53 protein-coding genes and 1 tRNA gene (2 of these 54 running past the window's edge) are annotated in these 57,327 nt (G+C 65.9%); 24 read left to right on the forward strand and 30 right to left on the reverse strand.

Annotation, left to right across the window (positions count from 1 at the left end; translation table 11 throughout):
• Positions 1–470, reverse strand: the 5' portion of a protein-coding gene (locus AC1DSD_RS12270) for a LysR family transcriptional regulator (RefSeq protein ID WP_478030366.1). It extends 418 nt beyond the left edge of the window; only the first 470 of its 888 coding nucleotides appear in the window; the start codon lies at positions 468–470; its stop codon lies off the left edge, out of view.
• Positions 471–598: 128 nt separating this feature from the next.
• Between AC1DSD_RS12270 and AC1DSD_RS12275 the strand changes: the two genes are divergently transcribed.
• From AC1DSD_RS12275 to AC1DSD_RS12300, 6 genes are all read left to right on the forward strand, one after another.
• Positions 599–1,984, forward strand: a complete 1,386-nt coding sequence (locus AC1DSD_RS12275; RefSeq protein WP_478030368.1) for an RNB domain-containing ribonuclease — start codon at positions 599–601, stop codon at positions 1,982–1,984.
• Positions 1,985–2,305: 321 nt separating this feature from the next.
• Entirely contained in the window at positions 2,306–3,235 is a 930-nt protein-coding gene (gene cysD / locus AC1DSD_RS12280) for a sulfate adenylyltransferase subunit CysD (RefSeq protein ID WP_478030370.1), read from the forward strand.
• Between the two features lie 115 nt (positions 3,236–3,350).
• Positions 3,351–5,270 carry a sulfate adenylyltransferase subunit CysN gene (cysN, locus tag AC1DSD_RS12285; RefSeq protein WP_478030371.1) on the forward strand — a complete coding sequence of 640 codons (1,920 nt, stop codon included), beginning with the start codon at positions 3,351–3,353 and terminating at the stop codon, positions 5,268–5,270.
• A complete protein-coding gene (locus tag AC1DSD_RS12290) occupies positions 5,267–6,019 on the forward strand; it encodes a 3'(2'),5'-bisphosphate nucleotidase CysQ (protein WP_478030372.1) in 753 nt (250 codons plus the stop codon). Before cysN ends, AC1DSD_RS12290 begins: the two co-directional genes overlap by 4 nt.
• Before the next feature lie 79 nt (positions 6,020–6,098).
• Entirely contained in the window at positions 6,099–7,301 is a 1,203-nt protein-coding gene (locus AC1DSD_RS12295; protein WP_478030374.1) for a TetR/AcrR family transcriptional regulator, read from the forward strand.
• A 27-nt stretch (positions 7,302–7,328) separates the two neighbouring features.
• The gene (locus AC1DSD_RS12300; protein ID WP_478030376.1) at positions 7,329–7,853 is read left to right on the forward strand and encodes a gamma carbonic anhydrase family protein; all 525 of its coding nucleotides are present in this window, start codon (positions 7,329–7,331) and stop codon (positions 7,851–7,853) included.
• Between the two features lie 200 nt (positions 7,854–8,053).
• Here AC1DSD_RS12300 and AC1DSD_RS12305 read toward each other — a convergent pair whose 3' ends face one another.
• Entirely contained in the window at positions 8,054–10,642 is a 2,589-nt protein-coding gene (locus tag AC1DSD_RS12305; protein ID WP_478030378.1) for a M1 family metallopeptidase, read from the reverse strand.
• A gap of 162 nt (positions 10,643–10,804) precedes the next feature.
• Between AC1DSD_RS12305 and AC1DSD_RS12310 the strand changes: the two genes are divergently transcribed.
• A complete protein-coding gene (locus AC1DSD_RS12310) occupies positions 10,805–11,758 on the forward strand; it encodes an NAD(P)H-dependent flavin oxidoreductase (protein ID WP_478030380.1) in 954 nt (317 codons plus the stop codon).
• A gap of 33 nt (positions 11,759–11,791) precedes the next feature.
• Here AC1DSD_RS12310 and AC1DSD_RS12315 read toward each other — a convergent pair whose 3' ends face one another.
• Positions 11,792–12,253 (reverse strand): DUF1465 family protein, encoded by a 462-nt coding sequence (locus AC1DSD_RS12315; protein WP_478030381.1) that lies wholly within the window; start codon positions 12,251–12,253, stop codon positions 11,792–11,794.
• An 84-nt stretch (positions 12,254–12,337) separates the two neighbouring features.
• A complete protein-coding gene (locus tag AC1DSD_RS12320; protein ID WP_066811480.1) occupies positions 12,338–12,535 on the reverse strand; it encodes a YdcH family protein in 198 nt (65 codons plus the stop codon).
• 144 nt (positions 12,536–12,679) lie between these two features.
• Here AC1DSD_RS12320 and AC1DSD_RS12325 point away from each other — a divergent pair, with 144 nt between their 5' ends.
• On the forward strand, positions 12,680–12,835 hold the full coding sequence (locus AC1DSD_RS12325; RefSeq protein WP_478030382.1) for a YdcH family protein: 156 nt from the start codon (positions 12,680–12,682) through the stop codon (positions 12,833–12,835).
• Between the two features lie 46 nt (positions 12,836–12,881).
• On the opposite strand, the gene AC1DSD_RS12330 is transcribed toward AC1DSD_RS12325, so the two are convergent.
• The 5 genes from AC1DSD_RS12330 to AC1DSD_RS12350 form a co-directional block, all read right to left on the reverse strand.
• Positions 12,882–13,256: a PilZ domain-containing protein gene (locus AC1DSD_RS12330; protein WP_478030384.1), complete on the reverse strand. Its 375-nt coding sequence runs from the start codon at positions 13,254–13,256 to the stop codon at positions 12,882–12,884.
• A 108-nt stretch (positions 13,257–13,364) separates the two neighbouring features.
• Complete coding sequence (dksA, locus tag AC1DSD_RS12335; protein WP_478030385.1) at positions 13,365–13,823, reverse strand: RNA polymerase-binding protein DksA; 459 nt, start codon at positions 13,821–13,823, stop codon at positions 13,365–13,367.
• Positions 13,824–14,354: 531 nt separating this feature from the next.
• On the reverse strand, positions 14,355–14,897 hold the full coding sequence (locus AC1DSD_RS12340; protein ID WP_478030386.1) for a hypothetical protein: 543 nt from the start codon (positions 14,895–14,897) through the stop codon (positions 14,355–14,357).
• 30 nt (positions 14,898–14,927) lie between these two features.
• Positions 14,928–15,107: a hypothetical protein gene (locus tag AC1DSD_RS12345; protein ID WP_478030387.1), complete on the reverse strand. Its 180-nt coding sequence runs from the start codon at positions 15,105–15,107 to the stop codon at positions 14,928–14,930.
• A gap of 36 nt (positions 15,108–15,143) precedes the next feature.
• Positions 15,144–15,584: a host attachment family protein gene (locus AC1DSD_RS12350; protein ID WP_478030388.1), complete on the reverse strand. Its 441-nt coding sequence runs from the start codon at positions 15,582–15,584 to the stop codon at positions 15,144–15,146.
• Between the two features lie 86 nt (positions 15,585–15,670).
• On the opposite strand from AC1DSD_RS12350, the gene serS reads away from it, so the two are divergent.
• The 5 genes from serS to AC1DSD_RS12375 all read left to right on the forward strand — a co-directional run bounded on the left by serS (position 15,671) and on the right by AC1DSD_RS12375 (position 20,438).
• The gene (gene serS / locus AC1DSD_RS12355; protein WP_478030389.1) at positions 15,671–16,948 is read left to right on the forward strand and encodes a serine--tRNA ligase; all 1,278 of its coding nucleotides are present in this window, start codon (positions 15,671–15,673) and stop codon (positions 16,946–16,948) included.
• Positions 16,945–17,709, forward strand: a complete 765-nt coding sequence (gene surE, locus AC1DSD_RS12360) for a 5'/3'-nucleotidase SurE (protein WP_478030390.1) — start codon at positions 16,945–16,947, stop codon at positions 17,707–17,709. Before serS ends, surE begins: the two co-directional genes overlap by 4 nt.
• Positions 17,706–18,782 (forward strand): peptidoglycan DD-metalloendopeptidase family protein, encoded by a 1,077-nt coding sequence (locus AC1DSD_RS12365; RefSeq protein WP_478030391.1) that lies wholly within the window; start codon positions 17,706–17,708, stop codon positions 18,780–18,782. Before surE ends, AC1DSD_RS12365 begins: the two co-directional genes overlap by 4 nt.
• Positions 18,783–18,807: 25 nt before the next feature.
• Positions 18,808–20,034 (forward strand): tyrosine--tRNA ligase, encoded by a 1,227-nt coding sequence (gene tyrS, locus AC1DSD_RS12370; RefSeq protein ID WP_478030392.1) that lies wholly within the window; start codon positions 18,808–18,810, stop codon positions 20,032–20,034.
• An 86-nt stretch (positions 20,035–20,120) separates the two neighbouring features.
• Positions 20,121–20,438, forward strand: coding sequence for a PilZ domain-containing protein (locus AC1DSD_RS12375; RefSeq protein ID WP_478030393.1), 318 nt, complete (start codon positions 20,121–20,123; stop codon positions 20,436–20,438).
• A 26-nt stretch (positions 20,439–20,464) separates the two neighbouring features.
• On the opposite strand, the gene recG is transcribed toward AC1DSD_RS12375, so the two are convergent.
• Positions 20,465–22,516 (reverse strand): ATP-dependent DNA helicase RecG, encoded by a 2,052-nt coding sequence (gene recG / locus AC1DSD_RS12380; protein WP_478030394.1) that lies wholly within the window; start codon positions 22,514–22,516, stop codon positions 20,465–20,467.
• 72 nt (positions 22,517–22,588) lie between these two features.
• Between recG and AC1DSD_RS12385 the strand changes: the two genes are divergently transcribed.
• From AC1DSD_RS12385 to AC1DSD_RS12395, 3 genes are all read left to right on the forward strand, one after another.
• Positions 22,589–22,855 carry an FAD assembly factor SdhE gene (locus AC1DSD_RS12385; RefSeq protein ID WP_478030396.1) on the forward strand — a complete coding sequence of 89 codons (267 nt, stop codon included), beginning with the start codon at positions 22,589–22,591 and terminating at the stop codon, positions 22,853–22,855.
• A 156-nt stretch (positions 22,856–23,011) separates the two neighbouring features.
• A complete protein-coding gene (gene mfd / locus AC1DSD_RS12390) occupies positions 23,012–26,467 on the forward strand; it encodes a transcription-repair coupling factor (protein WP_478030398.1) in 3,456 nt (1,151 codons plus the stop codon).
• Between the two features lie 157 nt (positions 26,468–26,624).
• Positions 26,625–27,134: a GAF domain-containing protein gene (locus AC1DSD_RS12395; RefSeq protein WP_478030400.1), complete on the forward strand. Its 510-nt coding sequence runs from the start codon at positions 26,625–26,627 to the stop codon at positions 27,132–27,134.
• Here the strand turns inward: AC1DSD_RS12395 and AC1DSD_RS12400 are convergent.
• Positions 27,110–27,526 carry a hypothetical protein gene (locus AC1DSD_RS12400; RefSeq protein ID WP_478030402.1) on the reverse strand — a complete coding sequence of 139 codons (417 nt, stop codon included), beginning with the start codon at positions 27,524–27,526 and terminating at the stop codon, positions 27,110–27,112. The two genes, AC1DSD_RS12395 and AC1DSD_RS12400, sit on opposite strands and share 25 nt — an antisense overlap.
• Before the next feature lie 353 nt (positions 27,527–27,879).
• Between AC1DSD_RS12400 and AC1DSD_RS12405 the strand changes: the two genes are divergently transcribed.
• Positions 27,880–28,389 carry a GAF domain-containing protein gene (locus tag AC1DSD_RS12405; RefSeq protein ID WP_478030404.1) on the forward strand — a complete coding sequence of 170 codons (510 nt, stop codon included), beginning with the start codon at positions 27,880–27,882 and terminating at the stop codon, positions 28,387–28,389.
• Between the two features lie 25 nt (positions 28,390–28,414).
• Here AC1DSD_RS12405 and AC1DSD_RS12410 read toward each other — a convergent pair whose 3' ends face one another.
• Positions 28,415–30,346 carry a putative bifunctional diguanylate cyclase/phosphodiesterase gene (locus AC1DSD_RS12410; RefSeq protein ID WP_478030406.1) on the reverse strand — a complete coding sequence of 644 codons (1,932 nt, stop codon included), beginning with the start codon at positions 30,344–30,346 and terminating at the stop codon, positions 28,415–28,417.
• 162 nt (positions 30,347–30,508) lie between these two features.
• Here AC1DSD_RS12410 and moaA point away from each other — a divergent pair, with 162 nt between their 5' ends.
• The 3 genes from moaA to AC1DSD_RS12425 all read left to right on the forward strand — a co-directional run bounded on the left by moaA (position 30,509) and on the right by AC1DSD_RS12425 (position 32,411).
• Positions 30,509–31,507 (forward strand): GTP 3',8-cyclase MoaA, encoded by a 999-nt coding sequence (gene moaA, locus AC1DSD_RS12415; protein WP_478030408.1) that lies wholly within the window; start codon positions 30,509–30,511, stop codon positions 31,505–31,507.
• On the forward strand, positions 31,504–32,268 hold the full coding sequence (locus AC1DSD_RS12420) for an NAD kinase (protein WP_478030409.1): 765 nt from the start codon (positions 31,504–31,506) through the stop codon (positions 32,266–32,268). Before moaA ends, AC1DSD_RS12420 begins: the two co-directional genes overlap by 4 nt.
• Positions 32,269–32,336: 68 nt before the next feature.
• Positions 32,337–32,411 (forward strand) — tRNA-Asn (locus AC1DSD_RS12425).
• Positions 32,412–32,455: 44 nt separating this feature from the next.
• Here the strand turns inward: AC1DSD_RS12425 and AC1DSD_RS12430 are convergent.
• A complete protein-coding gene (locus AC1DSD_RS12430; protein ID WP_478030411.1) occupies positions 32,456–32,848 on the reverse strand; it encodes a MerR family transcriptional regulator in 393 nt (130 codons plus the stop codon).
• A gap of 67 nt (positions 32,849–32,915) precedes the next feature.
• Between AC1DSD_RS12430 and AC1DSD_RS12435 the strand changes: the two genes are divergently transcribed.
• The 4 genes from AC1DSD_RS12435 (at position 32,916) to AC1DSD_RS12450 (ending at position 38,333) form a co-directional block, all read left to right on the forward strand.
• Entirely contained in the window at positions 32,916–33,566 is a 651-nt protein-coding gene (locus tag AC1DSD_RS12435; protein WP_478030413.1) for a cation efflux transmembrane domain-containing protein, read from the forward strand.
• 83 nt (positions 33,567–33,649) lie between these two features.
• Positions 33,650–33,928, forward strand: coding sequence for a hypothetical protein (locus AC1DSD_RS12440; RefSeq protein WP_478030415.1), 279 nt, complete (start codon positions 33,650–33,652; stop codon positions 33,926–33,928).
• 76 nt (positions 33,929–34,004) lie between these two features.
• A complete protein-coding gene (locus AC1DSD_RS12445; protein WP_478030417.1) occupies positions 34,005–35,141 on the forward strand; it encodes an efflux RND transporter periplasmic adaptor subunit in 1,137 nt (378 codons plus the stop codon).
• Between the two features lie 3 nt (positions 35,142–35,144).
• Entirely contained in the window at positions 35,145–38,333 is a 3,189-nt protein-coding gene (locus AC1DSD_RS12450; RefSeq protein WP_478030419.1) for an efflux RND transporter permease subunit, read from the forward strand.
• Between the two features lie 503 nt (positions 38,334–38,836).
• Here AC1DSD_RS12450 and AC1DSD_RS12455 read toward each other — a convergent pair.
• The 17 genes from AC1DSD_RS12455 to AC1DSD_RS12535 all read right to left on the reverse strand — a co-directional run.
• Positions 38,837–39,682, reverse strand: coding sequence for an HAD-IIA family hydrolase (locus AC1DSD_RS12455; protein ID WP_478030421.1), 846 nt, complete (start codon positions 39,680–39,682; stop codon positions 38,837–38,839).
• Positions 39,675–41,144 (reverse strand): biotin carboxyl carrier protein, encoded by a 1,470-nt coding sequence (locus tag AC1DSD_RS12460; protein WP_478030423.1) that lies wholly within the window; start codon positions 41,142–41,144, stop codon positions 39,675–39,677. The genes AC1DSD_RS12455 and AC1DSD_RS12460 overlap by 8 nt, the downstream gene beginning before the upstream one ends.
• Positions 41,144–42,502: an acetyl-CoA carboxylase biotin carboxylase subunit gene (locus tag AC1DSD_RS12465; RefSeq protein ID WP_478030425.1), complete on the reverse strand. Its 1,359-nt coding sequence runs from the start codon at positions 42,500–42,502 to the stop codon at positions 41,144–41,146. The genes AC1DSD_RS12460 and AC1DSD_RS12465 overlap by 1 nt, the downstream gene beginning before the upstream one ends.
• Positions 42,503–42,505: 3 nt before the next feature.
• The gene (locus tag AC1DSD_RS12470) at positions 42,506–42,958 is read right to left on the reverse strand and encodes an acetyl-CoA carboxylase biotin carboxyl carrier protein (protein WP_478030427.1); all 453 of its coding nucleotides are present in this window, start codon (positions 42,956–42,958) and stop codon (positions 42,506–42,508) included.
• The gene (locus tag AC1DSD_RS12475) at positions 42,955–43,995 is read right to left on the reverse strand and encodes a PEP/pyruvate-binding domain-containing protein (protein WP_478030429.1); all 1,041 of its coding nucleotides are present in this window, start codon (positions 43,993–43,995) and stop codon (positions 42,955–42,957) included. The genes AC1DSD_RS12470 and AC1DSD_RS12475 overlap by 4 nt, the downstream gene beginning before the upstream one ends.
• A complete protein-coding gene (locus AC1DSD_RS12480) occupies positions 43,988–45,829 on the reverse strand; it encodes a PEP-utilizing enzyme (protein WP_478030431.1) in 1,842 nt (613 codons plus the stop codon). The genes AC1DSD_RS12475 and AC1DSD_RS12480 overlap by 8 nt, the downstream gene beginning before the upstream one ends.
• Positions 45,830–45,878: 49 nt before the next feature.
• Positions 45,879–46,754 (reverse strand): AraC-like ligand-binding domain-containing protein, encoded by an 876-nt coding sequence (locus tag AC1DSD_RS12485; protein ID WP_478030432.1) that lies wholly within the window; start codon positions 46,752–46,754, stop codon positions 45,879–45,881.
• A 50-nt stretch (positions 46,755–46,804) separates the two neighbouring features.
• Complete coding sequence (locus AC1DSD_RS12490) at positions 46,805–47,806, reverse strand: alcohol dehydrogenase catalytic domain-containing protein (RefSeq protein WP_478030434.1); 1,002 nt, start codon at positions 47,804–47,806, stop codon at positions 46,805–46,807.
• A 3-nt stretch (positions 47,807–47,809) separates the two neighbouring features.
• Positions 47,810–48,931, reverse strand: a complete 1,122-nt coding sequence (locus AC1DSD_RS12495) for an NAD(P)-dependent alcohol dehydrogenase (protein ID WP_478030436.1) — start codon at positions 48,929–48,931, stop codon at positions 47,810–47,812.
• Between the two features lie 26 nt (positions 48,932–48,957).
• On the reverse strand, positions 48,958–49,806 hold the full coding sequence (locus tag AC1DSD_RS12500; RefSeq protein WP_478030437.1) for an SDR family NAD(P)-dependent oxidoreductase: 849 nt from the start codon (positions 49,804–49,806) through the stop codon (positions 48,958–48,960).
• Positions 49,807–49,813: 7 nt separating this feature from the next.
• On the reverse strand, positions 49,814–50,347 hold the full coding sequence (locus AC1DSD_RS12505) for a 2,4'-dihydroxyacetophenone dioxygenase family protein (RefSeq protein WP_478030439.1): 534 nt from the start codon (positions 50,345–50,347) through the stop codon (positions 49,814–49,816).
• Between the two features lie 12 nt (positions 50,348–50,359).
• Complete coding sequence (locus tag AC1DSD_RS12510) at positions 50,360–50,896, reverse strand: 2,4'-dihydroxyacetophenone dioxygenase family protein (RefSeq protein WP_478030441.1); 537 nt, start codon at positions 50,894–50,896, stop codon at positions 50,360–50,362.
• Between the two features lie 13 nt (positions 50,897–50,909).
• A complete protein-coding gene (locus AC1DSD_RS12515; protein WP_478030443.1) occupies positions 50,910–51,443 on the reverse strand; it encodes a 2,4'-dihydroxyacetophenone dioxygenase family protein in 534 nt (177 codons plus the stop codon).
• 18 nt (positions 51,444–51,461) lie between these two features.
• Positions 51,462–52,247: an SDR family oxidoreductase gene (locus tag AC1DSD_RS12520; protein ID WP_478030444.1), complete on the reverse strand. Its 786-nt coding sequence runs from the start codon at positions 52,245–52,247 to the stop codon at positions 51,462–51,464.
• Entirely contained in the window at positions 52,244–53,854 is a 1,611-nt protein-coding gene (locus AC1DSD_RS12525) for a flavin-containing monooxygenase (protein ID WP_478030446.1), read from the reverse strand. The genes AC1DSD_RS12520 and AC1DSD_RS12525 overlap by 4 nt, the downstream gene beginning before the upstream one ends.
• A complete protein-coding gene (locus tag AC1DSD_RS12530; RefSeq protein WP_478030447.1) occupies positions 53,851–54,753 on the reverse strand; it encodes an alpha/beta hydrolase in 903 nt (300 codons plus the stop codon). The genes AC1DSD_RS12525 and AC1DSD_RS12530 overlap by 4 nt, the downstream gene beginning before the upstream one ends.
• Before the next feature lie 61 nt (positions 54,754–54,814).
• Positions 54,815–57,327: the 3' portion of a TonB-dependent receptor gene (locus AC1DSD_RS12535; RefSeq protein ID WP_478030448.1), read on the reverse strand. Its footprint extends 67 nt past the window's final position; only the last 2,513 of its 2,580 coding nucleotides appear in the window; its start codon lies beyond the right edge, outside the window; the stop codon is at positions 54,815–54,817.

The following is a 57,327-nucleotide window of genomic DNA, read 5'->3' on the forward strand; positions in this document are numbered from 1 at the left end:
GCCAGCACCGAGGTCGGCGGCTCGTGATCGAGATAGGTGATCCCCGCATCGAGTTCGAATGCGGCGAGCCCGCGCTCGATTTCGCGCGAGGTCAGCGATCGCACGCTCAGCACCAGATCCGCATGGGCCGTCGCGAGCGCGCGCGCGAATTGCCCGACCACCGGCATCGCCGCGGGGATGACGCCGAGGCGCAATGTGCCGGTCAGCGGCCCGTGCGCCAGTTCAGCGGCATGCTCCAGTCCTTCGATCATCGCGATGGCCTGTTGCGCCCAGGGCAGCGCCGCGCGTCCTTCGTCGGTCAGTCCGGTAAAGCGCCGATCGCGCTGGATCAGCCGCCGCCCGAGCTGTTCCTCCAAGGCGGCGATGCCGGCCGACAAGGTCGGCTGCGACACGTTGCACGCCGCCGCTGCCCGGGCGAAATGCCGTTCGCGTGCGACCGCCACGAAATATTCGAGTAACCTGAGATTCACGCCGTATCGATTTACCTCGCGACGGCGGGTGTCAACCGGCGCCGGGATCTCGCAGCCCCTGCCTCACTCGCGCTCCGCTGCTGCGTCAGGGCTTTCCCCGCCTTGATCGCCCGCTATACCGACCGGCGATGAAGACGCTCGTCGATCCGTCCAATGCGCTCGCGCAGGGACTCGCTACGGTCCGCAGCCAGTTCAAGGTTCCCGCCGCTTTCCCCCCGACTGTGCTCGCCGCCGCCGAAGCGGCCGCGAAACGCGTGCCGACCGAGCATGTCGATCGCACGACCGTGCCCTTCGTCACGCTCGACCCGGCGACCTCGACCGATCTCGATCAGGCGTTCGCGATCGAAGCGGCCGGCAGCGATCTGTTGCTCCGCTATGCGATCGCCGACGTCGCCTGGTTCGTTGGCGATGGCGACGCGATCGATCTTGAAGCATGGGCACGCGGCACGACGCTCTATCTGCCCGACGGCAAAGCGGGCCTTTATCCGCCGGTGCTGGCCGAAGGCGCCGCCAGCCTGCTCCCCGACGGGCCCCGCCCCGCGATCATCTTCACGGTGCGCGTCGCGTCCGATGGGTCGGTCAAGCTCGATGGCGCCGAACGCGCGCTGATCCGCAGCCGGGCCAAGCTCGCTTATGACAGCGTCCGCGACAGCGACTTGCCGCCCGATTTCGCCGAACTCGCGCGCCGTATCACCGCCGCCGAGGATGCGCGCGGCGCCTCGCGCGTCGATCCGCCGGAACAGGAAGTGTCCGAGCAAGCCGACGGCACGTTCGAACTCCATTTCCGCCCGCGGCTGGAAGCCGAGGACCGCAACGCCGCCATGTCGCTGGCGACCAATCTGGCGATCGCCAATGCGCTCCAGGCGCACCATATCGGCCTGTTTCGCGTCATGCCCGCGCCGGACGAGCGCGCGATCCTCCGCCTGCGCAACACCGCCCGTGCGCTCAAGCTCGACTGGCCCGCCACCGTCGCGCTCGAGGATTACGAAAAGGGCCTCGACCCCAACGACCCGCGCCAGGCCGCGTTCATGCTGGCGATCCGGCGCGCGGGCGGCGGCGCCTCGTACCAGCCCTATCGCGATGGGGTCGTACCGTGGCACGCGCCGATGGCGGCGACCTATGCTCAGGCGACCGCGCCGCTGCGCCGGCTAGCCGATCGCTATGTCGTGCGCGCGACGCTGGCGATCGCCAACGGCCAGCCCGTGCCGGGCGTCGTCGTCCAGGCCTTCGAGAAGCTGCCCAGCGTGATGGCCCATGCCGACGCCACCGGCGGTCAGATCGATCGCGCCGTGATCGATCTGGGCGAAGCAGTAATGCTGAAGGACCATGTCGGCGAGATTTTCGGCGCGGTCGTAACCGACCTCGACGATCGCGGCGCGCGCATCCAGTTGAGCGACCTACCGGTCGTCGCACGAGTCGACGCGCACGGCGTCGAACCCGGCGACACGATCCGCGTGAAGCTAACCGTCGCTGACCCGGATCACCGGTCGATCACCTTCGCCAGGGTCAACTGATCAAGGAGTTTCGCTACGCGAAGCTCAATCGACCTGCGCGCCAACCAAACTTTTCTCTTCTTTGCGCCTTCGTGTCTTTGTGCGAGCCAATTATCCCGTCGGGCTCGCACCGTCGGCCTGATTTCAACTCGCACGAAGACACGAAGCCACAAAGGAGGTCCGCATTGGATACGCCCGGACTCAACCGACCCTTTCCGGCGCTAAAGAAAGCGCAGTTATGCCTGCGGCGCACTATCCCTATGTAGCGCTCTCGAAATTGGTGCATTTCCGGCGCAGCTGGCTAGGCTGCGCCCCGAAAGGTAAAGCATGGCGACCCGGCCGTTGGCCCAGACTTCCGAGACGATCGAACCCGCGGCGCTCACACACCTGCAGCGGTTGGAAGCGGAGAGCATCCATATCCTGCGCGAAGTGGTGGCCGAAGCCGAGCGTCCGGTGATGCTCTATTCGGTTGGCAAGGACAGCGCGGTCATGCTGCATCTGGCGCGCAAGGCCTTTTACCCCGCGCCGCCGCCCTTCCCGCTGCTCCATGTCGATACGACCTGGAAGTTCCGCGACATGTACGCGCTGCGCGATCGTGCCGCGCGCGAGGCCGGGATGGAATTGCTCGTCCATCACAATCCCGATGCGATGGCGCGCGGGATCAACCCGTTCGACCATGGCGCGCTCCACACCGATCTTTGGAAGACCGAGGGGCTGAAGCAGGCGCTCGACCAATATGGTTTCGACGCGGCATTCGGCGGCGCGCGGCGCGACGAGGAGAAGAGCCGCGCCAAGGAGCGCGTCTTCTCGTTTCGCTCCGCCTCGCATCGCTGGGATCCCAAGAATCAGCGTCCCGAACTCTGGCACCTCTACAATGCGCACAAGGCCAAGGGCGAAAGCATCCGCGTCTTCCCGCTGTCGAACTGGACCGAGCTCGACATCTGGCAGTACATCCATCTCGAGGGGATCGAGATCGTTCCGCTCTATTTCTCGGCGCCGCGTCCGACGGTCGAGCGCGATGGGCTGATCCTGATGGTCGATGACGACCGCTTTCTGCTCAATCCCGGCGAAGTGCCGGTCGAACGCTCGATCCGCTTCCGCACGCTCGGCTGCTATCCGCTGACCGGCGCGGTCGAGAGCGATGCGGCGACCTTGCCGCAGATCATCCAGGAAATGTTGCTGACCACCACGTCGGAACGCCAGGGTCGCGCGATCGACAAGGATGCCGGCGGCGCGGGCATGGAGAAGAAGAAGCAGGAGGGGTATTTCTGATGCGGCGGGAGCTATTCAAGATCGTCGCCCCGGCGAAGGCCGGGGCCGCTGGCGATCGCGCCCTCCCGCCTGCCGCCGGCGATCCCGGCCTCCGCCGGGATGACGGTGATCCGTCATGACCACCCCAACCTACCGCCCTGACGCGCTCATCGCCGAGGACATCGACTCCTATCTCGCACAGCATCAGCGCAAGACGCTGCTGCGCTTCATTACCTGTGGCTCGGTCGATGACGGCAAGTCCACGCTGATCGGACGGCTGCTCTACGACAGCCGGATGATCTTCGACGATCAGCTCGCCCAGCTCGAGGCCGACAGCAAGCGGGTCGGCACGCAGGGGCAGGAGATCGATTTCGCCCTCCTCGTCGACGGGCTTGCCGCCGAGCGCGAACAGGGCATCACGATCGACGTCGCCTATCGCTTCTTCGCGACCGAAAAACGCAAGTTCATCGTCGCCGATACGCCGGGCCACGAGCAATATACCCGCAACATGGTCACCGGCGCGTCGACCGCCGACCTCGCGGTGATCCTGATCGACGCGCGCAAGGGCGTCCTCACCCAGACGCGGCGTCATTCGTACCTCGCCCATTTGATCGGCATCCGCCACATCGTGCTGGCGGTGAACAAGATGGATTTGGTGGGCTACGACCAGGCCACTTACGACTCGATCGTCGCCGATTACGCAGCATTCGCCAAGAGCATCGGCATCGAGCAATTCACGGCGATCCCGATCTCGGGATTCAAGGGAGACAACGTCACCGCGCTGTCGGGCAATACGCCCTGGTATGTCGGCCCGACGTTGATCGAGTATCTCGAGACCGTCGAACTCGACAGCGAGACCGACCGCGCCAAACCGTTCCGCATGGCGGTGCAATGGGTCAACCGTCCCAATCTCGATTTCCGCGGCTTTGCCGGATTGATCTCCGAAGGGACGATCGCGCCGGGCGATGCGGTACGAATCCTGCCGTCGGGCAAGACCACCCGGGTCGAGCGCATCGTGACCTTGGATGGTGATCTCGACGTCGCGGTCGCTGGCCAGTCGGTCACCCTGACGCTGGCTGACGAGGTCGATTGCTCGCGCGGTGACGTGATCGCCGCAGCCGATTCCCCGCCCCAAGCGGCCGACCAGTTCGAAGCGACGATCGTGTGGATGGCCGACGAGGAACTGCTCCCCGGGCGCGGTTATTGGCTCAAGCTCGGCACGCAGACCGTCAGCGCGCAGATCCACCAGCCGAAATATCAGGTCAACGTCAACACGCTCGAGCAGATCGCGACCAAGACGCTCGATCTCAACGCGATCGGCGTCGCCAATCTGGTCACCGACAAGCCGTTGGTGTTCGAGCCCTATGCCGCCAGCCGCGATCTCGGCGGGTTCATCCTGGTCGACAAGCTGACCAACGCCACCATTGCCGCGGGTATGCTGCACTTCGCGTTGCGTCGCGCGCGCGACGTCCATTGGCAGTCGATCGACATCGGCCGCGCCGCGCACGCGCAGCAGAAGGGTCAAGAGCCCAAGGTGCTGTGGTTCACCGGCCTGTCGGGTTCGGGCAAGTCGACCATTGCCAATCTGGTCGAGAAGAAGCTCTATGCGCTCGGACGCCACTCCTATCTGCTCGACGGCGACAATGTCCGCCACGGGCTCAACAAGGATCTGGGCTTCACCGATGCCGACCGCATCGAGAATATCCGCCGGGTCGGCGAGGTGGCCAAATTGATGACCGATGCCGGGCTGATCGTCCTGACCGCCTTCATCTCGCCGTTCCGCGCCGAGCGCGATATCGTACGCGCGATGCTGCCCGAAGGCGATTTCGTCGAGATCTTCGTCGACACACCGATCGAGGTCGCCGAAGCGCGCGACGTCAAGGGGCTCTACAAGAAGGCGCGCTCGGGCGAGATCCGCAACTTCACCGGCATTTCGAGTCCCTATGAACGCCCCGAGCGGCCCGATATCCGGGTCGACACGACGCGCGAAACGCCCGAAGCGGCGGCCGAGCGCATCGTCGAGCATATCATGGGCGTGTGGAGCCCCGACCTGTGAGCTGGACCCAGGCCGACGCCGATTTCGCGGCGGAGATTGCCGCGGCGGCAGGCAAATTGCTGCAGGAAGTCCGCGCCTCACGCACTTGGGATGCCAAGGAACTGGGCAAGGTTGGCGACGCCGCCGCCAATGAATTACTGTGCCACGCCATCGGCACCGAGCGGCCCGACGACGGCCTGTTGTCGGAAGAGCGCAAATGCGACGGCAGCCGCCTGGCGAAGTCGCGGACCTGGATCATCGATCCGGTCGACGGCACGCGCGAATATGGCGAGGAACGCGACGATTGGGCGGTCCATGTCGCCCTCTGCATCGATGGACGGCCCGAGCTGGGCGCGGTCGCGCTGCCCGACGCCGGTCTGGTGCTGCGCTCGGACGCTCCCCCTGCCCTGCAGCCGCTCAACGACCCGCCGCGCATGGTAGTCAGCCGCACGCGCCCGGCGCCCGAGGCGATCGCAGTCGCCGAAGCGATCGGCGCCGAATTGGTGCCGATGGGATCGGCCGGCGCCAAGGCGATGGCGGTCGTCCGCGGCCTCGCCGATATCTACCTTCATTCCGGCGGGCAGCATGAATGGGACAATGCCGCGCCGGTCGCGGTTGCCCTCGCCGCCGGCCTGCACGCGACGCGGCTCGACGGATCACCCTTCGTCTATAATTGCGCCGAGACCTGGGTCCCCGATCTGCTGATCTGCCGCAAGGAGTTGCTCGCCCAGGTGACAGACGCGTTGCGTGCGACGGCCGTGGCCGGCTGATCGAAACTTCCGCATCTCAAGCAGAGACCGCTCTTCAGCGACGATTTGTCTCGCTTGGGCTAGCCAGTATAGTGGCGCCATGACCGTCGACCCCGCCCGCCAGACGCCACGCTTCGCGCGGCGCCGCGGCGAGATTCTCGACGTCGCCTCGAACCTCATCAATGTACACGGCACGCGTGGCATGACGCTGACCGCGGTCGCCAAGGCACTCGGGCTCGATACGTCGAGCGTGACCTATTATTTCAAACGCAAGGACGTGCTGGCGGCGGCCTGTCTGGAGCGCACCTTGCTTCGCCTGCGCGACAGCGCGGCGGCGGCCGCGCACGGGCCCGATCCCCGCTCGCGCGCCCGCGCTTTCCTGCACGACCAGTTCGAACTGCATCTTCGCCAGCGGTTACCGGGCGCGACGAAACTGGCGCTGCTGTCCGATATGCGTGCGCTCGACCCCGACACGCGCGGGCCGCTCGATGCGCTCTACACCGACATGGCGCGGCTAGTGCGTGGCTTTTTCGACGCCGGCGATGCGCCCGAGGCGGAATCGCGCACACTCATTGCCAGCTCGATCCTGATCCACAATGTGCATTGGCTGCCGGCCTGGCTGCCGCATTATCTCGAACGCGACCTCGATCGCGCCGAGGCGCGGTTGTTCGACATCCTCGATCGCGGTCTTGCCGCCGCCCGCGACTGGCCAGTCGACATCGCCCCGCTCGATCCGCCGGACGGCGGTGACGCGCAGACGCGCTTCCTCCATGCCGCCACCAATTTGATCAATCGCGAAGGCTATGTCGGCGCGAGCGTCGAAAAGATCGCCGCCGAGCTCGGCGTGTCGACCGGCAGCTTCTATCATCACCTGGAGAACAAGGACGATCTGGTCGTCGCCTGTTTCGACCGCAGCTATGCGTTGCTCGATGCGGCCCAGGCGCGCGCCGACGCGTCCGGCAGCGACGAAGGCGAGCGGCTGGCGATCATGGTGTCGAGCCTTGTCGCGCTGCAATTCGCCGCCGACAGTCCGTTGCTGCGCACCAGCGCCTACCAAGCGTTGCCGATCGACCTGCGCGAACAGATGTTGCAGCGGACCGACCGCGTCACGCGGCACATCGCCGGCACTATCGCCGACGGCGTCGCCGACGGATCGGTTCGCGCGGTCGATCCGGAGATTGCCGGCCATGCGATCATGGCCGCGATCGACGCCGCCGCATCGTTGCGGCGTTGGGCGGGACAGCACCCGCTGGGCGATGCCGTCGCGCAATTCTCCGCGGCCTTGCGCTCCGGCATCTTCTGATCTTAGTCGCCTCGCGAGGAGAACCAGGTGCCCATCTACGAACTCGACGGGAAAGTCCCGGTCATCGGCAGCGGCGTGTGGATCGCCCCCGACGCGCATGTCATCGGCGAGGTCGTGCTGGGCGACAATGTCGGCGTGTGGTTCGGCACAGTGATCCGCGGCGACACCTCCCTGATCACCGTCGGCAGCGGTACCAACGTCCAGGATGGGACGATGCTGCATTCCGATTATGGCGTGCCGCTGACGATCGGTGAGGATTGCACGATCGGCCATCACGCGATTCTGCACGGCTGCACCGTCGGCAATCGAGTCCTGGTCGGCATGGGAGCGACAGTCCTCAACCAGGCGGTGATCGGCGACGAATCTGTGATTGGCGCCAACGCCTTGATCACCGAGGGCAAGACGTTCGAGACAGGCAGCCTGATCGTCGGCTCGCCGGCGCGCGCGACCAAGACGCTCGACCCCGGCAAGCGCGCGTTCCTGAAGGCGTCGGCGGAGCATTACATCGCCAATGCACATCGTTTCGCGAAAGGGCTGAAGCGGATCGACTGATCCGCACCAGACTCCGGAGTCCCAATCGTCACCCCCGCCTTGTGCCCGTTCGAGTTTTGGCTTGCCCCCGGCAAGCCAAGATCGTGTCCGGGGGACAGGATCTCGCTCGAACGCCAACCCTCCACAACGGAATCCAGCCGCCGTTGCGCGTTGGATGCCGGGACAAGCCCGGCATGATGATCGTGGCTTAGATTAGCCCCTCAGTTCCCCTTCGCCGCCCAGGCCATCACCCCCGCTCGCAGCCGATCCGCCGCAGCCTTGCGCACGGCGATCGTCGCCAGCGCGCGCTTGGCGCCACCGCGCGATGCCGCCGGCAGGTTCTTCTCGGCATAAGCGGTGATCTTGCCCGGCATCGCCGGATCGTTCGACCCCGCTCCCAGGCGGACGATATAGCCCGCGCGCGTGCTCGCTTCGAGGAAGCCGTTGACCATGTCGGCGTTGGCGACGGCATAGTCGAACGCCAAATCGGGATTCCCGCCCGCCACCGCGCCCAGGATCACCGGCTTTTGCTGCGCGGTCAGCACGTCGGTCTTGAGTAGGTCGAGCGCCTTCTGCGCCAGCGCAGGATCACGCGTCGCCCCGAGCAGGCGGACATATTCGTTCTTCACGACTGGATTCGTCTCCGCTTTGGTCAGCGCGAGCAGCGCGTCCCAATCGGCCGGCGTCGCATTGCGGGCGAAGGTGGCGAGGATCGGCGCGCGGATCGCCGGCGGGATCGCCGAGCTGTCGGTGCGGAGTTTGGCGAAATAGGCGCGGGCCCGACTCAGCACGTCCGGGTCGCCGGCCGCCCCGAGGCGCCCGACCAGATCCTCGCGCAAATTGGCTACCAGCGGCGACTCGCCGGCCTTGGCCTGGTAACCGATCGACGCGAGCACCGGATCGAGCCGCCTGATCGTCAGCGCGTTGACCTGATCGCGGAGCGGGCTGCCCTCATAGAGGCCGGACAGCGAACCCAGCTCGGCCGAGAGCAGCGACCATTCGAGCGGGCTGGCATCGTTCGGCACCGCGGCAAACGTCGCCGCCCAGGCCGAGAAATCCTGATCGCCCGATCGCGCCAGCGCGAAATCGTCGCCCAACGTTCCCAGCCGATCGGCGAGCGCCAGCTTGGCGTAGTCAGCTACCAGCGCCGCATGGGCGTCGCCCGCATAGCGCGCGCGCAAATAGCTGCCCTTGCCGACGTTGAGTACCACCGGGCCGCAGCCCGGCATGGTGACGTTGGTCGACGCACCGGTCGCGATCGCCCGTACCGGCTCGCCGCCGACCGTCCCGACCCGCAACGGCACACGCCAGGTCGTCGCCGCCTTGGAGGCATCATCGAGCCCGAACCGCCCCTGCGCCAGTGCCGCGACAGTCTGGCCGTTGACGCACTTGCTCGACGCGAGCGTCACCATCGGCACGCCGCCCTGCAAGGTGAAATCGTGCGCACTATCCTTGATCTTGACGCCCGACGCCGCTTCCAGCTCGTCCCACAACATATCGGTCGAGGTGTTGCCGTATTTGTATTTCGCCATGTAGCGGCGGATGCCGTCGCGGAACTTGTCCGGACCCAGCACCGACTCGATCATCGTTATGACCGCCTGGCCCTTTTGATAGGTGATGCCGTCGAACGCTTCGCCAATCTGATCGACGGTTTCGACATGACGGATGATCGGGTGCGTCGCGCTGGTCGCGTCAGTCCCGATTGCGCCTTCGCGGTCGAACGCTACCGCCGATTCGCGGGCGAACCAGTCGGGATTGAGGTCACCTGAGGTCTTGTTCTCCATCCACGAGGCGAAGCCCTCGTTGAGCCACAGATCGTCCCACCAGCTCATCGTGACCAGGTCGCCGAACCATTGGTGCGCCATTTCATGCGCGACCACGGCGAAGATGCGCTGCTTGTCGCTCTCGGTCGCCCGCTTCGGGTCGAACAGGAGCTCCGGCTCGAAATAGAAGATCGCGCCCCAATTCTCCATCGCACCGAAGAATTGCGACGAGCCCGGACCAGCGATCATGTCAAGCTTGGGCAGCGGATAAGGCTGGCCGAAATAGTCGTTATAATAGGTCAGGAGGCGCTTGGCCGAGGCAAGCGCGTAATCGCCTTGGTCTTTCACCCCCTTGCGCGTGATGACGCCGATCTCGGTCTTGCCGGCCATCACGGTCTTGCGCTCCATGTCCCCCATGCCGAGGAACAGGAGGTAGCTCGACATGATCGGGCTCTGCCGGAAGCTATAGAGTTGGGTGCCGTCGGGACGGTTGGTCATGGTGGCGGGCATGTTGGAGAAAGCGAGCTGGCCCTTGGGCGCCACCGCCGAGAGCTTGAACTTGGCCTTGAAGCTGGGCTCGTCCCACATCGGCGCGAAGCGGCGCGCATCGGGCGCCTCGAACTGGGTCGCGAGCATCCGCGCCTTCGACCCGTCGTCATTGGTGTAATCGATCGCGAAAAAGCCGGCGGCCGATTCGTTGATCTTGCCGGTCCAGGCGAAGGTGATGACATGGTTGCCGAGCTTGGCCGGCGCCGGGAGCCTCAGGGTCAATTGCTGCGCATCGTTGTCGAGCTTGAATGGCACCGCCTTGCCGTCGATCGTCGCGCGGCTGATCGTCATGTCGGCGGCATTGAGGATGATCGTGCTGGTCGCCTTCTTCACCGTGACGTTGACCGTCTCGGTGCCGGTGAAGATCATCTTCTGCGCGTCGGGATCGACTTTGATGTCGTAGGACACCGGCACGACGTCTGTCGGCAGCCGCGCTGCGGCGAGCGCCGGCGTGGAGACGGTGGCGAGCAGCAGCGCGGTAGTGACGGCGATCTTCATGCGATTCTTGGACCTTGGTGATATGGTGTATTGTTTGGCCATAACGCGGTGCGTGCGAATGGCAAATGGATCGATTCGGCCAGATTCGCCCATTCCGTACCGTCAATTCGAAAATTTTTCCGGGCTGCTGGACTGTGGTTTCGGTTGCGCTATGAAACCGGCATGAGGACGCCGATATTCGATCGCCTGCGCCTGCCCGTGATCGGGTCGCCGCTGTTCATCATCTCCGGACCCGATTTGGTAATCGCCCAGTGCAAGGCGGGAATCGTCGGGTCCTTTCCGGCCTTGAACGCGCGGCCGCAGACCCTGCTCGACGAATGGCTGCATCGGATCACCGAGGAACTCGCGGCGTGGAATCGGGACAATCCCGATCGCCCCGCCGCCCCCTTCGCCGTCAATCAGATCGTCCACAAGTCGAACGACCGGCTGGAAGGCGACCTCGCCATCTGCGCGAAATGGCAAGTGCCGATCACCATCACGTCGCTCGGCGCGCGCGAGGAACTCAATCAGGCCGTGCACGCTTGGGGCGGGATCACTCTTCATGACATTATCGACGACCGCTTCGCGCGCAAGGCGATCGAAAAGGGCGCCGACGGGCTGATCGCGGTCGCGGCGGGCGCCGGTGGCCATGCCGGACGCTTGTCGCCTTTCGCGATCACCCAGGAAATCCGGCAATGGTTCGATGGCCCGCTGGTCCTGTCGGGCGCGATCGCGACCGGCGGCGCGGTGCTTGCCGCCCAGGCGATGGGTGCCGACCTCGCCTATATCGGCTCGCCTTTCATCGCGACCGACGAAGCCAATGCCGTCGAGGCCTACAAACGGGGCATCGTCGAGAGCAAGGCGGCGGACATCGTCTATTCGAACCTGTTCACCGGCGTGCACGGCAATTATCTGCGCGGCTCGATCGTCGCGGCGGGCATGGATCCCGACAATCTGCCGGAGGGCGATCTCAGCACGATGAACTTCGGCGGCAATCGCGAGGCAAAGGCCTGGAAGGACATCTGGGGATCGGGCCAGGGCATCGGCGTGATCGACAAGATCGAGTCGGTAGCGGCGCGCGTCGATCGGCTGGAAGCCGAGTATAAGGCAGCGAAGGCGCGGATCGCGGCGCTGTAACCCTCACATAGTGCGACGGGCGATGACGACCTTCTAAAACGCCATTGCCAGACGGGCCTGCATCCACTGCACCGGGCTATCGGCGGGCAACGAGTCGGCCTGCGCGCCGTCCAGACGCGCGACGCGACGATGGAGATCGATGCTGGCGGTAATCAACGCGCGCGCATCGGCCGGCATCTGCTCGATCACCCCGCGGTCGGTGATCGGCGCATCGCCAAGACGCCGTGCGGGATCGAGCGCGTCGCGTGGCGACAATTCCCCCGAATCGACCGCGCGCTGGGTCAGCAGCCAGGCGATGACGTGCATCAGCCGCGTCGTCACCTTGAGCGATTCGCACGAGAAGGTGACGCGGCCGAGCGGATCCAGCGCCTCGCGCTCGACGCGCGCGCCCTGGTCGAAATAGCCGCGCGCCTCGTCCGCCAGCACCATCGCCTCGACGTAGAGCGAGTCGATCATTTTGCGATGGATGCGCAGTTCGGTGACTTCACCTGTCATGCGCAACACGATTGCCACAAACGACGGTTCCCGCAAGCGGCGAAAGGACCACCGCGTCCCAAATTCGATCAGGGCCGGATTCGATCACGCGATGATGTCGGGAATCAACTGGTTCTCCAGCGCGGTAACCTCATCCTTCAACAACAGCTTGCGCTTCTTCAGCCGGGCAATCTGGAGCTGGTCGCTCGACCCCAATACCCGCAACGCCTCGATCGCCGAGTCGAGGTCGCGATGCTCGGTCCTGAGGGCGTCCAGCCGTTTGTGGATCTGCGCTTCGTCCATCGCTCTCCGCGTCCCTTGGGCCCTCGAAGACCGATCTGTCGCCAAAACGATGCGCCGCGTCGAATCGAAAGTGAAATCGATGGCGACAAATCGCGCGACTCGTGTTCTATTGGTCCACCCACCTTGATGAAGGAGGTCGCTCCCATGCAGAACTCGCACCTTTCAGCTCTTGAGGCGAAGCATTTGGTGTTGGACCGGCAGATCACAGCCGAAAGCCAGCGCCCAGCGCCCGACACCCGCATCCTCGCGAATCTCAAGAAGCAGAAATTGCGTGTGAAGGAAGCAATCGCGGCGATCTGATCCCGCGTGCACCGGGGCCCGGGTGCGATGCGCCCGGGTCGTCCCGTCAGAATAGCGGCTTGATCGGCTTGTCCTTGACCGGACCCGAGTTGGCTACGACCGGCTTGCGCGCGGCCTGAGGATCGATCGGGTGATCGAATGCCACGCCGGCGCGGCCAGCCGCGATCCAGGCGATGCGGCCATTGACCCAACCGACGCCGCGCACCTCTATCTCGACCATCGTACCGATATCGATCGGCTTGGGCACGTCGGCCATCAGTCCGCCGGATGACAGGTTACGGACGCGCACCTGCGTGGTTTCAGTCGAGCCTTCGATGCGAAACCGCGCCACCAGCAACAGACTGTCGCGCGCGTCGTTACGCTGTGCCACCGCGTCTTCGGCGCCGCCGTCGGTTAAGGGATCGTGCGAAACGTGGTCCATATGCCTGCCAAAAACGCGTCCATGCCGCCCGCGAACGCTTAGGCCGAAAGATTATCGAAAGCGTTAAACCGCGGGCCCAACGAAAAATCCGATCCAGAACGGATCGGATCAATCCTCGCGCGACACTTTCTCGTTGCGCTCGTGACGCTCCTGCGCCTCGACGGTCATCGTCGCGATCGGTCGCGCCTCGAGCCGGCCGAGCGAGATCGGTTCGCCGGTGACTTCGCAATAGCCGTATTCGCCTTCATCGAGCCGGCGCAGCGCGGCATCGATCTTGGAGATCAACTTGCGCTGGCGATCGCGCGTGCGCAATTCGATCGACCAGTCGGTCTCGCTCGATGCGCGGTCGGTTAGATCCGCCTCGCGCAGCGGCTCGACCTGAAGCTGCGACAGGGTCGTTTCCGCTTCCTTGAGGATCGCTTCCTTCCAGCGCAGCAGCTTGTCGCGGAAATATTCCTGCTGACGCGGATTCATAAAAGGTTCGTCAGGGCTCGGCCGATAGCCGTCGCCATCGTTGGCCGGTACGCTGAAACTGGAATCATCCATGCGATTCAAAGCCGTTGCCATCCCCACTCTCCGTTTGGCCCTTGGAACACTGTTCCCGTGCGCCTGTCGGACCCCTAATGACGAGCGGGCCTATAGCGGCGTGGAAGCGGCTCCACAAGCGATTGGCGACAAACAAAAAGCCCGTCGCGTCCGCGGCACGATAATGGGGAGTTGATGACGACGGCGTGAACCGCCGCTTCACCCTTTGGTCACAGGTCGAGACCCTGGATCGGACGAAGAAGTTAACCCAGGTCGTATCACAATGACACGTTAACCATAACCGCACCCCCATCGATCGATATAAAGATCAAATCGGGCGACTATAATTGGTTAACGGAATTGCGCTTAATTCTTTGTTTTGCACTATCGCACTAGCAGCGAAGTAACTGCGAGAATCACCACCGTCTCTGTGGGGTCAGCGACGGTTAGAGAGAAAGTAGACGCGATGTCTGTCCGGATGGCGATGGCTAAACTATGCGCCTGCGCATGCGGGGGCGCCATTATCGGCGGCGGTGCGGTCAAAGTGGCCGACGGCGCCAAGGCTCGTCCCGTTTATGCCAAGACGTACAAGCGACATGTCGTGCGGGCCCGGGTAGCGAGCGCCGCCCGATCGCGCGTTCGCAAGGTGGTGACGACCACGACGACCTGCCCACCCGCGATCGTGACGGTCGCCGGCGGCGCTCCGTTGCCGATGCCGCCTGCCTTCACCGGCTCGAGCGGCGGTGTGCCGATCGTCGGCGGAAGCGGTGGCGGCTGGGGCGGCGGCGGTGGCGGATTCTTCGCCGGCGGCTTTGGTGGCGGTGGCGGTGGCAGCGGCGGGATCGCGATCTCGTCGACCTCGTCCAGCTCGGGCGGTTCGTCCTCGACCTCTTCCTCAACCGGCGGCTTCTCGTCGGGCAGCACCTCCTCTACCTCGTCGGGTAACGTCTCCTCGTCGTCGTCGGGCGACGTGTCGTCCTCAACCTCATCTTCGGGTGACGTCTCGTCCTCCTCGTCGACCTCGAGTTCCTCTAACGGCTCGTCGTCTTCGACGTCTTCATCCTCGAACGGATCGAGCTCGTCCAACTCGTCCGCCAGCTCGGGCTCTTCCTCCACGTCTGGCTCCTCGTCGACCTCGTCGTCGAGCTACGGCTCGTCGTCCAGGGGCTGGAGTTCGAACGGCGGCTGGTCGTCGAACGGCGGCTGGAGCTCGACCGGTGGCCACGGTTCCTCGACCGGATCGACCGGCGGCACGCCTGCTCCGGTGCCGGCGCCGCCGATGATCCTGTTGTTCGGCGGTGCCGCGGCCGCAATGGTCGCGCGCAAGCGCCTGACGAAGAAGAAGACCGAGACGATCGCGGCCTAAGCCGCGCTCAAGGCTTTCTCGATTTCGGGAATGGGATGGCCGGTGAGGTTCTTTGGGACTTCGCCGGCCAATCTGTTGGCGACCTCGACATGATAATGTTTGCGCAGCTCGCCCAGCGTGTGCGGCGGCGCGGCGATGATGAGCGATTCGAATTCGTTGGCGAGCGCGCGTTCCTTGAGCATCGCCCCGACATCGGCGGCGAAGCGATCCTCTTCCTGCTGGTGAAAATCGACTTCCTGCATCGAACTGCGCGCCGATCCGATCGAGCTGGCGGTGCTGCCCGGCGCGTCGCTTTTCTGGTCGCGATCGGCGGGATTGATCCGGTCCTGGGCATGTTCGACCACCAGATTGGGGTGCACGCCATCGCCCTCATTGCGCAGGAACAGCGCCTTGCGCCCATCGGCGACGACGACGAGGGTATTGTGACGAAGCTGCATGATGTTCTCCTCGGGTTTGGGAGTTGAACGCCGCAGTACGCCACCGGGTTGCGCGCCTCGTCCCGCCCCGCCATAGCCTCGCCGCTATGCATGACATCCGCCTGATCCGCGACAATCCCGAAGCTTTCGATGCAGGGCTGGCCCGTCGCGGCCTGTCACCGATGGCATCGGACCTGCTCGCGTTGGACGAAAAGCGCCGCGCTGTGATCACCGAATTGCAGGCCGGCCAGACTCGCCGCAACGAGGCGTCGAAGGCGATCGGCGCGGCCAAGGCGGCCAAGGACGAAGCGACCGCGGGCGCGCTGATGGCGGAGGTCGCTACCCTCAAGACGCGGCTGCTCGAGTTGGAGGAAGAGGAACGGACCACCGAGGCGGCGCTGAATGAGGCGCTGGCCGCGATCCCCAATCTGCCGCTCGACGACGTGCCCGCCGGCGCGGATGAAGATGATAACCAATTGATGCACGAGCGTGGCACCAAGCCCGTTTTCGCGTTCGAAATTCGCGAGCACGACGCCATCGGCCCGGCGCTCGGACTGGACTTCGAAACCGGCGTGGCGCTTGCCGGCGCGCGCTTCACTTTGGTTCGTGGCGCCGCGGCGCGACTCAACCGCGCGCTCGGCCAGTTTGGGCTCGACGTGCTGACCAAACACCATGGATATGAGGAAGTCGTGCCGCCGCTGCTCGTGCGCAGCGAGGCGATGTTCGGTACCGGGCAATTGCCCAAGTTCGCCGAGGACCTGTTTCAGACCACCGATGGTCGCTGGCTGATACCCACCTCCGAAGTGTCCTTGACCAATATCGTGCGCGAACAAATCCTGGCCGGCGCCGAGCTGCCGCTGCGCTTCACCGCCCTGACGCCCTGCTTCCGCTCGGAGGCAGGCGCCGCCGGACGCGACACGCGCGGCTTCATCCGCCAGCACCAATTCGAAAAGGCCGAGATGGTCTCGATCGTGCCGCCCGATCAGTCGGAAGCCGAGCATGAGCGGATGACCGCCGCCGCGGAAGACGTGCTGACCCGGCTCGGCCTGCCTTTCCGTCGGATGAAGCTGTGCACCGGCGACATGGGTTTTTCCGCGGCCCGCACCTACGATCTCGAAGTCTGGCTGCCGGGCCAGGGGCGCTATCGCGAGATTTCGAGCTGCTCGACCTGCACCGATTTCCAGGCGCGGCGGATGAACGCGCGCTTCCGTGGCGAGGATGGTAAGCCGGCGTTCGTCCATACGCTCAATGGCTCGGGGCTGGTCGTGGGCCGAATGATGGTCGCGATCCTGGAAAATTATCAGCAGGAAGACCGCGCGGTGGCGATCCCTGATGCGCTGCAACCGTATCTCGGTGGGTTGAACCGGCTCGAGCCCAAGGCGTGAGAATCCTTCTCACCAATGACGACGGCTATCACGCGCCCGGTCTTGCCGTGCTCGAACGTCTGGCGCGGTGCTTTTCCGACGACATCACCATCGTGGCGCCGGCCGAGGAGCAATCGGGCAAGGGTCGCTCGCTCACACTGACCGAACCGCTGCGGGTCAAGCGGTTCGACGATAAGCGCTACGCCGTCGGCGGAACGCCGACCGATGCGGTAATGTTCGCGCTGGCCAATGTCATGCGCGACGCCAAGCCCGATCTGATCCTGTCGGGAGTCAATCGCGGCGCCAATCTGGGCGAGGACGTATTCTATTCGGGCACGATCGGCGCGGCGATGGAAGGCGCGCTCGCCGGCATCCGCTCGATCGCGATCAGCCAGCGTTATGGTGCCGAAGCGCCCGGCCACGACGTTACGTTCGAGACCGCCGAGGCGTGGGGCGAACGCGTGCTGGCGCCGTTGATCGCTGCACCGGTCGATCCGCGCGTCGTGGTCAACGTCAACTTTCCGCCGATTCCGCCCGATGATGTGCAGGGCGTGCGCGTCGTCCATCAGGGATTGCGCGACTATGGCCGCGTCAAGGTGATCGAGCGCACCGACCCGCGCGGGTTCGCTTATTATTGGATGGGCCTGGGCCGCGTCGAGCACACGCCGGCCGCCGATACCGACCTGGAGGCGATCGAGCGCGGCTTCATTACCGTGACGCCGTTACAGATGGACCTGACGCATCGTGATTCATTGGCTATGCTGGAGAAAGCGTATCGATGACGCAGGGGGGGCCCGCGATGCGAATGATCACACTTGTCCTTTTGATATTCGGACTCTCGGGATGCATCCCGCAGACCGATTATGCGCGGCCATCTGACGCGGGGTCGCCGCCCGTCGCAGATTACGACCCGCCGCCGCCGCAGGCCGAAATGACTGCCCCGCCCTCGGCGCCGCCTGCCTGGGAAGCAAAGCCGGTCACACCCGATGCGCGAACGATCGCTGAATCGAGCTATATCGTCCGGCCCGGCGACACGTTGCGCGGCGTTGCCGACAAGACCGGGTCAGGTTCGGAGATCATCGCCAGGGCAAATGCCCTCGAATCGCCCTTCACCATTCGCGCCGGGCAACAATTGCGCATTCCGGGCGGCCGCTACCATCTGGTCCGGCTGGGCGAATCGGGCATCGCGATCGCGCGGGCCTATGGCGTCCGCTGGGCCGACATCGTCGCTGCCAATAACCTGGTCGAACCCTATGTGCTGCGGTCGGGCCGTCGTATCCTGATCCCCGGCGGCACACGGCCGCCCCAAACGCTCGCCGAGCGCGCGGCAGCGTTCAAGATCGACCTTGGCGACATCGCCACTGGCGGCGGCGAGCCCGCCATTCCGGATAACGTCAGGCCGGTTCGCCCCGCTACTTCGGTGACCAGGGCGCTGCCCTCGACTGTCGCGGTGGGCGCGCCCTCGCCGCTCAGCGGGCCTTTCCTCTGGCCGGTCGCGAGCGGCAGGGTCGTCAAGCGGTTCGGCGGCGGCGCGAGCGGGGAGCGTAATGACGGGATAAAGATCGCGGTGCCGCTGGGGACGCCGATCCGGGCCGCGGCCGATGGTGTGGTGATCTACACTACCGACAGCATCGCCGGACTGGGTGGCTTGGTCATGGTCCGCCACGGCAATGGCTGGACCAGCGTCTATGGCCATGCCAGCCGCGTCATAGTGACTCGTGGCCAGGCGGTGAAACGCGGGCAGACGATCGCGCTGTCGGGCGACACCGGCTTCGCCGACCGCCCGGAAGTGCATTTCGAACTCAGGCAAGGCCGTACGCCGGTCGATCCCTTGTCGAAGTTGCCGAGTCGCTAGTGGCGGTGCTACCCGCGCCGCCATCATGACCGATTACAAATCCGACCTGCTCCGCCTGCTCGACGAGCGCGGCTATATCCATCAAGTGACCGACGCAATCGGACTCGACGCGTTGGCGACCAAGCAGATCGTACCCGGCTATATCGGCTTCGACGCCACCGCGCCGTCGCTGCACATCGGATCGATGGTGCAGATCATGATGCTGCGCCGCCTGCAGCAAGCGGGCCACAAGCCGATCGTGCTGATGGGCGGCGGGACGACCAAGGTCGGCGATCCATCGGGCAAGGACGAAAGCCGACGGCTGCTCGACGACGCCACGATCGATGCCAACATCGCCTCGATCCGTCGCGTATTCGAACGCTTCCTGACCTTCGGCGACGGCCCGACCGATGCGGTGATGGTCAACAATGCCGACTGGCTCGACAAGCTCGAATATATTCCGTTCCTGCGCGACGTCGGGCGGCATTTCACGATCAACCGCATGTTGGCGTTCGATTCGGTCAAACTCCGGCTCGATCGCGAGCAGCCGCTGACCTTCCTCGAATTCAACTACATGATCCTCCAGGCCTATGATTTCCTGGAATTGTCGCGCCGCTCGGCATGCCGGCTGCAAATGGGCGGATCGGATCAATGGGGCAATATCGTCAACGGCATCGAGCTGTCGCGCCGAGTCGACGGGACCGAGGTATTCGGGCTGACCACCCCGCTGATCACCAATGCGGACGGATCGAAGATGGGCAAGACCGCGGCCGGCGCGGTGTGGCTCAACGACGACGCGCTGCCGGCCTATGATTACTGGCAATATTGGCGAAACGTCGACGACCGCGACGTCGGCCGTTTCCTGCGCCTGTTCACCGACCTGCCGCTCGACGAAATCGCCCGGCTCGAATCGCTCGAGGGTGCAGAGATCAACCAGGCCAAGATCGTGCTCGCCAACGAGGCGACGGCCTTGTGCCGCGGCCAGGAGGCAGCGAACCTGGCCGCCGAGACTGCACGCAAGACGTTCGAGGAAGGATCGGCGGGCGCCGACCTGCCCACGTTTGCGGTGTCCGGCTCGACCGGCCTGGTCGATGCGCTGATCGGGCTCGGCTTCTGCGCGTCCAAGGGCGAGGCGCGGCGGTTGATCGCCGGTGGCGGCGCGCGGGTCGACGGGGAGAAGGTGGCGGACGAGGCGTTCACCATCGTGATGACGGGAAATCCGGTGCGCGTGTCGGCGGGCAAGAAGCATCACGGCTTGCTCACGCCGGCGTGAATATGGCTAACAGCCGTTAAACACGTTCCTTTTCAAGCTTTTCATGGGCTGGTCGTTACTCATCGTAGCGAACGGGAAAGGACTCGATGGGCGCGGCACTGGCCTATAGCGATCAACGCGATGCTCCACGGGATGAGGTTCATTACCGTGCGCGCGCTTTCGGCGGCGATGCCCGGCCGGTATCGGTGCTGGTCGTCAACATGTCGGCCCAGGGGCTGATGGCGCGAGTCGATGCCGACCGCCCGATCGGCGAACGGCTGCACATCACCCTTCCTGTGGTCGGCGTGATCGTCGCCGAGGTCCGCTGGTCGCTTGGCGGGCGGATCGGCTGCGAGCTCGACCGGCCGATCGGCATGGCCGAATATTACGAACTGCTCTCGGCCTTGCTCAAGAACGTTCGCTGAGGGCGGTTGCCCAGGGGCAGGCCGCCCTAGCCCGACCGCAGCAATTGCACCCCGGCATCGCGCTCGAACAAGTACAGCGCGATCCGCGCCGCCTGACCGCGCGGGCCGTCCAGGCCACCGTCGCGATCGATCATCAGTCGGGCGTCGTCATGCGCGGTTTGTTGCAGCGAAGCGAAATGCTCGGGCGTCGCCAGGCGATAGCCTTGCTCGCCGGACTGACGCGTCCCGAGCATCTCGCCAGCCCCGCGCAACCGCAAATCTTCCTCGGCGATACGGAAGCCGTCGTTGGTCTCGCGCATCAACGCCAGCCGCGCGCGCGATGTCTCGCTCAAGCCATTGCCGCGGATCAGCAAGCAGATCGATCGCCCCGTCCCACGCCCGACGCGACCACGCAACTGATGAAGCTGGGCGAGACCGAACCGATCAGCATGCTCGATCACGATCAGCGTCGCATTGGGCACGTCGACGCCGACCTCGATCACCGTGGTCGCCACCAGCACGCCGAGATCGCCGCTGGCGAAGCGCGCCATCACCGCGTCCTTCTCGGCAGGCTTCATGCGGCCATGGATCAGCCCGACACGATCGCCGAACCGCGCCTGGAGCGACCCCGCCCGCGCCTCGGCCGCGGCGAGGTCCGATTTCTCGCTTTCCTCGACCAAGGGGCACACCCAATAGGCCTGACCTCCGCTGTCGAGATGCCGGCCGAGCGCTTCGACGATCTCGCCCAGCCGGTCCTCCGACATCACCCGCGTCTCGATCGGCTGGCGTCCCGGCGGCATCTCGTCGAGCCGGCTGACGTCCATCTCGCCATATTGCGCCAGGGTCAGGGTGCGTGGGATCGGCGTCGCGGTCATCGCCAGCAAATGCGGCGCGGCACCCTTCTCCTGCAGCGACAGCCGCTGCGCCACGCCGAAGCGATGCTGTTCGTCGACCACGACCAGACCGAGATCGCGATAGGCTACCGCTTCCTGGAAGATGGCGTGCGTCCCAACCAGGATGTGGATCGATCCATCCGCCAGTCCCATCAAGGTCGATTCGCGCACCCTGCCCTTGTCGCGTCCGGTCAGCACCGCGACATTGACCGGCAGCCCGGCGAGCATGCGCTGCAGCGTGTCGTAATGCTGCCGCGCCAGGATCTCGGTCGGCGCCAGGAATGCCCCTTGCGCGCCCGCCTCGACCGCCATCAGCAGCGCCATCGTCGCGACCAGGGTCTTGCCCGACCCGACATCGCCCTGGAGCAGCCGCAGCATCGGCGACGATTGCGCGAGGTCGCCCTCGATCTCGCGGATCGTCCGTGCCTGGGCATTGGTCGGCGCATAAGGCAGGTTGAGCATGGCACGCAGCCGCCCGTCGCCGTTAAGCGCGCGTCCACGCCGCGCGCGGGACGATTGCCGCACCAGCATGAAAGCGAGCTGGTTGGCGAACAATTCGTCATAGGCGAGCCGCTCGCGCGCCTTGTGATCGGCGGGATCGGCATGCGCCCGGGCGAGCGCTTCGCGCCAGTCGGGCCATTGATGCTGCGTCTTGACCCCCGGCTCGATCCACTCGGGCAGATCGGGCGCGCGCTCGATCGCCTGATGCGCCATCTGCGCCAGCCGGCGCGAGGTCAGCCCCTCCGACAACGGATAGATCGCCTCGCGCTCGCGAAAGCCCTCGCCGGGATCGGCCAAGTCGGGATGGACGATCTGCAATTCCTGTCCATACATTTCGAGCTTGCCCGAAATGCGCTTGGCCTCACCGAGCGGCAGCAATTTCTTCACCCAGCCCGACGAGCCGCCGAAATAGATCAGGCTGACATAATTGCCCTTGGCGTCGGTCGCGTGAACCCGCGTCGGCCCGCGCGGACTGCTGCTGATGCGGTAATCGACCGGCGTCACGGTAATCGCGATCGTCCGTCCGGCATCGGCCATGTCGAGCTCGTCGCGCGGTAGCCGGTCGATGAACCCGGTCGGCAGATGGAAGGCGACATCGACCACCCGGTGCAGCCCCAGCCGGTCGAGTGGCTTGGCGAGCGCCGGTCCCACGCCCTTGAGCGCAGTCACTTCGGCAAAGAGCGGGTTGAGGATATCGGGGCGCATAGCTATCTCGCTCTCCCTAGCCCCAGCCGACTGCGCGTCAAAGCGCTGCCGGCCAATTGTCGTTGGAGACCAATGGACCGCGATATCCGCCTCAAGCGCCTGCGCTTTCGCGCCTGGCACCGCGGCACCAAGGAAGCCGATCTGATGATCGGCGGATTTTTCGACGCGCATGGCGCGACGTGGAACGACGCCGAGATCGACTGGTTCGAAGCGTTCCTCGAGGAACAGGATGTCGACATCATGGCTTGGGCGATCGGAACGCAGGATGTCCCGGTGCAATGGCAAGGCCCGATGATCGATGCGATGAAGCAACTGAATTTCGTGCCGATCCAGAAGTAACTCTCCCCTCCCTGCAAGGGAGGGGATTAAGGGGTGGGTCGCGACCCCGGCGTAAGCCGGGCGGGCGTCCGGAACGAGCCCTAAGCCAATCGATCGGCGCTACGCGCCGAACCCACCCCTAACCCCTCCCTTGCAGGGAGGGGAACAAGAAGAAAAATGACCGACCCGCGCAAGATCCTCTCCGCGAAAGCACCCCTGACCCTCGCCGGCGTCCCGGCGGGGTTCCTGCCGGTGTTGCTTGCCGACCTCGCCCGCGCGCAGGCACCGGGCCGCGTGGTGCTGATCGCGCCCGACGAGGCCGAAATGCGTGCTGTCGCGGCGACCGCGGGGTATTTCGCGCCCGAGATCGAGATCGTCACCTATCCGGCCTGGGATTGTCTGCCCTATGACCGCGCCAGCCCGACCTTACGCGTCATGGCCGAACGCCTGGCCGCGCTCCACCGCTTGCAACAGGCGCCGAAGAAGCCGCAGCTCGTCGTCACCACCGCCAATGCCGCGACTCAGCGCACGCTGACGCCGTTCCGCATCCGCCAACTCGTCGCGCGCCTCGCGCCGGGCGAGCGGATCGGCCGCGACAAATTGGCGATATTGCTGTCGGCCAATGGCTATGTCCGCACCGACACGGTCCACGACCAAGGCGAGTTCGCTGTGCGCGGCGGATTGGTCGACCTGTTCCCGAGCGGTGAGGAACAGGCGTTGCGCCTCGATTTCTTCGGCGACGAGATCGAGAGCGTCCGCACCTTCGATGCCGCCGACCAGCGCACCACCGGCCGAGTCGATGGATTCACTCTGCTGCCGGCCTCCGAAGCCCTGCTCGACGAGGAATCGGTCAAGCGCTTCCGCACACGCTATCGCGAGAAGTTCGGCGCCACCGCGACCGGCGACCCGCTCTATCAGGCGATCAGCGACGGGCGTCGGCTGGCCGGCATGGAACATTGGTTGCCGATGTTCGAAGAGCGGTTGGAGACTCTGTTCGACCATCTCGGCGACGACGCGCTGGTGATCCGCGAATCGGGCGTCACCGCGGCGGCCGAACAGCGGTTCGAGGCCGTCTCTGACTATCACGCCAATCGCCTGAAGGCGCAGTCGAGCGATCCGGGCAGCTATCGTCCGCTCGCGCCGAACGCGCTCTATTTGTTGCCCGACGAATGGGCGACGCGGCTCGATCAGGCCAAGGTGCACCTTGCCACGCCGTTCCACGAACCACCGAGCGACACCGTGCTCGATTTCGAGGTCGATGGCCCGCGCGACTTCACGCCCGAGCGCGCGAGTGGCGTCAACATCTACGAAGCGGTCGTAGAGCATCTCGACAAGCTGCAGAAAGACGGCAAGAAACCGATCCTGGCGAGCTATTCGGCCGGGTCGCGCGAACGCCTTGCCGGGTTGCTCAAGGACCATGAGCTGACCGGGCTGAAGCTCGTCGACACCTGGCAAGAGGCACAAGGCGCCGCGGAGCGCGGTGTCGCGCTCACGATCCTGCCGCTCGATCACGGTTTCACCGCACCCGACATCGCCTTGCTCACCGAGCAGGATATGCTCGGCGACCGCCTGGTCCGCCGCAATCGCCGCAAGAAGTCGGCCGATGCCTTCCTTGCCGAGCTCGCGACGCTCACGCCGGGCGATCTCGTCGTCCATGCCGATCACGGCATCGGCCGCTACGAAGGCCTGACCCAGATCCCGGTGCAGAAGGCGCCGCACGATTGCGTCGCTTTGACCTATGCCGGCGGCGACAAGCTCTACGTTCCGGTCGAGAATCTCGAAGTCCTGAGCCGTTACGGCGGCGACGAAGGCGGCACGCTCGACCGCCTCGGCGGCGAGGCGTGGCAGCGCCGCAAATCGCGGATGAAAGAGCGCATCCGCGAGATTGCCGGCGAGTTGATCGCGACCGCCGCGCTGCGCGCGCTCCGCCAAGCCGATGTCGCCGAGCCCGATTCGTCGGGCTATCCGGCGTTCGTCGACCGCTTTCCCTATCAGGAAACCGACGATCAGGACCGCGCGATCGCCGAATCGCTCGACGATCTCGGCTCGGGCAAGCCGATGGACCGGCTGATCGTCGGCGATGTTGGTTTCGGCAAGACCGAGGTCGCATTGCGCGCCGCGTTCGTCGCGGCGATGGGCGGGATGCAGGTCGCGGTGGTGTGCCCGACCACTCTGCTCGCGCGCCAGCATTACAACAATTTCGTCGCGCGGTTCGAAGGCTTCCCGATCAAGGTCGGGCGGCTGTCGCGGCTGGTCGGCAGTGCCGAGGCAAAGGCCGTCAAGGAAGGTCTGACCGACGGCACGATCGACGTCGTCATCGGCACGCACGCGATCCTGGCCAAGGGCATCGAGTTCAAGCGGCTCGGACTCGTCGTAGTCGACGAGGAGCAGCGTTTCGGCGTCACTCATAAGGAACGACTGAAGGCGCTCAAGACCGACGTCCACGTCCTGACGCTGACCGCCACGCCGATCCCGCGCACCTTGCAAATGGCGATGTCGGGCTTGCGCGAATTGTCGGTGATCCAGACGCCGCCGGTCGATCGCCTGGCGGTACGCACCTATGTCATGCCCTGGGATCCGGTGGTGCTGCGCGAGGCGTTGCTGCGCGAACATTATCGCGGCGGGCAGAGCTTCTTCGTGACGCCGCGAGTCAAGGATGTGCCCGAGATCGAGGAATTCCTGCGCGAACACGTGCCCGAGGTGCGCTATGTCGTCGCGCACGGTCAGATGGCGGCCGGCGAAGTCGAGGAGCGGATGTCCGCTTTCTACGACAAGAAGTTCGAGGTTTTGGTGTCGACCACGATCGTCGAAAGCGGGCTCGACATCCCCAGCGCCAATACGATGATCGTCCACCGCGCCGACCGTTTCGGCCTCGCCCAGCTGTATCAGCTGCGCGGCCGCGTCGGGCGGGGCAAGACACGGGCTTATGCCTATCTGACCACGCCGGCCAATCGCATCATCACGGAGACCGCCGACAAGCGGCTCAAGGTACTGTCGGATCTCGACACGCTGGGCGCCGGGTTCCAGCTCGCCAGCCACGATCTCGACATTCGCGGCGCGGGCAATTTGCTCGGCGACGAGCAATCGGGGCATATTCGCGAAGTCGGCTACGAACTCTACCAATCGATGCTCGAGGAAGCGATCCTCGACGCCCGCGCCGGCGGCCTGGCGCAGCGTCCGCGCGATTTCAGCCCGCAGATTACCGTCGACGCGGCGATCATGATTCCCGAGGATTACGTCCCCGATCTCGACCTGCGCATGGGCCTATATCGCCGCCTCAACGAACTCGACGACCAGAACGGGATCGAGGCCTTCGCCGCGGAGATGATCGACCGTTTCGGCCCCCTGCCCGAGCCGACCGCGAACCTGATCAAGCTCATCGAGATCAAGCTCAACGCCAAGAAGGCCTGTGTCGCCAAGATCGACGTCGGCGCGAAGGGCGCGCTGGTCAGCTTCCACGACGACAAGCCGCCCAATATCGATGGCCTGCTCGCTTATGTCGCGCGGCTGCAAGGAGTCGCCAAGCTGCGTCCCGACAGCAAGCTGGTGATCGCGCGCGAATGGGGCGATCCGCAGGCGCGGCTCAATGGCGCGCTGCAATTGTCGAAGGGACTGGCGAAGGCAGCGGGATAAGCCCATCGCTCTAAATCCCACGCTGACCATCGTCGCCAACGCGATGCGGATCGGCGTGCATTTGCGCGATCGATTGACCTGGCAAGAAATTGGTCCAAAAAGAATTAATCTTTACTCCCTGAACGTAACGCCAGGATTCGCGCGTGGGGTAGGAGCGATGGAGAAGACGGTCCGTTTCAAACGCTTGCGGCTCATGACCGCCGCGACCGAGGCACTGACGAAAGCCCAGTCGCTCGCCGAGATACTGGAGATATTACGGTCGCGCGCGCGCGCCATCCTGGGCAGTGACGGGGTGACAGTGGCGATGCGCGAGCGCGATCAGGTCCATTATGTCGGAGAGGATTCGATCGCGCCTTTATGGGCAGGGCGACGCTTTCCGATCGGTTCGTGCATCTCGGGCATTGCGATGACGCAGCGCCGGACGATCGTCATTCCCGACATCCGCGTCGATCTCCGCGTGCCGCTCGACGCCTATCTTTCGATCTATTTCGTCGGCCTGGCGATGGCCCCGATCGGTGTCGGCAAGCCAGTCGCGGCGATCGGCGCCTATTGGCGCAGCGGCCGCCCGATCGACGAGGACGCGTTGGTATTGCTCGACATGCTGGCCAAGGGCGCCAGCGCGCAATTCGAGCGGATCGTCGATCAGCGGATGAAGTGGGCGTCCTGAGGGCCGACAAGTTCGACCTCCTCTTCGCGTTCGAGGTCGATCTCGGCGAATTTCTCGCGGCGCATCGTGAAGATGCCGTGATGGCTCACGATTATCCAAGTGCCTGATATCTCGGTCGCGTCACTATTGATCTGGCCCGAATAGCGGACCGCATGCGCTAGTGCGCCACCGTCATATTGCTTCACGAACCGCAGTCCGGATCCGTTTCGGCTGCCACTGACGAAGGCCCGCCGCACGCCTGTTCCCCCGCTGGTATCGGGCTCGGTGATCGTTCCGGAGATCGCGCCGCCATCGTCGTCGAGCCGCGCGACGAAATTATTGGTATCGGCATAGCCCAGCGCGTCGTAGCGACCATACCAGACCCCGCCTAGATTCTGCGGATCCTCGCTCACACCGTGACCAGATCGGCAAGCGCCTGTCGAAAGGGCTAGCCAAGGCGGCGGGTTGAGCCCTGCCCGTCATGTCAGGTTTGTTCCGGCATCCAGGGAGCAACGGCAGTTTGATCTGCCGGGAGGACGATCGAGCCTCGGTACAAGTCCGGAGTGACGGCCGGGGACGAATTGGCTGTAGAAGCGATACCGTGACGAAACGAGTCCGCGACCGCGCGTTGATACCCGGTACGTCGTCCAACATTGGAGCGGCAGCGTACACCTGCGTGCTAGCCCATAACAAAAAATTGATCCAAAATGGACTAATCTGGACTTCTCCGAGCCTAACGCTAGGTTTTGCGCACGGGATAGGAGCCATGGGGAAGACGGTCCGTTTCAAGCGCTGGCGGCTGATGACCGCGGCCACCGAGGCTTTGATGCAAGCTGGCTCGCTTGCCGAGATATTGGAGGTATTGCGATCGGATGCCCGCGCGATCCTGCGCAGCGACGGCGTCACCGTGATCATGCGCGAGCGCGACCAGGTTCATTATGTCGGCGAGGATGCCATCGCTCCCCTATGGACGGGTCAGCGCTTTCCGATCGGCTCGTGCATCTCGGGCATGGCGATGACCCAGCGCCGGACGATCGTCATTCCCGATATTCGCGCCGATCCGCGTGTGCCGCTCGACCTCTATCAGTCCACTTTCGTCTCCCGCGTGGCGATCGCCCCGATCGGCGTCGGGAAGCCGGTCGCGGCGATCGGCGCCTATTGGCGCAGCGGCCATCCGATCGACGATGACGCACTGGTGCTGCTCGACATGCTGGCCAAGGGTGCCGGGGCGCAACTCGAACGCATCGTCGATCAGGAGATGAAGACGGCGTCCTGAGGGCCGGCGGCTTCCGGCTCCGCGCTCACGCCGCGACCAGATCGGCAAGCGCAGCGCTGGTCAGCGGCTCGGCGCACAGAAAGCCCTGATAATATTGGCAGCCTTCCTTGGCGAGCAGGTCGAGCTGTTCGGCGGTTTCGACGCCCTCGGCGATCACCGACAGGCCGAGCGACAAGGCCATTTCGATCACGCCGCGCACGACGATACGGTCGCGCGGCGATCCGCCAATGTCCTGCGCCAGCTTGCGATCGATCTTGAGGTAATCGAGCGGCAATGCCTTGAGATAGGCGAGGCTCGAATAACCGGTACCGAAATCGTCGATCGCCACGCGGCAGCCCGCTTGTCTCAGTCCGGTAAGTAAAGTCGACGCCGCACCAAGATCGTCGATCAGGCCGCTTTCAGTGATCTCGACGGTCAGGCGCGACCGCGCGAATCCCGAAGCATCGATGCGGTCCAGCAGGATATCGGCAAAGCCTGGCCGCGCGATATCGGCGGCGGTCAGGTTGATCGACAGCCGCTGGCCCGACAACGCTTCGGGCCAAGCCGCCGCCCGACTGAGCGCCAGCCGCTGAATATGGTCGGACAAGGCCAGCCCCAAATCGGCGCGGTCGGCGGCGGCGAACAATTGATCGGCGCCGATCGCTCCGAAGCGCGGATGCTCCCAACGAGCGAGGGCTTCCACCCCGACGATCTTGCCCGTCGCGATCGCCACCTGGGGCTGGAACAGCACCGCGATCTCGTTGCTGTCGATCGCCCGGCGCAGATCGACCGACAAAGCCTCGGCGATCGCGGGTTCGTCGGCGATGCGGATCGTCGCGCCGTCGGACGCGCGCGCATCGTCCAGCGCGTCATTGGCGCGCCGCAACAGCGCCTCGACCGTTTCGTCCGCCCGTGCCGCGGCGACGCCCAGCCGCGCACCGACGGCCACCAATGTGCCGTCGATCGCGAAAGGCCTCGCCAATGCTTCAGCGAGTGCCCCAGCCAGCGCTTCCGCGTCCGCCGCTTCCTCGAGCCCGACCAGGAATTCGGGGCCTTTTTGCCGCGCGACGATCTGGCGCTTGCCGAGGGTCGTGCGCGCGACGCCGGCGATCCGCCTGACTGCCGCCCGGATCAGCGCGTCGCCGGCGGGGCGGCCATAACCGCTATTGACCAGATCGAAGCGGCTGAGCGCGATCAGGATCGCGCTGGCGCGTTCGCCACGCTGCAGACGGCGATCGAGCCATGCACGGGCCGCGCCGGCGTCGAACGCGCCTTCGATCGCCTCCTCGGTTTCCGCCGCCGCGTTGGGCGCGGTGCCGAGTTCCTCGATCAATCCGTGAACCCAGGGATCGCCCGTCGTCGCCTGGACATGATGGACCAACCGTCCGACTCCCGGATGATCGTGCGCGAAGGCGGTCGCCCCGCCGCGGCCGACACGGCGGACTGCCGCCGCCGCTGCCGCGCGATCGTCGGGCGGCAGCGCGCGAAGCGCCGTACCGAGCGAGACCTCTTCGCCCAGATCGAGCCGTTTGCCCAAAGCGGGCGTCAAGCGCACGCGGCGCGTGCGGCGATTGTAGCGCCAGCCGAGCAGATCGACCGCGCGGCCGCGATCCCAATCGCCGGCGATCCGTTCGACGAAACGCCAGGCGAACCGCAGCGCCTGGGCGAATTCGAGCTCGGTGAACGGGCTGGCCAGGAAATGCGTCGCCCCGGCGGCGTGGAAGTCGCCCAGCGCGGCGACGTCGTCGCGAGACACCAGCACGAGCAAGGCACCACCGCGGACGCGCGCTGCCTCACCGAACGCCTTGGCGGCGGCAAGTCCTTCGCCGAGCGCCCCGCGAGCGTCGAGCACCGCCAAGGCTGCGCCGCTGCCGAGATACCGCCGTGCCGCTCCGTCGCCGCGCCGAGCAGCCACCACCCGCCATCCGGCCTCCGCCGCGATCGCCGACAATTCGCCGCGCTGCCTGAACGACAGCAAGAACAGGGAGTTTCCGGTTTGAGGATCGCTGGGGACCATTGCGCGCGGTTCTACGCATGCCGACGCGACTTCGCCAATCCGCAATCGGCCATGCGCAATCGGAACGCGCGCAGCTAATCGGGGTTGCCGCAGGGGGGACGACGCCCTAGCTGTTGAAGCACGATGGCGACCGCCCCCGCCTTGATCGACCGACATGGCCGCACGATCAGCTATCTGCGCGTGTCGGTGACCGATCGCTGCGACCTGCGCTGCCGGTATTGCATGAGCGAGGATATGCGCTTCCTCCCGCGCGAAGCGTTGCTCGAGCTCGACGAGATCGCCGTCATTGCCGAACGCTTTATCGCGCGCGGCGTGACCAAGATCCGGCTGACCGGCGGCGAGCCTCTCGTGCGGCGTGGCGTTATCGATCTCGCTCGGCGGTTGGGGCGGCAAGTCGGGAAGGGTCTCGACGAACTGACGTTGACGACCAACGCCACACGGCTGGCCGACTGTGCCGGCGATCTGCGGACCGCCGGCATCCGGCGGATCAATGTCAGCCTCGACAGCCTCGATCCCGATCGCTTTCACCACATCACCCGCCATGGCGATCTGTCGCGTGTGATCGAGGGCATTGCCGCCGCCAAGGCGGCGGGACTGGCGATCAAGATCAACATGGTCGCGCTCAAGGATCTCAATCAGGACGAAATTCCGGCAATGCTCGCCTGGTGCGTCGAGCAGGGTCATGATCTCAGCCTGATCGAAACCATGCCGCTGGGTGCGATCGACGAGGATCGCGCCGACCGGTTCGTGCCGCTGACCGCGGTGTTCGACGATCTGTCGCGGCGGTTCGACCTGATCCGCGACCCGCGATCGACCGGCGGTCCGGCACGCTATTGGCGCGTCGGCGCCAGCCCTACCCGATTGGGACTGATCTCTCCCCTCACCGCCAATTTCTGCGATGGCTGCAACCGCGTCCGGCTGACGACCGAGGGACGGCTCTATGCCTGTCTCGGCCATGACGATCAGGTGGATCTGAAGGCGGCATTGCGCACGGACGGGATGACTGGGCTCGATGCCGCGATCGACGAGGCGCTGGCGATCAAGCCCGCGCGCCACGATTTCCGCATCGCCGCCGGCGCCGCGCCCGCGGTCGGGCGGCATATGAGCGTGACCGGCGGATGAAGCGCGCGCTGGTCGCGTCGCCGACCCCACCCGCCCAGGCCGCCGAGCGCGAGCTGCGAGACAGCTACGAGTGGGTGCCCGTCGAACAGGCCGATCTGGTCGTCGCGCTGGGCGGTGACGGCTTCATGCTCCAGACGCTGCACGCGATGCTCGATCGGCGCGATCCGGTACCCGTATTCGGCATGAACCTGGGCACGGTCGGTTTCCTCATGAACGACTGGCGGCGCGACGGGCTCGACGCGCGGCTCGAGCGCACGCGTCCGTTCAAGGTCACGCCGCTTCAGATGACCGCGCGGACGATCGCTGGAGAGACGTTCGTCCACCCGGCGATCAACGAAGTCTCGCTGCTCCGCGAAACGCGCCAGACCGCCAAGCTGGAAGTCACGGTCAACGATCGCGTCGTGATCCCGGAACTGGCCTGCGATGGTATCCTGGCCGCGACGCCGGCGGGATCGACCGCGTATAATCTGTCGGCCAACGGCCCGATCCTCCCGCTCGGCTCGGCGATGATCGCCTTGACCCCGATCTCCGCTTTCCGCCCACGCCGCTGGCGCGGCGCCATCCTGCCCGAAAAGGCGCGGATCACGCTCAAGGTACTCGAAGCGGCCAAGCGGCCGGTATCGGCCGTCGCCGACCAGCACGAGGTACGAGATGTCGCACAAGTCGATATCGCGATCGACCGTTCGCGCGAGCTGACCCTGCTGTTCGACCCCGAGCATGCGCTCGACGACCGCATCACCATGGAGCAGTTCGCCGCCTGAGGTTTTAACGGGAAATCAGGGGTTGCATCGTTAATGCGCGAAGGTATAGACGCGCGCTCCGGTGACGTTCCCTGATAGCTCAGCGGTAGAGCTCTCGACTGTTAATCGAGCGGCCGTAGGTTCGAATCCTACTCAGGGAGCCACCGCCGTAACGATCCGAGACGGGCAAATACTCCCGAACGAGCGGTCAGAGTATTGGCGAGAGCGCCTCGATGATCCGACAGTCGGCAATGGTCGAGCCAGCACAGCTATCCAGGCGTCGAACCAACTCACCGCGCAGTGCTTGCAGATCTGCGAGCTTGCGATCGATCTCTGTGACGTGCGCGGTCGTGATCGCGTCGACCTCCGCACAGGGCGCGTCGCGGTCGTCCGCCAGACGCAGCAGCGTGCGGACCTGATCGAGCGTGAAACCCAGATCACGTGCGCGGCGGATAAAGGACAGGCGCGCGAGGTGCGCCTGCTCATAGATGCGGTAGTTGCCGCTGCTACGGGCGGGAGGCGGGATCAGTCCCTCAGCCTCATAGAAGCGGACGGTTTCCACCTTGGTGCCAGTGGCCCGTGCGAGGTCGCCAATCTTCATCGCTTGACCCTATAGTGGCTTCAGGGTGCATGGGTCCAGCCGCACACCGACGACTCAGGATCCGCGCATGGCCGACGAATGCTGCTCCAGGAAAGGCGATACGCTTGCCGCACTCGCCGCGAAGGCCGGGCAGCGGCGGGTGCTGGTCATCGTCATGGCCATCAATCTCGCGATGTTCCTCGTCCAGTTTGGCGGCGGTCTGGCCGCGCGATCCTCCGCGCTGATGGCGGATTCGGTCGACATGCTCGGCGATGCGCTTGTCTATGCGCTGAGCCTCTACGCGCTGCACCGCGGCCCCAGATGGGAGGCCGGTGCGGCGATCGCCAAGGGCGTGATCATTCTCGGGTTCGGCATGGTGGTGCTGGTCGAGATCGCCGACAAGCTCGCGCATGGCATTCCGCCGTCGAGCACGCTCATGCTTGCCTTCGGCTCCGGCGCACTCGCCGCCAATCTCCTCTGTCTGGGCCTGCTCTGGCGCTTCCGCGGCGCCAATGTGAACATGCGCAGCACCTTCGAATGCTCGCGCAACGACGTCCTCTCGAACATCAGCGTGCTCGTCGCGGCTGGACTGGTGGCCGCCACCAGCGCGGCCTGGCCGGACATTGCGGTGGGCACGGTCGTCGCGTTGCTGTTCCTGCGCTCGACGTGGCGCGTGCTTGCTGAGGCGATCCCGGCATGGCGCGGCGCGCGGCCGCAACGCCCCGAGGCTTTGCGATGACAGCGCGACCGCGAACCGCTATCCGGGCATCAATGCTGCACCGTGCATGGCTCCTTCTCCTCTGCCTGCTCGCGTCGTCCCTGGTGGCGACGTCGCCCCTACACGCACAGGAGAACTATCTAGCGGAGGCCGCCTGCAGCGAAATGGCGCATGTCGAAGGTGATGCGGACGAGGCTCCCGCTGATGGCAGCCAGCCCTATCCCCATCAGCATGGCGCGTGCCACGGGCACAACGTCACGGCACCGGTCGCCTCTCTGGCGCTTCCGCCGATGCTGATCGCGCTCGATACGCCCAGGGCATCCGGCACATCGCGCCTCGCTCAAGGCATGGTCAGTCCAGCGCTCGAACCGCCACGCGCCTGATCCCGCGCGCCCGCGCACCCGCCCATCCTTGACGCTCGACCCGCGCGGACTTTCCGCCGGTCCTGGGAAGTTGCCCATGAAGCCCAATATCGCGGCCTTGCCGCTCCTGCTTGCCCTGGCCGCTTGCGGCGGCGCTAGCCAGCCCATTGAAAACAAGGCCGAGGCCGAAGCCAGCCATGGCGAGGAAGGCGTCGTTACCCTTACGCCTCAACAGATATCCACCGCAGGGATCGAAGTCGTCAGTCCGACGATCGGCGGCAACGGTGGCGCGATCGACCTGCCCGCGCTGCTGGCGAGCGATCCCCAAGCGACACGGATCGTTGCTGCCACCGTGCCAGGCCGCATCGTCGAGCTCCGCCGCAATCTCGGTGACAGTGTGACGCGCGGCGAGACGCTGGCAGTGCTGGAAAGCCGCGAGGCGGCGGGTCTTCAGGCCGAGGTGCAGCGCGCCGCCGCCGCCGCCGAGCTGGCGCGAACCACGCTCGCGCGCGACGAGGCTCTCTACGCCAAGGGCTTCCGACCCTTACGCGAAGTCGAGATCTCGCGCGCCGCCGCCAAACAGGCGAATGTCGCCCTGCAGCTCGCCCGCCAGCAGGTCGCCGCCAGTGGCGGGCGCGGCGGTAGCGACAACCGCATCGTCATCACCGCGCCGATTTCGGGGCGGGTCATCGCGCGATCCGCGGTGCTCGGACAGAATTTCGCGGCGGATGCGTCCGAGACCGAACTGTTCCGCATCGCTCGTCTCGATCGGCTGAGCGTCACCCTTTCCTTATCCCCTGCCGATGCCGGACGCGTACGGCCGGGCATGACGGTCGCGGTCGCCGCACCGGGGCGCGGCCAATCGGCGCGGATCAGCTTCGTCTCGCCCGTGCTCGATGCCGAAACGCGCCAGGTGCCCGTCATCGCGATGCTGGACAATCGCAGCGGGCAATGGCGCGCCGGCGAGCCGGTCACCGCCTCGATCCAGCTGCCAGGCACGAGCGACGGCACGATCCGGGTCCCGTCGACCGCCGTGCAGACAGTGGAAGGCAAGACCGTCGTGTTCGTGCGCACCGGCACCGGCTTTCGCGCGGTTCCGGTCACGCTCGGGCGGCAGGACGGCGCGATGGTCGTGGTGACCAACGGGCTCACCGGCCGCGAGCGGATCGCCGCAGCCAACAGCTTCACGCTCAAGTCCGCGCTCGGTGCGGCCGAAGCCGGGCATGAGGACTGAGCCATGATCGACCGCATCGTCACATGGGCAGTCGACCGGCGCTGGCTGGTCCTGCTGCTCACTACCGTCGCCGCGATCATTGGCGGCATCTCGCTCGCACACCTGCCGATCGACGCGGTGCCCGACATCACCAACAACCAGGTCCAGGTGAATGTCCTTGCGCCCGCGCTGTCGCCCGAGTTGATCGAAAAGCAGGTGGCCTTTCCGATCGAGACCGCACTTGCCGGGATCAAGGGGCTGGAAAGCACCCGCTCGCTTAGCCGCAACGGCTTCGTCCAGGTCACCGCGATCTTCTCGGATTCGACCGACATCTATTTTGCGCGCAGCCAGGTGCAGGAGCGGATGACGGCGGCACAAGAAGCGCTCCCCGCAGGCGTGAAGCCAGCAATGGGGCCGATCGCGACCGGCCTGGGCGAGGTCTATATCTGGACCCTGCGCTACGCCGAGCGCGCGCATGAACAGCATCGCCCCGGCGAGCCCGGGCTGCAGCCCGACGGCAGCTACATCACACCCGAAGGCGACAGGCTGGCGAGCGAGGCCGACAAGGCGACCTATCTCCATACCGTCCAGGACTGGATCGTCGCGCCGCAGATCAAGACGGTCGAAGGCGTCGCAGGCATCGACTCGCTTGGAGGCTTCGAGAAAGAATATCTCGTCGTCCCCGACATCCAGCGGCTCGCTGCATTGAAGCTGTCGCTGTCCGATCTCGCCGCCGCGCTCGAGCGCAACAATGTCGCGACCGGCGGCGGCACTGTGAACCGTAACGGCGAGGGCCTCGCCGTTCGCGCCGACGCGCGCATCCGCAGTCTCGCTCAGCTGCGCGGCACGGTGATCGCGACACGCGAAGGCGTGCCGGTCACGCTCGATCAGGTCGCCGAAGCGCGGCTCGGCCAGGGTGTCCGCATGGGCGCCGGTTCGGAGAATGGCCATGAGGTGATCACCGGCACCGCGATCATGCGGATAGGCGAGAACAGCCGTACCGTCTCCTCAGGGGTCGACGCCAAGCTCAAGGCGATCGCCCCTTCCCTGCCGCGCGACATCATGGTCGAGCCAGTGCTCGACCGCACCAGGCTGGTCAATGCCACCATCACGACCGTGGCGAAGAACCTCGCCGAAGGCGCGTTGCTGGTCATTGTCGTGCTGTTCCTGCTGCTCGGCAACTTTCGGGCGGCGCTGATCGCAGCACTGGTGATCCCGATCACCATGCTGCTCACCGGCTTCGGCATGCTGCGGGTCGGCGTCTCGGCCAACCTGATGAGCCTCGGCGCGCTCGATTTCGGGCTGATCGTCGATGGCGCGGTGATCATCGTCGAGAATGCGCTCCGCCGCATCGCCGAGCGTCAGCACAGCGAGGGCCGAACACTGGCCTTGCCGGAGCGGCTCGCCGTCGTCGCGGCCGCGGCGCGCGAGATGATCCGACCCTCGGTCTATGGCCAGGCGATCATCATCCTCGTCTATGTGCCGCTGCTGACCTTGAGCGGCGTCGAAGGCAAGACGTTCGAGCCAATGGCGCTGACCGTCATCATGGCGCTCGTCTTCGCGTTCATCCTTTCGCTCACCTTCGTACCCGCGGCGATCGCGGTCGCGCTGTCGCGCCCGGTCGAGGAGAAGGAAGGGAGCACAGTACGTTGGCTGCGGCGGCGCTATGAGCCCGGCCTCGACCGAGCGATGCAGCGGCCGAGCCTGACTATCGGCATCGCTGTCGGTGCGCTCGCGCTGGCCGGCGCCGCCTACACCACGCTCGGCCAGGAGTTCCTGCCGCAACTCGATGAGGGCGATGTCCTCGTCTCGGCCTTCCGCGTGCCGGGCACCTCGATCGAGCAAAGCCAGAAGATGCAGGCGCAGATCGAGCGCGCCCTTGCCGGCATGCCCGAAATCAAGACGGTCTTCTCGCGAACCGGCACCGCGGAAGTCGCATCAGACCCTATGCCGCCTAATGCCACCGACACGTTCATCATGCTCAAGGATCGGAAGGATTGGCCCGATCCTTCCGAAGAGAAAGCGGCGGTCGTCGAACGGATCGAGGCACGGCTCGCCCAGGTTCCCGGCCATGCCTATGAGGTCACGCAGCCGATCCAGATGCGGTTTAACGAGCTGATCGCCGGCGTGCGATCGGATGTCGCAATCAAAGTGTTCGGCGAGGACTTCGCCGAGATGAACGCGACCGCTGCGAACATCGCCGGCGTGCTCCGCCGCACGGCTGGTGCCGAGGACGTGAAGGTCGAGCAGACCGAAGGTCTGCCGATGCTCGACATCGCCTATGCCCAGGACCGCGCCTCGCGGGTCGGGGTCAGCGCGCAGGATGTCGCCGACACGGTCGCCACAGCGGTGGGTGGACGCGAGGCGGGTCGAATCTTCGAGGGCGACCGCAGCTTTCCGATCGTCATCCGCCTGACCAACGCGGCGCGTGCCAATCTGGAGACGCTCGGTCAGACGCCCGTGCCGACACCGGGCGGCAGCTTCGTCCCGCTCGCCTCGGTCGCCGATATCCGACTGATCGACGGCCCGAACCAGATCAGCCGCGAGAATGGCAAGCGGCGCGTGGTGGTGCAGGCCAATGTCCGCGGCCGCGACGTGGCGAGCGTCGTCGCCGATGCGAAAGCGGCGATCTCAAGCAAGGTGCAGCTTCCCGCGGGCACCTGGCTTGAATGGGGCGGCCAATTCGAGAACCTGGCTTCCGCGCGCGACCGGCTGGCCCTGGTGGTGCCGGCATGCTTCGTGCTGGTCCTGCTCCTGTTGTTCGGCGCGCTCGGCAACATGCGCGATGCCGGAATCGTGTTCACCGGCGTGCCGCTGGCGCTGGTCGGCGGCGTACTCGCGCTGGTGCTGCGTGGCATGCCCTTCTCGATCTCGGCTGCTGTCGGGTTCATTGCACTGTCGGGCATCGCGGTCCTCAACGGGTTGGTAATGCTGACCTCGATCCAGCAACTCGTGGCCGAAGGGCGCGATCGCGTGACCGCGGCACGGGAGGGCGCGCTTGCCCGGCTGCGTCCGGTGGCGATGACAGCGCTGGTGGCGAGCCTGGGCTTCGTACCGATGGCGCTCGGCCACGGCGCCGGCGCCGAGGTGCAGAAGCCGCTGGCAACGGTGGTGATCGGCGGGTTGATCAGCGCTACGCTGCTCACGCTCTTCGTGCTGCCGACGCTCTATGCACGTTTCGGTAGCACGAGCCCCACAAGGTCCAATTCATAGCGGCCAGGTCGATGCGGCTATAGCTGGCGAGCGACACGCTGATTTCCTTCGCGTGCTCCCGTAGAGAATTTCGAATGTGCTCCACGAACGGGAGCCATTTTCTGGTTTTGGGTGCTCTCGCGCCTGAATCCCCCTCGCAAGGGTCTCGCGGTGAAAAATTTTCACTATTGTATTGAACATCTTACGGTAGTTTTCTGAGATTGTCCCCTACGTGCAGTTCGATAGTAGAAGCGACAGGATCCGTTTGCGACCTTCCCGGTCGGCCTTCTGGAACATCCGCCTGGCGTCTTTGGCGACGCAGATCGGTCGAATCCCTTCGTCCAGATAGCCGTGATCGGCGTCCTTGCGCCGTTCCAGCTCCCGAATGATCTTCCGCTCGTCCTGCTTGTAGTCGGCGATCAGCCAGCCGAAAATCGTCGTCGATCTTGCCGTCGATATTGTCGATATAGGCCAGCTTCATGCGGTTGCGGATATCGTCCTGCTCGCCGCCAAACCGATCGGCGTCACAAGTCAGCGTGGCCCGATCCGAACAGCAATCGCGCCAGGTCGCCGACGCCGTCGACCACCAAATGTGCGCGCTGCGCCTCGGGCGCGGCGGCCCATTCTGCCGCGCTGGTCGTGCCGGTCGTGACGCCGATTCCGATCGCGCCGCCGGCGCGCGCCATGACCGTTTCCACTTTCGGGTCGTCACCGACCACCGCCACGCGATCGACCGGCACGCCAAGCCTGGCGGCGACAAAGCGCAAGGCGGCCTGCGACGGTTTGCCCGTCACCTCGGGTTCGATTCCGGTCACGCGCGCAACAGCGCCGCCGATCGCGCAACTATAGCCGAACGCGCGGCCCGATTTGCTGGCGAAGAAGGGAACATCCGACGCGCTGTAGAGCGCGGCGCCGTCGAGCACTGCCGCAGCGGCGGCGTGGATATGATCCATCGTGCACTGCGGATGCCACGCGATATAGACCGCATCGGCATCGGCATCGGCATCGCTGGGCGCACAAATGGTGACGCCTTCCGCCTCCAGCGCCGCGACCACGCCGTCGGTGCCAAGCACCATGACCCGCTCCAGCCCGCGCGCCTTGAACAGGCCGGCGGCGACGCTGTTGGGCGTGAACAGCCGGTCGTCGGCGATCGGCAACCCGAGCGCGCGCAGCCGCGGCGCCTGCTCCGACGCGGGATAGGCGCTGCCGTTGGTCAGCGCGACGAACGGCATGCCGCGGCGATCGAGCTCGGCGAGCAGCTCGGCCGCGCCCGGCAGCACCTGATAGCCGCCAAGCGCGCGATCGCTCAGGATTAGCGTGCCGTCGAGATCGAACATCACGCCGGCAGGCGCGGGAAACGCGTCAGTCACCGGCTGCCTCCAACTCGAGCCGGAAGCCGGGCCGCTCGACCGTGACGCGCGTCAGGTCGCTCCGTGCCAGCAATTGCTCGACCAGCGCCATGACCGGCCGCACCGCCGGATCAAAATCGCGCGGCGCGGGGCCAGCGGCCTGCATCGCATCGATCATTACCCCGGGCATGGTTGCACGGAGCAGGAATTCCTCGTCCGACAAATGCGCGCCGACCTTGCGGCGAAGGTCCGGCAGCGGCGCCATGGCCGGCTCCACTTCCAGTTCGCGTGCGCGCGGCGACGACAGGATGTGGTCCATCACTTGCGGATCGATCGGGCGATTGGGACGGCCGAACCGGCCAATCGCATAGCGGATCACCTCATCGGGGATCGTCGCATAGCGTTCGGCGCCCGTCACGTTCATCACCGCCTGGGTCTGCAGCATCTGCGCGAACGGCGTCATCACGATCGGCCAGCCCAGTTCCTCGCGGACGCGGCCGAGTTCCTCGATCACCGCGCCTTCGAGGTGCGGCACGCGGTGGTCGGCAAGGTGGCGGCGCATCGTGCCGACCATCCCGCCGGGCAATTGGTGGCGGACGTAGCCGGCATCATAGGCCATGGGCGCGCCGGTCGGCAGCCCGTCTGCGGCGGCGAGCGCGGCGAAATAGCGTGCGACCTCGGCCACCGCGTCATCGTCGATGGCAACCTCGTGCCCCGCCTCGCGCAAATTGCGTATAGTGCGCTCGATCGGCGGGTTGGACGTGCCGTCCGCCGCGCCGCCGCTCGCGCATTGCAGCGCCGATACGCCGAGGGCGGCGCTTTCGACATAGGTGCGGTCGGCCAGCCCGATCGTGCAATGCGCGTGGAGTTCGAGCGGTTTGCCGCCGATCTCCGCGATGATCGCCGGGATCAACGTGTTCGCCCGCTCCGGCGTCAACAGCCCGCCCGGGTCCTTGATGTAGAGCGCATCGATGTCGGGGCTCGCCGCCATCGTCCTGGCCGCCTCGGCATAATGCGCGTCGTCGTGGATCGGGCTGAGCGTGAAGACCAGCGCGCCGACCACCTGGTCGCCCCCGCCCTGCTTGACTAGCCGCGCGGCGTCGACATTGGCGGCGGCGTCGTTCATCGGATCGGCGAGCGCGAAGCGGCGGATGCCGTTGCGCGCCAGCGTGGCGAAAGCGAGCGCCATGAAATCGGGGCTCGCGGTTTCCCACGAAATGAAGCGGAAGCCGGTCGAGAGGAACTGGAGCGGCGTGGTTGGACAGGCCGCCGCCATCAGCCGGATGCGCTCCCACGGATCCTGCTGCTTGTAGCGCACCGCGACACCCATATGGGTCGAGGTCGTGAAGTCGATCGCGGCATAGCCGGCACGCTCCATCACCGGCGCGATCGCGAGCGTGCGCGCGGTGTCGACGCCGAGCGCTCCCCATAGGCATTGGTTGCCGTCGCGCAGTGAGGTTTCGACGAGGCGGATGGTAGCCATCAGGCGGCAGCCTTCGCACGATCGAGGAACCGCGCGAGAAAGCCGGTATCGACTCCCCCGCGCGCGAAGTCGGGATCGGCGAGCACCGCCTGCTGGAAAGCGAGGTTGGTCGCGACGCCCACGATCCGCGCATCCGCCAGAGCAGTCCGCAGGCGAGCGAGCGCGGTGGCGCGATCGGGACCGTGCGCGATCACCTTGGCGATCATCGAATCGTAGAAAGGCGGGATGCGCGCGCCATCGACGATATGCGTGTCGACCCGGATGCCCTCGCCCGCCGGCCAGCGCACCGCGGATATTGCGCCGGGCGATGGCGCGAAATCACGCTCCGGATCTTCGGCGTTGATGCGGCATTCGATCGCCGCTCCGGCGCAGACGATGTCCTGCTGGGCCATGCCGAGCCCATTGCCATCGGCGATCGCGATCTGCTCGGCGACCAGGTCGATGCCGGTCACCGCCTCGGTCACCGGATGCTCGACCTGGATGCGTGCGTTCATCTCTAGGAAGTAGAAGGCGTCGCGCGGGACGTCGTAGAGGAACTCGACCGTTCCCGCGCCACGATAGGACAGCCGCGCGGCGAAGCGGATCGCGGCGTCATGCATCGCCGCACGCGTCGCGGGTGGGAGGTGCGGCGCGGGCGTTTCCTCGACCAGTTTCTGGTAGCGGCGCTGCACCGAGCAATCGCGCTCGCCGAGGTGGATCACGCGGCCCTCGCCGTCGCCGAGCACCTGCACCTCGATATGCCGTCCTGACCGGACATAACGCTCGAGATAGACCCGCGCGTCGCCGAATGCCGCCTCCGCCTCGGCGCTCGCCATATCCATCGTCGCGGCGAGATCCTCCGCTTGTTCGACCAGCTTCATGCCGCGCCCGCCGCCGCCGCCCGCCGCCTTGACCAGCAACGGCATACCGATCTGCTCGGCCAGCCGGCGCGCTTCATCGGGAGAGGCCGCCGCGCCGCCCGGAATGATCGGCACCCCGGCCGCTTCGGCCGCGGCGCGCGCGCGCAATTTGTCGCCCACCGCCTCGATCTGGTCCGCGGTCGGGCCGATGAAGATGACACCCTCGGCTTCGCACAAGTTCGCCAGATCGGCGCGTTCTGACAAGAATCCATAACCAGGATGGATTGCGTCGCATGCGCTTCCCAGAGCTGCCTGGACTATAGTCTCGACGCGGAGATAGCTGAGCGCCGGTTGCGCCGGGCCGAGACACAGCACGCGATCGGCCATCTCGGCGCCAAGCGACGCGCGATCCGCCTCGGACACGCCGAGCACCGTTTCGATCCCGAGCGCACGGCACGTGCGCAGGATGCGGACCGCGATCTCGCCGCGATTGGCGACGAATATCCGCCGGATCGCCATGACTCAGCAGTCCGGCCGGACAAGCAGCAGCGTCTCGCCATGCTCGACCAGTTCGCCGTTGCGCGCCAGTATCTCGACCACCTTACCGCTGACGCCGGCGCGCGCGGTGTTCATCAGCTTCATCACCTCGATGATGCCGATGATCGTATCGGGCTCGACCCGCGCGCCGATCTCGACGAACGGCGGCTCGCCGGGGCGCGGCGCGCGGTAGTAGATGCCGAGAAGGGGCGACTTCACCTCGACCAGTCCGACCTCACGCGTGGCGACCTCGGGAGGTGGCGGTGGCGCGGCCGGTGCCCCCGGGGCGAGCGGCGGCGGTGCAGGCCGAGCGACAGGCGCGGCCCCGTCGCGCACCAGATCGAGCTTGAGCCCGTCCATCTCCAGGCTCAGCCGGTCGAAGCGCGAGGCGTCGAGCAGCGCGATGATCCGGTCGACATCGGCGGCGGTCAGCGTCATCGCCGCCCCCCGAACACGCCCATGATGTGCCCGAGCGGATTCGCCAGCGGTTCGGCGACAGGCGCCGCCGCCCTGGTCGACCAGATCGTTTCCGGCCGGCTCTGGAGCAGCAGCACTGCACCGTCGCGGTCCACCGCCCATTCGATGTCCTGCGCGGCGCCGTAATGCCGCTCGACGCGCCGCCCGATATCGCGCAGCGCCTGCAGCGTGGCGTCATCCAGGCACGGCGCATGCCGGCGATCATCGGGCACCGGGCGCTCCTCGAGGCCACCGCTTACGAGCGGGCAATGTTCGACATGCTTGTCCGACACTTCGCGGACCGAGATTTCGCCGGTAATCTTGCCGAGCACCCAATGGTCGGGCGTCACTTCGCCCGACACCACTGCCGAACCGAGCCCCCAGGCCCCTTCGATCGTGACGACCGACTTGTCGCCGGTGGTCGGGCTGCGGGTGAACATCACGCCCGCGGCGCGCGCGTCGACCATCTGCTGGATCACGACCGCCATCGCCACCCCGGCTTCGGGAAAGGATTGGCGGCGGCGATAGGTGATGCTCTCGACCGAATAGAGGCTGCCCCAGCATTCGCGCACGCGTGCGACCAGGTCGGCGGCGTCGATCACCCACAGGAAGGTGTCCTGCAGACCGGCGAAGCTCGCATCGGCCGCATCCTCGGTCGTCGCCGAGGATCGCACCGCGACCGGCGTCTCGCGCTCGCCGGACAAGGTGCGATGCGCGGCAAGTAGCGCCTCCTCGACCTCGGCTGGCATCGCTTCTTCCTCGACGCGTCGGCGCAGGTCGCGCGATAATGCGGTGACCGCGGCCAGGTCGTCCGGATCGCACGTCTCGATCCTGGCGCGGACCGGCGCGCGCGCTTCCAGCGCGGCGAGGAACAGATCGAACGCACGCGTCGTCACGACAAAGCCGGGCGGCACCGCGATCCCGGCGCGGGTCAGCTCGCCGAGGCTGGCGCCCTTGCCCCCCCCGATCGGGCGATCGCCGATGCCGAGATCGGCAAACCAGGCGATCGCGTCAGCCATGGTCGGTCACCCCTTCCTCATCGAGGATCGTGACGATTCCCCTGCCACCGTCGACGCGGATGCGCTGCCCGGTGCGGATGCGTTGCGTCGCCGATCCCGTCCCCACCACCGCCGGCAGGCCATATTCGCGCGCGACGATCGCCATGTGGCTCATCGACCCGCCGATGTCGGAGACGGCGGCGGCGATTTTCTGGAAGATCGGTGCCCAGCTCGGGTTGGTCACCTGACAGACGAGGATCTCGCCCTGGCGCAGCGTCCCGATCTCCGCCGCCGAAGTGACGACCCGGGCCGGCCCCTCGACTACGCCCGAAGACGCCGCGAAGCCTTTCAATTCCCGGCCGTCGTCATCGCCGTCCTCGGTCAGCCAGCGATCGAGATTCTCGCGCGTGATGCCCCACAGCATGACGATTGCGGGATCGTCGATCACGTCGGGCACGACGCCCAGCGCCGGTGGCACTCGGTGCTCCGACCATGAAGCGATCGCCGCCCTGCGCTCGGCGACGATCGCCGGCCAGCGCTGAGGGCCCAGTGGCCGCGATCCGCTCGACCAGGCCAGCGACAGGTCGACGATCGCGCTCTCCAGTTCGTAATGGGTCAGGTGGAAGACGTCGGCTTCCTCCGCGAAGAAACCGTGCCCGGCGAGCAACGCGCCGAACTCCCTGATCTTGTTGAAGAACAGGTTGGTGTACCAATGCTCGCAATAGAATTTGTGCCCCTCGACATAGGGGAAGACGCGATGCGCCAGCGTGATCAGCTGGTCATAGGTGGCGCGATCCGCGTCGCTGTCGAGCAGCTCGCGATAATCCGCGACCAGCTGGTCGCGCTCGCGGATCAGCTGCGCCACCGGGCGGTCGATCGCCTCGCCCGCCCGGAGCTTGGCGATATAGCCGGGCAGCGCCGAGAAAGGCATCGACAGATCGTCGTTCCACGACCGGTGATAATGATAGAAACCGTCGCCGACATTGACGTTGAACCACGGATCGCGGCTCGTCTCCAGCTCGTCGCGCCAGGCGGCACCGCTGTTGCCGAGCGCGTCGAGGCGCGCGAACACCTGGTCGACGGTCATCCCCTCTTCGAATATGCCGTCGATGCCGAGCTCGACCGCGCGCCGCGCCAGCCGCCGCACTTCCTCGTCGGGGCGGAAGATCTCCGCCTCCATCCCCGCGACCATGCGGCTGATCGTCTGGTCCGAAATCTCCGGGAACGCGCGCTTGCAGAAGTCGAAAAAGGTCAGATAGGCGCCATAGCCGAGCAGCAGGAACTCGAAATGGTATTGCCACATGCGGTAATAGCCATCGAGCTGCCGGCGATAGGTGTCGAGCAACGCGTGGTTCGACGCGATGCCCTTGCCGCTATGCGTCGTCTCGATCGGCTCGATGTCGGGAAGCTCGACCCTGGGCAGGTCGTTCGCCTCGTCGATCAGCGCCTTCATCTTGACCTTCCACTGGTCGTAGAGGCGCTCCCAATTCTCATAATAATAGAACGCGCGCTGCTGAAAGAGCTCCAGCCGCTCGGCGATCTCGGCGGGATCGGTCACCGCGACGCCGCCGATATAGACGCGACCGTTGACAATGCGGTGATCGATCCCCTTGGTGGTGGGCAGGATGTGGACGCGGGTGTTGAACGCGCCGAGCGCGCAATAAGCGGCTTCCGCCGTCACCATGTCGAAATGGTGCATCGGCTCGGGGAAATGCATCGAATTGTAGAACCAGAAGCGCTCGTCGTCCTCGGGCACGAACTGGGTGTAATAGGGATAGGCCGCCTGCGCGGCTTCGGTCCCCGGCACCACCGCGACCGAGCTCGGCAGCGGGAAGCTCTTGATCTTGTCTGCCATCGATCCTCTCGCCCCGTCCGGCGCCTTGTGGCGCTCCGGGACCGGGACCCTAGTGCGCGGACGGCACGAGCGAGTAGGATTCGCGCGCAACGATCATGGGACAAATGCGCACGATCAATGTTCCGTTCGCCAATCGCGCGGCGATACGCCGAACCGCTTGCGGAACTGACGTGCGAAATAGCCGGGATCGAGGAAGCCGCACCGGAACGCGATCTCGGCGATCGAGACATGCTGACCGTGCGGATCGACGAGCAAGTCGCGGGGGGGGGCGCGCGTCCGCCAGCGCGGCGCGATGCCCGGCGGGAACCGCGTCCTCGGCATCTCCCACCAGCGTCAGCAGCGCACCGATCCGCTCCGCGAGAAGCGGCCGCAACCCGGGGCTGTCGTCGAGATGACGCACCATCGTCTCGATCAGACTGCCGAGCGGTGCGCCCCAGCCGTTGCGCGCCGATAGCGGCCGCGCGAGCAAGGCATCGGGATCGGCGACCCAGCGCTCGACCCAGGCGCGCGGCATCATCAGGTCGAGCGCCTCGTGCGGCTGGTCCATGTCCATTTGATAGAAGCGGGTATTGTCGAGCAGCACGAATTCGCCGGGACCGAGCGTGAACGACGCACCGGCAATCCGCGTGTCGAGCGTGCCGCGCCGCGAATAGACCAGCTGGATCGAGGGCGCCGCGCTCCCCGCGCTGCCGCTGCCGCGATGGACGACGCGTTGCGCGGGCGCGAGCAGCTGGAGTAGCCGCAACTCGCCGAGCCCGTAACTGCGCCATCCCGCGGCGAAGGCGTCGCTGTCGCGCACGCTGATATCGATCGGCGCGATCGTGCTGGCGGCCCATTCCTGCCATTGGTCGATCGCATGGCGCGTACCCAGCCCGCGCGACGACCAGCGCATGTCGGGCAGAACAGGAGCGGTCGTGGGCAGCATCATCTCTCCACGACCGCGACTATGCCCCAGATCGCGCCGCGCCGCCACGGTCATGGCGCGATCAGCACCTTGCAATCGTGGGTGCGGCGGCGAAGCGCCTCGAAGCGTTCGGGCGTGTCGTCGAGCGCGATCGTGCCGGTGATCAGATGGCGCGGTTCGGCGGCCCCCGCGTCGAGCGCGTCGAGCGCGGCTTCATATTCCTGACGCGTGAAGAAGGCCGAGGTGACCAGCCGCACTTCCTTCGACAACATCGCGAAGCTGTTGAACGTGTCAGGCCGCGTGCACAAGCCGAGCAACAGGATCGTGCCGCGGTTGCGCACCTGGTTCACCGCCTGCGCGATCAGCCCCGGGACCCCGACGCATTCGAACACGATATCCGCCTTGCCGCCCAGCGCGCACTCGCCGGCGCGGATCGGATCGCCGGCATCGAAGACGAAGGCCGACGCCCCCATCGCCAGCGCACGGTGGCGCTGATGGTCAGCGATATCCTGCACCACGATCTGGGCAGCTCCCGCGCGTCGCGCCCAGAACGCGACCGCGAGGCCGATCGGTCCGGCACCGAGGATCAGCACCTGGTCGCCGGACCGCAGCCCGCTCATGTTGACGCCGTGCAGCGCGACCGCCAGCGGCTCGATGATCGCGCCGTCCGCCAGGCTCGCCGATTTTGGCAGGATCACGCATTGGTTGGGGCGGGTCACCGCATATTCGGCATAGCCCCCGCCTTGCAGCCCGAAATGCTCGCACCAGGCCGGCTCGCCGGCGAGGCAGGTGGCGCACTGACCGCAGCTCGCCAGCGGGATCACCGAGACGAGATCGCCTGTCGCGATCCCCTCCACGCCGCGGCCGAGCGCGACGATTTCGCCGGCGAATTCGTGGCCGAGCACGTCACCCGCGACGCGCCCATAAGCGGCATCCTCGGTCATGTGCAGGTCCGATCCGCAAATCCCGCAGCGCCCGACCCGGACGACCAGTTCGCCGGCCTCGGGCGTGGGGTCGGGCAGCGTCTCGACCTTGAGCGGCCGGTGGAGCCCCTGCATCACGACCGCGCGCATCGCCTAGGTCTCCGTCGCCATCCGCAGCACCGGCTTGACCACCCTGCCGCTCTCGCTCGCGGCGATCGCCTGGTCGATCTCGGCAAAGTCGAAATAGCCGATCAGCTTTTCGAACGGAAATTGTCCCGCAAGGTGCAGTTCGATCAGTTCCGCGACGAACGGCCCGACATCGCTGTCGCCGCCCAGGATGCCCTTCACCGTGCGGCCGCCGCCCATGAACTGGCTTTCGTTGAACACAAGCATATCGGCCGGATCGGAGGCGCCGACGATCCCGAGCACGCCCCTGGGCGCGAGCAGCGCGAACGCGTTCTCGATCACCGCCTTGATACCGGTGGTGTCGAAGGCATAGCCGACTCCCGCCGGGCACAAGGCGCGGATCTTCGCGGGGGCGTCATCGCGCGCGTTGAAGGCGTGCGTCGCGCCAAGTTCGCGCGCGAGCGCCAGCCGCTCGTCGTTGACGTCGACCGCGACGATCGGATCGGCGCCCGCCACCTTTGCCGCCATGATCGCCGCCATCCCGACCGTGCCGGTGCCGAACACCACGATCGGCAGGCCGCTGCGTACCTTCATGCTGCGCAGCACGGCCCCCGCCCCGGTCATCAGCCCGCAGCCGATCGGCGCGAGTTGTTCGAGCGGCAAATGCGCCGCGCTGTCGGGCACGCGCACGACGTTGCGCTGATGCGCGATGGCATGGGTGGCGAAGCTCGACTGGCCGAAGAAATTGGCGTTCATCGGTGCGCCGCCCACGAACATGGTCGGCGTTCCGTCGGCGCGCGTCCCCGTCCAGTTGTTGGGGAAGAAATTGTAGCAATAGGTCGGCGCGTCGACCGCGCAGCTGGGACAATCTCCACAGCTGTTGAAGCTCATCACCACGCGATCGCCTGGCCGCGCGACGGTGACCGCGTCGCCAACCGCCTCGACGATCCCCGCGCCTTCATGCCCCAGCACGATCGGCAACGGCACGGGCAATTGCCCGTCGCGCACCGCGAGGTCGGTGTGGCAAATACCGCAGGCGACGATGCGGATGCGCAGCTCGTCGGCGCGCAGATCGTCGAGTTCGACCTCCTCGATCACGAAGGGCTCATGTTTGCCGCGGCAGATCGCCGCTTTCGCCTGTGTCGTCATCGATGTCGCATCCGGTAAGGGTCCAGTCAGTCGAGCGGCTTGACGGGACCGAGCTGCATCCCGCCATCGATCATCACGTGGCTGCCGGTCATGTAGCTCGACGCGTCGGACGCCAGCAGCAATGCCAGCGGCTTGATCTGATAGGTTTCGGCAACGCGGCCGACCGGGACCAGTTCATCCCACGCTTTGCGTGCCGCGGGGTTCTTCTTGAGCCAGCCGCCGCCGATATTGGTGACGAACGGCCCAGGCGCGATCGCGTTGACGCGGATGCCGTAAGCGGCGAGCTCATAGGCCGCGTGGCGCATGAAATGCTTCACGCCGGCCTTGGCGGGCATATAGGGCACGCCGACGATCGCCTCATTGACCTCGGCCGCGTTCGACGAGGTGCAGATGATCGACCCGCCACGGCGACCGTTGGTCGCCGCATTGGCCTTCATCACCCGCGCCGCCTCGCGCACGGTGTGGAACACGCCGGTCAGGTTGATTGCGATCGATCGGTACCAGCGTTCGGGATCGTAGACGTCGATCTGCCCTTCCGGATTGCGCTTGTTCTCCGGACTCCAGAACCCGTTGCCGGCGTCCCAGCCGGCATTGGCGAAGGCGATATCGCACCCGCCATAAGCAGCAACATGGCCGTCGAACGCCGCCGCGACCTGCGCGAGATCGGCGACGTCGCAGGCGACCGCGCGCGCGTCGAAACCCTCGCCGCGCAGCCGAGCCGCTTCACGCTCCGCGCCCTCGGCATCGATATCGGCGAGCGTCACCCGCACGCCCGCCTCGGCCATCACCTCGGCATAAGCGAGGCCGAGCCCCGATGCCGCCCCGGTGACGAGCGCCGAGCGCCCAGCGATATCGAACTGGTCGAGCGTGTTCATCGCCGGATCACAGATAAAGCTGCGGGTTGGGCGTCAGGCCATGGTCGCGGCAGTAACTCTCATAATGGTTCATGAACCACCAGACATCGAGCGTTTCGACGTGATTACCCTCGGCATCGTAGAACTCGTTCGCACCCTGCATCCAGAACAGCGCCTTCATGCCATTGGGATCGTCGGTGACCAGCGTGTGCGCGGTGCCGGGCGTTTCGGTGATGAAATCGCCCGGGCGGCACACCCAGTCATATTCGAGATAGCGGAAGCTGCCCTCCAGCCCGATCGCCCAGACGGGTCCGCGATGCTTGTGGGTGCCGATCACCCCCGGCGATTTGATCCACAGGATGTTGCAATAGACGTTCTGCCGCACGTCGAAGGCGAGGTGCCGGATCGCAGCATTGTCGCCGAACGGCACCCAGGGGCTCTCAACGTCGGACGACCCGACATAGGTGCCTTCTTGTCCCTTGCGCCGGATCAGGTCGAGATATGGCTCCGCGATGTCGACGATCTTGTACGCACTCGACGGCGGCGCGGTCATGGTGCCCATGATACGGCTTCCTCAGATATAGAGCTTGGGATTGATCGGGATGCCGTTGGCGCGGCAGTGGGTCTCATAGTGGTTGATGAACCACCAGACGTCGGTGGTTTCGACGAAGTTCGCCTGGTCGTCGTAGAATTCGATCGGCCCCTGCATCCAGCCGAACAATTTGACCCCATTGGGATGGTCGGTGACCAGCGTGTGGCTTTCGCCCGGCACCTCCAGAATCAGTCCGCCGGGTGAGGCCACCCAGTCATATTCGAGATATTTCACGCTGCCTTCGAGGCAGACCATCATGATCGTGCCACGGTGCAGGTGGGTGCCAATCACCCCTGGCCCCTTGATCCACAGGATGTTCGAGAAGATGCCTTGCCGCACGTCGAAGGCGAGATGCTTGATCGCGGCATTGTCGCCGAACGGCACCCAGGGGCTGTCGACGTCGCTCTGCGCATCGATATAGCGCCCGCCGGGGCTCAACCGGGCGACGATCTCGCGGTGGGCGAAGGGGACATTGACGATTTCCGCCTTGGTTGACGGCGGCGCTTCCATCACGCTCATGGTGATACTCCTCTCAACGGATCAATGTGTCGACATAATCGGCGCCGATGCCGACCGCGGCATAGTGCGCCCGCGCGGCCGCGATATAGTCGTAGACGTCGTAATGGCCGGTGGTGTTCCCGTCCTCGTCGAGCCACATCAGCGGGCCCGACACGACGAAGAAGACCTTCATCGGATCGGGGTGATCGTAGCAGACCAGGGTGTGGCTCTCGCCGGGGGTTTCGTAGACGAAATCCCCCGCGGTCGCGGTCCAGTCATGTTCGAGATAGGCCCATTTGCCGCTGATCGTGTAGGCCCAGATCGGGTGCGGGTGATAATGCCGGTTCACCAGCCCCGCCGCCTTCGACATCAGTACGTCGGCCCACATGTTGCGCGACGGGCTGATCCATACCGGCTTCGACGACACTGTCTCGCTGATCGGCACCCAATAACGTTCGTCGCCCTCGGCGATCTTGGACGCATAGATTTCGGGTAGCCCGCCTTCGCGAAACACCTTGGCGACCGGCTTCAAGTCCTTCCAGAATTCGGCATGCGCCTGTTCGGGCATCTTTACGCTCCCCTGTCGCTATCCGGCACTGATCACGCTCCAACCGCCATCGACCCGGAACGAGGCGCCGGTGACATAGGTCGCGTCGTCGCTGACCAGATAGGCGATCATCCCGGCGACATCGTCGGGCGCGCCGCGCACGCCGAACGGCACTGCCGAATTGATCCCCGCTTCCGCTTCCGCCTCGGAAATGCCGGTATTGGCTGCGTAGCTCTGGATGATGCTGTCGGTCATCCGTGTGCGGATCACGCCGGGATGGACCGAATTGCACCGCACGCGCCCGCCGTCCGCCGCGCCGATGATCGCCAGCGAGCGCGTCAGTTGTTCGACCCCTGCCTTGCTGACGCCGTAAGCGAGCGCCGACGGAGTCGCCATGAACGACACGATCGAGGCGATGTTGACGATCGCGCCCGTGCCTTCCGCGATCATGTGCGGCATCACCGCGGTGCAGCCGAGGAACGTGCCGTCGAGATTGATCGCCAGGACACGGCGGAACTCGGCATAGCTCGTCGCGAGCCCGGCCTGGGCGAGATCGCCCTCTATTCCTGCAGCATTGACCAAAATGTCGATGCGACCGGTCGGCCGGAGCGCGACGTCCACCACCCCGTGCCAACCATCGGGATCGGAGACGTCCTGGAGCAGGAATGTCCCGCCGGTTTCGGCCGCCAGCGCCTTGCCGGATCCTTCCGCGACATCGGTCAGTATCACGGTCGCGCCGTCGCGCGCCAATCGCCGCACGGTCGCAGCGCCGATCCCGCCGGCTGCCCCGGTGATCAGCGCGACTCTACCCGCCAGCGAGCTCATGCCGGGACCTTTTCGAGGGAGAATCCGGCATAGCCCGCTGCGGCTATTTCATCGCATTTTGCGCGATAGGCGCCGACGCCGCCGACATAGGGCATGAACACACGCCGTCCGTCGCGGGTGCGGCCCTGATACCAGCTGTCGGCGCGCGGAAAGAGCGTCTGGTGGGCGACCGCATCGGCATGTTCCATCCAGTCGCGCTCGGCATCGGCATCCGCCTCGATCGTCGCGATACCCCGTTCGCGCAGATGGATCAGGCAATCGGCGATCCAGTCGACATGCTGCTCGATCGAAACCACGACGTTGCTCAGCACCGATGGGCTGCCCGGCCCGGTAATCGTGAACATGTTGGGAAAGCCGGCAACCGCGAGCCCCAGCAGTGCGCGCGGCCCGTCCGCCCATTCGTCGGCTAGCGCCCGGCCGCCGCGGCCGCGAATGTCGATCGCCCTGATCGCACCGATACAGGCGTCGAACCCCGTAGCGAAGACGATCGCATCTGCCCGATACGTCCCGCGATCGGTGACGATGGCATGATCGGTGACCGCAACGACCGGTTCCTCGCGCACGTCGACCACGGCGACGTTGCGACGATTGAGCGCGTCGTAATAGCCGATCTCGGAGCAGAGCCGGCGCGATCCGATCGGGTAACCGGTCGGGGTGACCTTGCGCGCCGTCTCCGGGTCGCTCACCAGCTCGCCGATCTTGGCGCGCGCGAAAGCGGCGGCGTAGGCGTTCGATTCCTCGTCGAACAACAGATCTTGATAGGCGCGCAACAGCCCGGTCGTGCCGCCAGCCCAATAGTCCGCAAAGCGCCGTGCGCGCCCGGCCTCGTCATCCGCCTTGGCCGATCCCGGCCCCGGCCCGTCGAACCAGCCGAGCGGCGATTGGCGCGCCGCGGCGCGCAATTGCGGCAATTGCGGCGCGATCGCGGCGCGTTCGTCCTCGCAGAGCGGACGATTGCCCGCCGGCACCGCGAAATTGGGCGTGCGCTGAAACACGGTCACGGCATCCGCCCGAGCGGCAATCTGAGGCAGTACCTGGATGCCCGACGACCCCGTGCCGAACAACGCGATATGGCGGCCGGCCAACGGCACCGTCTCATCCCACCGCGCGGTATGGAGAATGTCGCCCGCAAAGCGGTCGAGCCCCCGCAGATCGGGCGTCTTGGGCGCCGAGAGCGCGCCGGTTGCGAGGATCAGATGGCGAGCATCGACCCTCGCGCCGCCATCGATATCGACGTGCCAGACGGCGGTCCGGTCGTCCCAGGTCGCCCGGGTAACGCGCGCGTCGAACCGGATGTCGCGACGAAGATCGAAACGATCCGCGACATGGTCGAGATAGGCGAGAATCTCGGGCTGCGCGGCATAACGCTCCGTCCAGCGCCAGTCGCGTTCCAGCTCCGGCGAAAAGGAATAGCTATATTCGACGCTTGGAATGTCGCAGCGCGCGCCGGGATAGCGGTTCCAATACCAGGTGCCGCCGACGCTCGCCCCCGCTTCGACGACGCGAACCGAAAAGCCGGCCTCGCGAAGGCGATGGAGCATGTAGAGGCCGGCAAATCCGGCCCCGACGATCAGGGCGTCAAGCGGCGTGGCGGCGTCGGAGCTCATGTCGCACGCCTGGCGGCGACTTGCTCGCGCAGGAAAACCCCCGCCGCGGCGACCGCCGCCGCGCCTTCGGGCAGCATGAACGCGAAGGCGTGCCAGACATGGATCAGCCCCGGCCAGAGGTCGAGCGTCAGCGCGACGTCGTCACGTCCCGCCGACGCGGCGAGGCGGACCGCGTCGTCGAGCAATATCTCCGCCGTTCCGACATGGACCAATAATGGCGGCAACCCGCTGAGATCGGCATGGATCGGAGAGGCGAGCGGATCGGCGGGGTCGGTCGATCCGAGATAATAGGCCGCCAACCTGCGCAAGCCGAGCTCGGTGAGCGCAGGATCGGCGGCGGCCTTGCCGGTCATGCTAGCGCCGCTGCAAGCGAGATCCGTCCAGGGCGAGATCAGGAATCCGGCCCCCGGCATCGGTGCGCCGGTATCGCGCAAGCGGAGCAACGTCGCGACGGTCAGCCCGCCACCCGCCGAATCCCCGGCAACGACAAGATTGCCCGGGTCATGGCCCTGATCGAGCAACGCGCGAAATGCCGCCGCGGAATCGTCGATCGCGGCAGGGAACGGGTGTTCGGGGGCGAGCCGATAATCGATCGCATAGGCAGTCATGCCCGACGCGTCGGCGAGCGCCGCGACCAGACCGCGATATCCCCAGGCGTTGCCGACGACATAGCCGCCGCCGTGCAGGTACAGCAATGTCGGCGCGGACGGATCGGCGGGACCGTAGCGCAAGGCCGGGATACCGCCGAGCGTGTCGTGCTCGAACGCCGCGTCGGGTGGCGCGGGCATCGCCCCGACCATCGCATCGAATGCGGCGCGCGCCTGTTCGGGCGGTGCCGATAGATCGGGACCGCCCTGACGCATCGTCTCGATGATCTGGGCAAGGGCGTCGCTGGGCAATGTCGTTCTCTGTTTTCTGGACTGGAAAAGCGGGGCGGCGCGGGCGCCGCCCCGAGGCGCGTCAGAAATTGAAGCCGACCCGCACGTACCATTCGGCCGGACGACTATAGGTGCCGTAGATTTGGCCGCCGGCGATCTGCGCCTGGCCGGTCACCAGGTAGCGGTCGTTGGTCAGGTTGGTGCCGCCGACCGTCAGGTTCCAGTTCTTGCTCGGCGCATTGTAGGTCAGGCTGGCGTTGACGATGTCGGTCACCGGCCGCATCAGCAGGAAGGTGCCCTCGGTGTCGTTGCGCATGCCGGTCGTATGCGTCCAGTCGCCGAGCAGCACGACCGACCCGTTACCCACCGGCAGTTCGAGCCGCGGCGACAGATTGATCTTCCAATGCGGCGCCTTGGGCAACGCCGAGCCCACGCCGACGCCTTCCTGGAACGGGTTCGGCGCGACCTGCGCCGGGGCCAGCACCGTGGTGTAATAGGCATCGAGATAGCCGATCGAGCCATTAATCGTGAACCCCTTGACCGGGGCCACGACCGCTTCGAGTTCGACGCCCTTGATGCGGGCGTCACCAGCATTCTGGATGGTCGGGGAGACGCCCTGCTGGAAGTTGAGCTGGATACCCTTGTACTTGGTCGTGAAGGCCGCGAGGTTCAGCTGCAGCTTGCGGTCGAGCAGGGTCGACTTGATGCCGATCTCATAAGTTTCCGCTTTCTCCTCGCCGAAGGTCGGCGCGACCGGCAGCGGGTTCGACAGGCGCGTCGTCCAGCCGCCGGTCTTGTAGCCCTGCGAGAAAGAGCCATAGGCCATGACGTCGTCGGTCGGATAGAATTGCGCCCCGGCCTTGAACGAGAAGTTGTTGAACTTCTGCGTGTTTGGCGAGCCCGGATAGTAACGGAACGGCTGGTCGGGGAACGGGAAACCCAACGCCGCGGCGCAGGCGGCGCTCGGCGGGGTGCAGTTGAACAGCTTGTAATTGAAGCCGTTCACGTCGGACTGCATGCCGTCATAGGTTTTGTCCTCCGACGTGTAGCGACCGCCGAAGGTCACGCCGAACAGCTTGGTGATACGCCAGTCGATCTGGCCGAACCCGGCATAAGCAGTGGTATCGACCTTGCCCGGCCCGTCGACCTGGAGCAGTCCGGCCGAGAAGGTCACATAGTCGTTGAGCGTGCCTTTCTCCTTGAAAGCATAGCCACCGAGGACGAACTTCAATTTGTCGTCGAGCAGGCTGCCGGAGAATTGGAGCTCCTGGCTGAGCTGGTACTGGTTGACCTTGAAGCTGGTCTGCAGGATCGGCAGCGGCGAATTATCGAGGTCGACGCCGGCCGCGAAATTGATCTTGCGATAGGATGAGATCGACTTGATCAGCATCTTGTCCGCCACGTCGAATTCGAGCGCGAGCGCGGCGCCACCCTGCTTCAAACGCGAGAAATTGTTGCCGTTGGCATAAGTCGTGTCGATATCGGTATTCACCCAGCGGCTGTCGTACGGCAGCAGGTCGTTATTGGGATTGGCATCGACGTTGACGCTGCCCAGACCGGGCAGCGTATTGTACCCGTTCACGCTCGAGCGCGGTCCGCACAGATTCTGCGCGTTGCGCGCCGCGATCTGCGCCGGCGTCGCGCCAATACAGAAATTGTACAGGCCGGCGAACAGGAAGCCCGAACTGCCGGTCACCACGTCGAGCGCGGTGCCGGGGATGTTGTTTGCCGCCACGCCGCCGAACGGACCGGGGATCGGCGTGACCGCGAGCACGGTGTTGGCGGTCGATTCCTGGTCGATATTAGTATAGTCGCCGGTCAGCGTCGCGCGGATGCCGCTCCCATTGTCCCAGTGCAACTTGCCGCGGAGGTTCCAGCTATTATCCCCGCCCTGGCGATTGCGCGTCTCATAGTCCGCCGCGACAAAACGGGTGAAGGAATCGGTCGCACTCGGCGTGCCGGGATAGGGAATGCGCCGCTGATATCCCTCGCGACTGAGGATGCCGAACGCGAGCGAGGAGCTCAACCCCTTTGCCAGCGGGATTTCCACGACACCGCGCGCCTGTAGCCGGTTGTAGCTGCCGCCAGTGATGTCGCCCTTGGCCTTGAACGTATCGCCCGGCGTGGTGGTGACGATCGAGATCGCGCCGCCGATCGTGTTGCGGCCGAACAAGGTACCCTGCGGCCCCTTCAGCACTTCGATCCGCTCGACGTCGAGCAGGTCCTGGTTGGCGCCGATCGACCGGCCAAGATAGACGCCGTCGAGATAGACGCCGACCGCGGGATCGATGTTGAAGGCGAAGTCGCTGGCGCCGATGCCGCGGATCGTCGCGCCGAGCACGGCGGAGGAACCCGAGAAGGGAGTCGACGCGTCGAGCGTGACGTTGGGCGTGATCCCGGACAGAGCCGAAACGTCGCCGATGGCGCGCTCCTGCAACGCCTCGTTGGTGAAGGCGCTGATCGCGATCGGCACGGTCTGGATATTTTCCGACCGGCGTTGCGCGGTGACGACGATGTCGGGAATCCCGCCATTATCGGCCGGTGCGGTTTGCCCGTTGGCGGCCGGCGCCGGGGTCGGTGCGTCCTGCGCCTGCG

The organism is Sphingomonas sp. P4_D12 (genome assembly GCF_056401895.1).

Excerpts from the sequence above, each read along its gene's own strand:
- AC1DSD_RS12470 (WP_478030427.1), bottom strand. The coding sequence starts at position 42,958 with ATGACGCTGACCGCCGCCGATGTCGACCGGATCATCGCGCTGCTCGAC.
- AC1DSD_RS12510 (WP_478030441.1), bottom strand. The coding sequence starts at position 50,896 with ATGAGCGTGATGGAAGCGCCGCCGTCAACCAAGGCGGAAATCGTCAAT.
- AC1DSD_RS12330 (WP_478030384.1), bottom strand. The coding sequence starts at position 13,256 with ATGGACCACGTTTCGCACGATCCCTTAACCGACGGCGGCGCCGAAGAC.
- AC1DSD_RS12505 (WP_478030439.1), bottom strand. The coding sequence starts at position 50,347 with ATGGGCACCATGACCGCGCCGCCGTCGAGTGCGTACAAGATCGTCGAC.
- AC1DSD_RS12325 (WP_478030382.1), top strand. The coding sequence starts at position 12,680 with ATGCAGAACTCGCACCTTTCAGCTCTTGAGGCGAAGCATTTGGTGTTG.
- AC1DSD_RS12460 (WP_478030423.1), bottom strand. The coding sequence starts at position 41,144 with ATGGCTACCATCCGCCTCGTCGAAACCTCACTGCGCGACGGCAACCAA.
- AC1DSD_RS12395 (WP_478030400.1), top strand. The coding sequence starts at position 26,625 with ATGGAGAAGACGGTCCGTTTCAAACGCTTGCGGCTCATGACCGCCGCG.
- AC1DSD_RS12520 (WP_478030444.1), bottom strand. The coding sequence starts at position 52,247 with ATGAGCTCGCTGGCGGGTAGAGTCGCGCTGATCACCGGGGCAGCCGGC.
- AC1DSD_RS12375 (WP_478030393.1), top strand. The coding sequence starts at position 20,121 with ATGGGCGCGGCACTGGCCTATAGCGATCAACGCGATGCTCCACGGGAT.
- tyrS (WP_478030392.1), top strand. The coding sequence starts at position 18,808 with ATGACCGATTACAAATCCGACCTGCTCCGCCTGCTCGACGAGCGCGGC.
- AC1DSD_RS12350 (WP_478030388.1), bottom strand. The coding sequence starts at position 15,584 with ATGCAGCTTCGTCACAATACCCTCGTCGTCGTCGCCGATGGGCGCAAG.
- moaA (WP_478030408.1), top strand. The coding sequence starts at position 30,509 with ATGGCGACCGCCCCCGCCTTGATCGACCGACATGGCCGCACGATCAGC.
- AC1DSD_RS12295 (WP_478030374.1), top strand. The coding sequence starts at position 6,099 with ATGACCGTCGACCCCGCCCGCCAGACGCCACGCTTCGCGCGGCGCCGC.
- AC1DSD_RS12310 (WP_478030380.1), top strand. The coding sequence starts at position 10,805 with ATGAGGACGCCGATATTCGATCGCCTGCGCCTGCCCGTGATCGGGTCG.
- AC1DSD_RS12445 (WP_478030417.1), top strand. The coding sequence starts at position 34,005 with ATGAAGCCCAATATCGCGGCCTTGCCGCTCCTGCTTGCCCTGGCCGCT.
- AC1DSD_RS12450 (WP_478030419.1), top strand. The coding sequence starts at position 35,145 with ATGATCGACCGCATCGTCACATGGGCAGTCGACCGGCGCTGGCTGGTC.
- AC1DSD_RS12305 (WP_478030378.1), bottom strand. The coding sequence starts at position 10,642 with ATGAAGATCGCCGTCACTACCGCGCTGCTGCTCGCCACCGTCTCCACG.
- AC1DSD_RS12480 (WP_478030431.1), bottom strand. The coding sequence starts at position 45,829 with ATGGCAGACAAGATCAAGAGCTTCCCGCTGCCGAGCTCGGTCGCGGTG.
- mfd (WP_478030398.1), top strand. The coding sequence starts at position 23,012 with ATGACCGACCCGCGCAAGATCCTCTCCGCGAAAGCACCCCTGACCCTC.
- cysN (WP_478030371.1), top strand. The coding sequence starts at position 3,351 with ATGACCACCCCAACCTACCGCCCTGACGCGCTCATCGCCGAGGACATC.
- recG (WP_478030394.1), bottom strand. The coding sequence starts at position 22,516 with ATGCGCCCCGATATCCTCAACCCGCTCTTTGCCGAAGTGACTGCGCTC.
- AC1DSD_RS12435 (WP_478030413.1), top strand. The coding sequence starts at position 32,916 with ATGGCCGACGAATGCTGCTCCAGGAAAGGCGATACGCTTGCCGCACTC.
- AC1DSD_RS12320 (WP_066811480.1), bottom strand. The coding sequence starts at position 12,535 with ATGGACGAAGCGCAGATCCACAAACGGCTGGACGCCCTCAGGACCGAG.
- dksA (WP_478030385.1), bottom strand. The coding sequence starts at position 13,823 with ATGGCAACGGCTTTGAATCGCATGGATGATTCCAGTTTCAGCGTACCG.
- AC1DSD_RS12405 (WP_478030404.1), top strand. The coding sequence starts at position 27,880 with ATGGGGAAGACGGTCCGTTTCAAGCGCTGGCGGCTGATGACCGCGGCC.
- AC1DSD_RS12495 (WP_478030436.1), bottom strand. The coding sequence starts at position 48,931 with ATGACGACACAGGCGAAAGCGGCGATCTGCCGCGGCAAACATGAGCCC.
- AC1DSD_RS12490 (WP_478030434.1), bottom strand. The coding sequence starts at position 47,806 with ATGCGCGCGGTCGTGATGCAGGGGCTCCACCGGCCGCTCAAGGTCGAG.
- AC1DSD_RS12365 (WP_478030391.1), top strand. The coding sequence starts at position 17,706 with ATGACGCAGGGGGGGCCCGCGATGCGAATGATCACACTTGTCCTTTTG.
- AC1DSD_RS12475 (WP_478030429.1), bottom strand. The coding sequence starts at position 43,995 with ATGGCTGACGCGATCGCCTGGTTTGCCGATCTCGGCATCGGCGATCGC.
- AC1DSD_RS12315 (WP_478030381.1), bottom strand. The coding sequence starts at position 12,253 with ATGACAGGTGAAGTCACCGAACTGCGCATCCATCGCAAAATGATCGAC.
- AC1DSD_RS12515 (WP_478030443.1), bottom strand. The coding sequence starts at position 51,443 with ATGCCCGAACAGGCGCATGCCGAATTCTGGAAGGACTTGAAGCCGGTC.
- AC1DSD_RS12485 (WP_478030432.1), bottom strand. The coding sequence starts at position 46,754 with ATGCTGCCCACGACCGCTCCTGTTCTGCCCGACATGCGCTGGTCGTCG.
- AC1DSD_RS12430 (WP_478030411.1), bottom strand. The coding sequence starts at position 32,848 with ATGAAGATTGGCGACCTCGCACGGGCCACTGGCACCAAGGTGGAAACC.
- AC1DSD_RS12500 (WP_478030437.1), bottom strand. The coding sequence starts at position 49,806 with ATGAACACGCTCGACCAGTTCGATATCGCTGGGCGCTCGGCGCTCGTC.
- AC1DSD_RS12385 (WP_478030396.1), top strand. The coding sequence starts at position 22,589 with ATGGACCGCGATATCCGCCTCAAGCGCCTGCGCTTTCGCGCCTGGCAC.
- serS (WP_478030389.1), top strand. The coding sequence starts at position 15,671 with ATGCATGACATCCGCCTGATCCGCGACAATCCCGAAGCTTTCGATGCA.
- AC1DSD_RS12275 (WP_478030368.1), top strand. The coding sequence starts at position 599 with ATGAAGACGCTCGTCGATCCGTCCAATGCGCTCGCGCAGGGACTCGCT.
- AC1DSD_RS12525 (WP_478030446.1), bottom strand. The coding sequence starts at position 53,854 with ATGAGCTCCGACGCCGCCACGCCGCTTGACGCCCTGATCGTCGGGGCC.
- AC1DSD_RS12420 (WP_478030409.1), top strand. The coding sequence starts at position 31,504 with ATGAAGCGCGCGCTGGTCGCGTCGCCGACCCCACCCGCCCAGGCCGCC.
- AC1DSD_RS12465 (WP_478030425.1), bottom strand. The coding sequence starts at position 42,502 with ATGGCGATCCGGCGGATATTCGTCGCCAATCGCGGCGAGATCGCGGTC.